The sequence below is a fragment of the Streptomyces sp. NPDC056948 genome (assembly GCF_042674225.1).
Classification (GTDB): Bacteria; Actinomycetota; Actinomycetes; order Streptomycetales; family Streptomycetaceae; genus Streptomyces; species Streptomyces purpurascens.
This window is the reverse complement of sequence record NZ_JBHUQX010000012.1, coordinates 1-48,169: the sequence shown is the minus strand read 5'-3', so window position 1 is coordinate 48,169 and position 48,169 is coordinate 1. Positions and strand designations below refer to the sequence as shown.

At 72.4% G+C, this 48,169-nt stretch carries 44 protein-coding genes and 1 tRNA gene; 31 read left to right on the top strand and 14 right to left on the bottom strand.

The genetic code is table 11. From position 1 onward, the window contains the following. Window positions 1-510: DUF3662 domain-containing protein (locus ACFTZL_RS03155; RefSeq protein ID WP_382577550.1), on the bottom strand; the 510-nt coding region annotated here is incomplete at its 3' end. A 474-nt stretch (window positions 511-984) separates the two neighbouring features. On the opposite strand from ACFTZL_RS03155, the gene ACFTZL_RS03150 reads away from it, so the two are divergent. From ACFTZL_RS03150 to ACFTZL_RS03130, 5 genes are all read left to right on the top strand, one after another. Beyond that, window positions 985-1,068, top strand: a tRNA-Leu gene (locus ACFTZL_RS03150). A gap of 323 nt (window positions 1,069-1,391) precedes the next feature. Further along, entirely contained in the window at window positions 1,392-2,330 is a 939-nt protein-coding gene (locus ACFTZL_RS03145; protein WP_382577547.1) for an ABC transporter ATP-binding protein, read from the top strand. Further along, a complete protein-coding gene (locus tag ACFTZL_RS03140; protein ID WP_382577546.1) occupies window positions 2,330-3,175 on the top strand; it encodes an ABC transporter permease in 846 nt (281 codons plus the stop codon). Before ACFTZL_RS03145 ends, ACFTZL_RS03140 begins: the two co-directional genes overlap by 1 nt. Window positions 3,176-3,200: 25 nt before the next feature. Continuing rightward, window positions 3,201-4,541 carry a sensor histidine kinase gene (locus tag ACFTZL_RS03135; RefSeq protein ID WP_382577543.1) on the top strand — a complete coding sequence of 447 codons (1,341 nt, stop codon included), beginning with the start codon at window positions 3,201-3,203 and terminating at the stop codon, window positions 4,539-4,541. Continuing rightward, window positions 4,538-5,203, top strand: a complete 666-nt coding sequence (locus tag ACFTZL_RS03130) for a response regulator (RefSeq protein WP_382577542.1) — start codon at window positions 4,538-4,540, stop codon at window positions 5,201-5,203. Before ACFTZL_RS03135 ends, ACFTZL_RS03130 begins: the two co-directional genes overlap by 4 nt. On the opposite strand, the gene ACFTZL_RS03125 is transcribed toward ACFTZL_RS03130, so the two are convergent. From ACFTZL_RS03125 to ACFTZL_RS03110, 4 genes are all read right to left on the bottom strand, one after another. Then, on the bottom strand, window positions 5,200-5,724 hold the full coding sequence (locus tag ACFTZL_RS03125; RefSeq protein WP_382577539.1) for a winged helix-turn-helix transcriptional regulator: 525 nt from the start codon (window positions 5,722-5,724) through the stop codon (window positions 5,200-5,202). The two genes, ACFTZL_RS03130 and ACFTZL_RS03125, sit on opposite strands and share 4 nt — an antisense overlap. 64 nt (window positions 5,725-5,788) lie before the next feature. Beyond that, window positions 5,789-8,239, bottom strand: a complete 2,451-nt coding sequence (locus ACFTZL_RS03120) for an ABC transporter permease (RefSeq protein ID WP_382577536.1) — start codon at window positions 8,237-8,239, stop codon at window positions 5,789-5,791. After that, the gene (locus tag ACFTZL_RS03115) at window positions 8,233-8,442 is read right to left on the bottom strand and encodes a hypothetical protein (protein ID WP_382577535.1); all 210 of its coding nucleotides are present in this window, start codon (window positions 8,440-8,442) and stop codon (window positions 8,233-8,235) included. The genes ACFTZL_RS03120 and ACFTZL_RS03115 overlap by 7 nt, the downstream gene beginning before the upstream one ends. Continuing rightward, window positions 8,433-9,155 carry an ABC transporter ATP-binding protein gene (locus ACFTZL_RS03110; protein ID WP_382577532.1) on the bottom strand — a complete coding sequence of 241 codons (723 nt, stop codon included), beginning with the start codon at window positions 9,153-9,155 and terminating at the stop codon, window positions 8,433-8,435. The genes ACFTZL_RS03115 and ACFTZL_RS03110 overlap by 10 nt, the downstream gene beginning before the upstream one ends. Window positions 9,156-9,314: 159 nt before the next feature. Between ACFTZL_RS03110 and ACFTZL_RS03105 the strand changes: the two genes are divergently transcribed. The 4 genes from ACFTZL_RS03105 (at window position 9,315) to ACFTZL_RS03090 (ending at window position 13,457) form a co-directional block, all read left to right on the top strand. Next, on the top strand, window positions 9,315-10,586 hold the full coding sequence (locus ACFTZL_RS03105; protein ID WP_382577531.1) for a sensor histidine kinase: 1,272 nt from the start codon (window positions 9,315-9,317) through the stop codon (window positions 10,584-10,586). Between the two features lie 12 nt (window positions 10,587-10,598). Beyond that, window positions 10,599-11,258, top strand: a complete 660-nt coding sequence (locus tag ACFTZL_RS03100) for a response regulator (RefSeq protein WP_382577558.1) — start codon at window positions 10,599-10,601, stop codon at window positions 11,256-11,258. A gap of 119 nt (window positions 11,259-11,377) precedes the next feature. Continuing rightward, window positions 11,378-12,049 (top strand): ScbR family autoregulator-binding transcription factor, encoded by a 672-nt coding sequence (locus tag ACFTZL_RS03095; RefSeq protein WP_382577530.1) that lies wholly within the window; start codon window positions 11,378-11,380, stop codon window positions 12,047-12,049. Window positions 12,050-12,140: 91 nt separating this feature from the next. Further along, window positions 12,141-13,457 (top strand): cytochrome P450, encoded by a 1,317-nt coding sequence (locus ACFTZL_RS03090; RefSeq protein WP_382577527.1) that lies wholly within the window; start codon window positions 12,141-12,143, stop codon window positions 13,455-13,457. Here ACFTZL_RS03090 and ACFTZL_RS03085 read toward each other — a convergent pair. Together ACFTZL_RS03085 and ACFTZL_RS03080 are read right to left on the bottom strand one after the other, a co-directional pair. Further along, window positions 13,402-14,325, bottom strand: a complete 924-nt coding sequence (locus ACFTZL_RS03085) for an NAD-dependent epimerase/dehydratase family protein (RefSeq protein ID WP_382577524.1) — start codon at window positions 14,323-14,325, stop codon at window positions 13,402-13,404. The genes ACFTZL_RS03090 and ACFTZL_RS03085 overlap by 56 nt on opposite strands. Continuing rightward, complete coding sequence (locus ACFTZL_RS03080) at window positions 14,322-15,338, bottom strand: ScbA/BarX family gamma-butyrolactone biosynthesis protein (RefSeq protein WP_382577523.1); 1,017 nt, start codon at window positions 15,336-15,338, stop codon at window positions 14,322-14,324. Before ACFTZL_RS03080 ends, ACFTZL_RS03085 begins: the two co-directional genes overlap by 4 nt. A 172-nt stretch (window positions 15,339-15,510) precedes the next feature. Here ACFTZL_RS03080 and ACFTZL_RS03075 point away from each other — a divergent pair, with 172 nt between their 5' ends. The 4 genes from ACFTZL_RS03075 to ACFTZL_RS03060 all read left to right on the top strand — a co-directional run bounded on the left by ACFTZL_RS03075 (window position 15,511) and on the right by ACFTZL_RS03060 (window position 19,141). Further along, entirely contained in the window at window positions 15,511-16,167 is a 657-nt protein-coding gene (locus tag ACFTZL_RS03075; RefSeq protein WP_382577520.1) for a ScbR family autoregulator-binding transcription factor, read from the top strand. Window positions 16,168-16,340: 173 nt separating this feature from the next. Beyond that, window positions 16,341-17,774: a DUF2252 domain-containing protein gene (locus tag ACFTZL_RS03070; RefSeq protein WP_382577518.1), complete on the top strand. Its 1,434-nt coding sequence runs from the start codon at window positions 16,341-16,343 to the stop codon at window positions 17,772-17,774. A gap of 88 nt (window positions 17,775-17,862) precedes the next feature. Beyond that, entirely contained in the window at window positions 17,863-18,732 is an 870-nt protein-coding gene (locus ACFTZL_RS03065) for a hypothetical protein (RefSeq protein ID WP_382577515.1), read from the top strand. A 79-nt stretch (window positions 18,733-18,811) separates the two neighbouring features. After that, the gene (locus tag ACFTZL_RS03060) at window positions 18,812-19,141 is read left to right on the top strand and encodes a rhodanese-like domain-containing protein (protein ID WP_382577556.1); all 330 of its coding nucleotides are present in this window, start codon (window positions 18,812-18,814) and stop codon (window positions 19,139-19,141) included. 20 nt (window positions 19,142-19,161) lie between these two features. Here ACFTZL_RS03060 and ACFTZL_RS03055 read toward each other — a convergent pair whose 3' ends face one another. Then, window positions 19,162-20,295, bottom strand: a complete 1,134-nt coding sequence (locus ACFTZL_RS03055) for an acyl-CoA dehydrogenase family protein (protein WP_382577512.1) — start codon at window positions 20,293-20,295, stop codon at window positions 19,162-19,164. A 353-nt stretch (window positions 20,296-20,648) separates the two neighbouring features. Here ACFTZL_RS03055 and ACFTZL_RS03050 point away from each other — a divergent pair, with 353 nt between their 5' ends. From ACFTZL_RS03050 to ACFTZL_RS03040, 3 genes are read left to right on the top strand one after another with little or no spacing between them, the layout of a single operon-like run. Continuing rightward, a complete protein-coding gene (locus ACFTZL_RS03050) occupies window positions 20,649-21,404 on the top strand; it encodes a DUF5819 family protein (RefSeq protein ID WP_382577555.1) in 756 nt (251 codons plus the stop codon). Beyond that, window positions 21,401-22,618: an HTTM domain-containing protein gene (locus tag ACFTZL_RS03045; RefSeq protein ID WP_382577509.1), complete on the top strand. Its 1,218-nt coding sequence runs from the start codon at window positions 21,401-21,403 to the stop codon at window positions 22,616-22,618. The genes ACFTZL_RS03050 and ACFTZL_RS03045 overlap by 4 nt, the downstream gene beginning before the upstream one ends. Then, a complete protein-coding gene (locus ACFTZL_RS03040) occupies window positions 22,615-23,355 on the top strand; it encodes a TrmH family RNA methyltransferase (RefSeq protein WP_382577506.1) in 741 nt (246 codons plus the stop codon). The genes ACFTZL_RS03045 and ACFTZL_RS03040 overlap by 4 nt, the downstream gene beginning before the upstream one ends. On the opposite strand, the gene paaN is transcribed toward ACFTZL_RS03040, so the two are convergent. Next, a complete protein-coding gene (gene paaN / locus ACFTZL_RS03035; RefSeq protein ID WP_382577504.1) occupies window positions 23,352-25,043 on the bottom strand; it encodes a phenylacetic acid degradation protein PaaN in 1,692 nt (563 codons plus the stop codon). The genes ACFTZL_RS03040 and paaN overlap by 4 nt on opposite strands. A gap of 160 nt (window positions 25,044-25,203) precedes the next feature. On the opposite strand from paaN, the gene ACFTZL_RS03030 reads away from it, so the two are divergent. Both ACFTZL_RS03030 and ACFTZL_RS03025 read left to right on the top strand, forming a co-directional pair. Then, complete coding sequence (locus tag ACFTZL_RS03030) at window positions 25,204-26,721, top strand: 3-hydroxyacyl-CoA dehydrogenase (protein ID WP_382577502.1); 1,518 nt, start codon at window positions 25,204-25,206, stop codon at window positions 26,719-26,721. Continuing rightward, window positions 26,718-27,308, top strand: a complete 591-nt coding sequence (locus tag ACFTZL_RS03025) for a TetR/AcrR family transcriptional regulator (protein ID WP_382577499.1) — start codon at window positions 26,718-26,720, stop codon at window positions 27,306-27,308. The genes ACFTZL_RS03030 and ACFTZL_RS03025 overlap by 4 nt, the downstream gene beginning before the upstream one ends. A gap of 12 nt (window positions 27,309-27,320) precedes the next feature. On the opposite strand, the gene ACFTZL_RS03020 is transcribed toward ACFTZL_RS03025, so the two are convergent. Continuing rightward, on the bottom strand, window positions 27,321-27,806 hold the full coding sequence (locus tag ACFTZL_RS03020) for an Lrp/AsnC family transcriptional regulator (protein WP_382577553.1): 486 nt from the start codon (window positions 27,804-27,806) through the stop codon (window positions 27,321-27,323). A gap of 190 nt (window positions 27,807-27,996) precedes the next feature. On the opposite strand from ACFTZL_RS03020, the gene pdhA (ACFTZL_RS03015) reads away from it, so the two are divergent. The 6 genes from pdhA (ACFTZL_RS03015) to ACFTZL_RS02990 all read left to right on the top strand — a co-directional run bounded on the left by pdhA (ACFTZL_RS03015) (window position 27,997) and on the right by ACFTZL_RS02990 (window position 34,995). Next, on the top strand, window positions 27,997-29,154 hold the full coding sequence (pdhA, locus tag ACFTZL_RS03015; RefSeq protein ID WP_382577496.1) for a pyruvate dehydrogenase (acetyl-transferring) E1 component subunit alpha: 1,158 nt from the start codon (window positions 27,997-27,999) through the stop codon (window positions 29,152-29,154). Next, a complete protein-coding gene (locus ACFTZL_RS03010; RefSeq protein ID WP_382577494.1) occupies window positions 29,151-30,155 on the top strand; it encodes an alpha-ketoacid dehydrogenase subunit beta in 1,005 nt (334 codons plus the stop codon). Before pdhA (ACFTZL_RS03015) ends, ACFTZL_RS03010 begins: the two co-directional genes overlap by 4 nt. Beyond that, entirely contained in the window at window positions 30,155-31,477 is a 1,323-nt protein-coding gene (locus ACFTZL_RS03005; protein WP_382577492.1) for a dihydrolipoamide acetyltransferase family protein, read from the top strand. The genes ACFTZL_RS03010 and ACFTZL_RS03005 overlap by 1 nt, the downstream gene beginning before the upstream one ends. A gap of 85 nt (window positions 31,478-31,562) precedes the next feature. Further along, window positions 31,563-32,525 (top strand): NTP transferase domain-containing protein, encoded by a 963-nt coding sequence (locus tag ACFTZL_RS03000; protein WP_382577489.1) that lies wholly within the window; start codon window positions 31,563-31,565, stop codon window positions 32,523-32,525. Then, the gene (locus tag ACFTZL_RS02995) at window positions 32,522-33,892 is read left to right on the top strand and encodes a molybdopterin molybdotransferase MoeA (protein ID WP_382577487.1); all 1,371 of its coding nucleotides are present in this window, start codon (window positions 32,522-32,524) and stop codon (window positions 33,890-33,892) included. Before ACFTZL_RS03000 ends, ACFTZL_RS02995 begins: the two co-directional genes overlap by 4 nt. After that, complete coding sequence (locus ACFTZL_RS02990; protein WP_382577484.1) at window positions 33,889-34,995, top strand: potassium channel family protein; 1,107 nt, start codon at window positions 33,889-33,891, stop codon at window positions 34,993-34,995. Before ACFTZL_RS02995 ends, ACFTZL_RS02990 begins: the two co-directional genes overlap by 4 nt. 7 nt (window positions 34,996-35,002) lie before the next feature. Here ACFTZL_RS02990 and ACFTZL_RS02985 read toward each other — a convergent pair whose 3' ends face one another. Further along, window positions 35,003-35,851, bottom strand: a complete 849-nt coding sequence (locus tag ACFTZL_RS02985) for an ABC transporter permease (RefSeq protein ID WP_382577482.1) — start codon at window positions 35,849-35,851, stop codon at window positions 35,003-35,005. Next, the gene (locus ACFTZL_RS02980) at window positions 35,848-36,882 is read right to left on the bottom strand and encodes an ATP-binding cassette domain-containing protein (RefSeq protein WP_382577480.1); all 1,035 of its coding nucleotides are present in this window, start codon (window positions 36,880-36,882) and stop codon (window positions 35,848-35,850) included. Before ACFTZL_RS02980 ends, ACFTZL_RS02985 begins: the two co-directional genes overlap by 4 nt. Window positions 36,883-37,017: 135 nt before the next feature. Here ACFTZL_RS02980 and ACFTZL_RS02975 point away from each other — a divergent pair, with 135 nt between their 5' ends. Continuing rightward, window positions 37,018-38,007 (top strand): NAD(P)H-quinone oxidoreductase, encoded by a 990-nt coding sequence (locus ACFTZL_RS02975; RefSeq protein ID WP_382577479.1) that lies wholly within the window; start codon window positions 37,018-37,020, stop codon window positions 38,005-38,007. Window positions 38,008-38,694: 687 nt separating this feature from the next. Here ACFTZL_RS02975 and ACFTZL_RS02970 read toward each other — a convergent pair. Beyond that, window positions 38,695-39,150 carry a hypothetical protein gene (locus ACFTZL_RS02970; RefSeq protein ID WP_382577478.1) on the bottom strand — a complete coding sequence of 152 codons (456 nt, stop codon included), beginning with the start codon at window positions 39,148-39,150 and terminating at the stop codon, window positions 38,695-38,697. Between the two features lie 138 nt (window positions 39,151-39,288). Here ACFTZL_RS02970 and ACFTZL_RS02965 point away from each other — a divergent pair, with 138 nt between their 5' ends. Both ACFTZL_RS02965 and ACFTZL_RS02960 read left to right on the top strand, forming a co-directional pair. Further along, entirely contained in the window at window positions 39,289-39,858 is a 570-nt protein-coding gene (locus ACFTZL_RS02965) for a PadR family transcriptional regulator (RefSeq protein ID WP_382577476.1), read from the top strand. A gap of 85 nt (window positions 39,859-39,943) precedes the next feature. Then, the gene (locus ACFTZL_RS02960) at window positions 39,944-40,486 is read left to right on the top strand and encodes a bacterial proteasome activator family protein (RefSeq protein WP_382577473.1); all 543 of its coding nucleotides are present in this window, start codon (window positions 39,944-39,946) and stop codon (window positions 40,484-40,486) included. Window positions 40,487-40,567: 81 nt separating this feature from the next. Here ACFTZL_RS02960 and ACFTZL_RS02955 read toward each other — a convergent pair whose 3' ends face one another. Further along, the gene (locus ACFTZL_RS02955) at window positions 40,568-42,211 is read right to left on the bottom strand and encodes a protein kinase (protein ID WP_382577470.1); all 1,644 of its coding nucleotides are present in this window, start codon (window positions 42,209-42,211) and stop codon (window positions 40,568-40,570) included. A 355-nt stretch (window positions 42,212-42,566) separates the two neighbouring features. Between ACFTZL_RS02955 and ACFTZL_RS02950 the strand changes: the two genes are divergently transcribed. The 4 genes from ACFTZL_RS02950 (at window position 42,567) to ACFTZL_RS02935 (ending at window position 48,137) form a co-directional block, all read left to right on the top strand. After that, on the top strand, window positions 42,567-44,147 hold the full coding sequence (locus ACFTZL_RS02950; RefSeq protein ID WP_382577468.1) for a protein kinase: 1,581 nt from the start codon (window positions 42,567-42,569) through the stop codon (window positions 44,145-44,147). A 394-nt stretch (window positions 44,148-44,541) separates the two neighbouring features. Continuing rightward, entirely contained in the window at window positions 44,542-45,747 is a 1,206-nt protein-coding gene (pdhA, locus tag ACFTZL_RS02945) for a pyruvate dehydrogenase (acetyl-transferring) E1 component subunit alpha (RefSeq protein WP_382577465.1), read from the top strand. A 1-nt stretch (window position 45,748) separates the two neighbouring features. Further along, a complete protein-coding gene (locus tag ACFTZL_RS02940; RefSeq protein WP_382577462.1) occupies window positions 45,749-46,726 on the top strand; it encodes an alpha-ketoacid dehydrogenase subunit beta in 978 nt (325 codons plus the stop codon). A gap of 10 nt (window positions 46,727-46,736) precedes the next feature. After that, window positions 46,737-48,137 (top strand): dihydrolipoamide acetyltransferase family protein, encoded by a 1,401-nt coding sequence (locus ACFTZL_RS02935; RefSeq protein WP_382577459.1) that lies wholly within the window; start codon window positions 46,737-46,739, stop codon window positions 48,135-48,137. Window positions 48,138-48,169: the final 32 nt, after the last annotated feature.

Genomic DNA, 48,169 nt, shown 5'->3' with positions numbered 1-48,169 from the left:
CGCGGACGGCATGGGCGGTGCGCCCGCGGGCCCACCGGCGGCCGGCGGGTAGCCGTAGCCACCGCCACCGCCGCGTCCGCCCTGCGGGGCGGCGGGCGCGGCGGCGCCGCCTCCCGGGCCGTCCTGCTGGCTGCTGGAGGAGGCGAGCGTACGGCTGCGCACCCGGTACAGGCCGGTGTCGAGGTCGTCCGCCTTCTCCAGATGGACCTTGATCGGGCCCATGAAGGTGTAGCGCTGCTGCTTGGCGTAGTCGCGCACCATGCCGGCGAGCTCGTCGCCGAGCTGGCCGGAGTAGGGGCTGAGCCGCTCGAAGTCCGGCGTGCTCAGCTCGACGATGAAGTCGTTGGGCACGACCGTCCGGTCGCGGTTCCAGATGGTGGCGTTGTTGTCGCACTCGCGCTGGAGCGCTCCCGCGATCTCCACGGGCTGGACCTCGGACTTGAACACCTTGGCAAAGGTGCCGTTGACCAGACCTTCGAGACGCTGCTCGAACTTCTTCAGGACTCCCATGGGGCACCTCCTCCTTGGCTGCCGTCCTGTGTACTGCCCTGCGGGCCACTTGCCTGGTACTGCTTACTGATCGTATCCACGCGCCGGTCGATCGGCTGGTTCCCCCTGTCGGCCAGGCCGACGGGTGTCGACGCATGACGAAGTTCCCTGTGGAGCTCGTCTTCGAACTCCTCCGGTGGTACTGCTGCGCGTCACCGCTTCGCGTACCCCTGCCAAGGATCGTAGAGGCGGCCGTACACCAGTGTCCCGCACCGGGCTGTGGACCCGGACCGCCTCCTGGGGAGACAAGGGGTACCGGTACGAGGTTGATACGTGAAGCAGTGCGTGTTGATACGTGGCCAGGGCATCGAAGGTTCGGAGGCGGGTCTGCCTGCGGGGACAAGGGATGTGAACCCACCCCCTCCTGCGTGCTAATGTTCTGGGTGTCGGAAGGCGCCAGCCCGCAAGGGACAGGAGCCCAGGACACACCCAAATGCGCGGGTGGCGGAATAGGCAGACGCGCTGGATTCAGGTTCCAGTGCCCGCAAGGGCGTGGGGGTTCAACTCCCCCCTCGCGCACAGAGAGAACCGATGAAACGGGTCTCTGCCGGTGACGGAAGTCACGGCAGGGGCCCGTTTCTCGTTTCCATGATCGCTGTGAGGGATCACACAGCCTGGTCAGGCCCCACGACGGGCCTCGCGCGTGAGCTATCTCACGGCGGCCGGGCCCTCGCCGTGAGCTGCCGGACCTGATGGGTCGACTGGTACCGCGGTACCACTAGGGCGCCCAAGAGTCGCCTCCGGTCCCAGAGTCCGGGCGGGCCTCGCTCCTAGCTTCGAAGACAGGCATCGCGGCGCGTCCGCGGGCCGGTCCGAGTACGAGGCAGGAAAGGCCCACTCCCATGATCGAAGCGCGAGAGCTGACGAAGCGCTACGGCGACAAGACGGTCGTCGACCACCTGAGCTTCACCGTCGAGCCCGGTGAGGTGACCGGGTTCCTCGGCCCCAACGGCGCGGGCAAGTCCACGACGATGCGCATGATCGTCGGCCTGGACTCCCCGACCAGGGGCTCGGTCACCGTGGGCGGCAAGGCGTACGCCCGGCACGCCGCGCCCCTGCAGGAGATCGGCACGCTGCTGGAGGCCAAGTCCGTCCACCCCGGGCGCAGCGCGCGCAGCCACCTGATGGCGCTCGCGCACACCCACGGCATTCCGGGCCGCCGGGTGGACGAGGTCATCGAGCTGGCCGGGCTGACCAGCGTGGCCGGCAAGCGCGTCGGCGCCTTCTCGCTCGGCATGGGCCAGCGGCTCGGCATCGCCTCCGCCCTGCTGGGCGACCCGGCGATCGTCATGCTCGACGAACCGGTCAACGGCCTCGACCCGGAGGGTGTGCTGTGGGTGCGCAATCTGCTGCGCTCCCTGGCCGACGAGGGCCGGGCCGTGATGCTGTCCTCGCACCTGATGAGCGAGACCGCGCTGATCGCCGACCATCTGGTGATCATCGGGCGGGGACGGCTGCTCGCCGACACGACCGTCGACGACTTCACCCGGGAGGCCGGCGGGGGAGGCGTGAAGGTCTGCACCGCCGAGGCCATGCGGCTGCGCTCGCTGCTGGCCGGACCGGACGTCACGATCAGCTCCTCCTCCGCCGAGGAACTGCTGGTCGCCGGACGGGACGCCCGCGAGATCGGGGCGATCGCCGCGCAGCACGGGGTGACGCTGTACGAACTCACCCCGCAGGCCGTCTCGCTGGAGGCGGCGTTCATGGACCTCACCCGGGATGTCGTCGAGTACCAGAGCGCTCCGGCCGGTACCTCCGACTCCGAGCGAAAGGCCGCCTGATGTCCGTCACCAGCCTCGCCCCCGCCCCCGCCACGGCCCGCCCGACGAAGTACAAGGTGACCGGCGTCCGGGTGCTGCGCTCGGAGTGGGCCAAGTTCTGGTCGCTGCGCTCCAGTTGGATCACGCTCGGCGTCGCCGTGTTCCTGCTGGTCCTCTTCGGGGCGATCGCCAGCTACACCTACAGTCCGGACGCCGTCGCGACCGGCGGGCCGCCCGGCCCCGGAAGCGGTGGCGGTGACAGCGACGCGGTCGGTCTCGCCCTGACCGGGGTGACCTTCGCGTCCCTGGCCATCGGGGTGCTCGGGGTGCTGCTGTCCGCGGGCGAGTACAGCACCGGCATGATCCGCTCCACGCTCGCCGCGGTTCCGCGCCGGCTGCCCGTGCTGTGGTCCAAGGCCGCCGTGATCGGGCCCATCGCCCTGATCCTCACCACCGTCGGTGCGCTGGCCGCGTTCCAGCTCGGCACGCCGGGCCTGGACGGCGAGAGGATCGCGCTCTCCCTGAGCGACGACGGTGTGCTGCGCAGCCTGGCCGGTGCCGGGGTCTATCTCGGCCTGGTGGCGGTGTTCGGTGTGGCCCTGGGCGTGCTGATCCGCTCCTCCGCGGGGGCCATCGCGGCCCTGGTCGGCGTCCTGCTCATCCTCCCCGGTCTGGCCTCGCTGCTGCCCGACTCCTGGTACGACACCCTCAGCCCCTACTTCCCCAGCAACGCGGGGTCGGCCGTCTACGCCCTGCACGAGTCCTCGGGCGCCCTCTCGCCGGGGGCGGGGCTCGCGGTCTTCGCCGGCTGGGTGGCGCTCACCCTCGCAGGGGCCGCCTTCCGGCTCCGCGGGACCGACGCCTGACCAGGGCACGAGGACAATGGTGTCCATGAGCGCGGAACGCGCGGCAGCCGCCGCGGACACCGCCCGGGGGGCGACGCTCCCGCCCTCCGGGTTCGACGCCGACTGGGCCCACCCGGTCCTGGGGCGGATGTGGCGTGGTCAGCAGGACCGGCAGCGGCTGGACCGCCGTCATCCGTGGCTGCTCGACACCGCGGTGGTGCTGTTCGTCGTGCTGATCAGCCTGCCCGACCTGCTCGCCGACCGCAGCCACGGTCCCTTCGGGGAAACGGTGCACCGAGGTGAGCTGCCGTCCGGGGTCCTGTACCTGTTCACCGCCGCCCTCATCGTGCCGCTGTGGTGGCGGCGCAGGGCCCCGGCCGTCACCTTCTTCGTGATCGCGTTCGTGTCCCTCGTGCAGTGGTCGTTCGGGGTGTGGCAGCAGGCCGGTGTCAGTACGCTCGTCGCCCTGTACTCCCTGGCTCTGCACGGTTCGCTGCGGGCGCTGGGCTGGGCCGCCGCGGTGACGGTCGTCGAGACGACGGTGGCGGTCTGTGTCCTGGTGGACATCGGGAATCCGCTGCGCGGCCTGTTCTTCCTGCTGGGCACGGCGACGGCTGCCATGGCCGTCGGCCTGACCCTGCGGATCCGCCGGATGTATCTGGCGGCCCTGGAGGACCGCGCCCGGCGTCTGGAGGTCGAGCGGGATCAGCGGGTCCGGCTCACCGCCGCCGCCGAGCGCTCCCGGGTCGCCCGCGAGATGCACGACATCGTCGGCCACAATCTCTCGGTCATGGTCAGTGTGGCCGACGGCGCGGCCACCCTCGCCGCCCACCGGAACGAGCAGTCCGCCGAGGCCCTGCGGATCCTCGGTGACACCGGCCGCCAGGCCATGAGCGAGCTGCGCCGCATGCTGGGCGTCCTGCGCGAGGACCAGGAGGACGAGCGGCTGCTCGGCCCGCAGCCCGGCATCCGGGATCTCGACGCCCTGCTGGCCCGGGTCCGCGCGGCCGGGGTGCCGGTGACGTACCGGACCGTGGGCGATCTCGACGGGCTGGGCGGCGGAGTGCAGCTCACCGTGTACCGCATCGTCCAGGAATCGCTGACCAACACCCTCAAGCACGCCGGGGCCGGCACGTCCGCCGAGGTCACCCTCGCCGTCGAGGCGGGCGAGGTACGGGTCCGGGTCGCCGACGCCGGCGCACCGCCGGGGGCACCCCCGCCGGCGAAGCCGGCGTCGAGGGACGACGGCCCCGGCCACGGCCTGGTCGGCATCCGCCAGCGGGCCGCCATGTACGGCGGGACCGTCATCATCGGACCGCGCGACAGCGGCCACGGCTGGCTCGTGGACGTCGTGCTCGACGTACCACCGGGAGAACGACTGCCATGACCACCGTCCTCGTCGCCGACGACCAGCCCCTGCAGCGCATGGGTGTCCGCATGCTCCTGCAGGGCACGCCGGGCCTGGAACCCGTGGGCGAGGCCGAGCACGGCGCCGAGGCCGTCCGCATGGCCGCCGAGCTCCGTCCCGACGTCGTCCTCATGGACGTCCGCATGCCCGGCATGGACGGCATCGAGGCCACCCGCCGTATCGTCGCGTCCGGTGGCCGCACCCGCGTCCTCATCGTGACCACCTTCGACCTGGACGAGTACGCCTACGAGGGCCTGCGGGCCGGTGCCAGCGGCTTCCTGCTCAAGGACGCCCGCCCCGAAGAACTCGTCGCCGGCATCCACGCGGTCGCGACCGGTGACGCCGTCGTGGCTCCCCGTCTGACCCGGCGTCTGCTGGACGCCTACGCCCACCAGGTCCTCGCGCCGGCCGACGCCCCTGTGCCGGACCCGCGGCTCCGGGCCCTCAGCGACCGCGAACGCGAGGTACTGGTCGCCATCGGGCAGGGCTGGACCAACACGGAGATCGCCGAACGGCTCGTGCTCAGCGAGTCCACGGTGAAGAAGCACGTCGGACGGGTCCTCGCCAAGATCGGGGCCCGCGACCGGATCCAGGCCGTGATCACGGCCTACGACGCCGGGTTGGTCAGGGCGAAGTCCTAGACCTGGCGGTCCCCCAGGGTCCGTCCGGGGGCGAAACGCTCCCGTACGGCGGGGTCGTCCAGGAGGCGGGGCGGGTAGCCGGGGCCGGTGCGGGCGGTGAGGTCCTGGTGGTGCAGGGGCTCGCCGCAGGAGGAGCAGACGACCCGGGCCTGGGTGTCGTGGTCGCAGGACGTGTGGTGCAGGACCACGGGGGCGCCCTCGTCGCCGGCCAGCCAGCGGTCGCCCCAGGCGTTGATCGCGGCGAGGACGCCGAAGAAGTCGCGGCCCTTGTCCGTCAGCAGGTACTCGTGGCGCACCGGTTCGTTCTGGTAGGCGCGCCGCCGCAGCAGGCCCTCGGACTCCAGGCGGCGCAGCCGGTCGGTGAGGGTGTTGCGGGCGATGCCGAGCGAGCCGATGAAGCCGTCGAAGCGGGACTCGCCGTAGAAGACCTCGCGCAGCACCAGCAGGCTCCAGGCGTCGCCCAGGATGTCGGCGGTGCGGGCGATCGAGCAGGGCCAGGTGTCGAACGAGGTCCGTCGCATGGTCTCCACTTTATTGGGCTCGTGGTTATTGGTCTCATGATGAGATCCACTGGCGCTCACCGCATTACTCCCGTATGCCTGCCAGTTCCACCGGGCGGCGGCGCAGGGCGACCGCTGCGGGGAGTGTCGCGGAGAGGACGGCCAGGAGCGCGCAGGCGGCCGCTGTCGTGCCGAGGGCCTGCCACGGGAGGGTGAGGGCGGGCCGGACCGACAGCAGCGCGAGGGCGCTCCACATGCCGGCCAGGTTGACGACGGCGGCCAGGAGGCCGAGGAGGGTGCCGGCCGCCACGACCGTCAGGGCCTCGGCGCCGGTCAGCCGCAGGACCTGCCATCTGGTGGCGCCGGTCAGCCGCAGCACGGCCAGGTCGCGGAGCCGGTCGGAGGTGGCCATGACCGTGGTGTTGGCCACGGAGATGCCCGTGTAGAGGAGGGCGATGCCGAGGATGAGCAGGAGGCCCAGGCGGGTGGTGCGGTTGGTGCCGGGGGCGGTGGCGGTGAGCCATTCCTGCCGGGTGAGGACCTGCCCGTTCCCGGTGCCGACCGCCTGGTGCAGGGCGGTGGCGACGGCGCCCGGGTCCGCGCCGTCGGCCAGGGCCACGTCGACGCGGTCGGCTGTGGCGCCCGGGGCGTTGCGCGGGGTGACGTAGACGCCGTTGTCGCCGGTGCCGGTGGTCATCACCGCGGCGATCCGCAGGGTCCGCGGTGTGCCGTCGCCGAGCCACACCCGGATCCGCTCGCCGACCCGGTGCCGCTGCCACTCCTCGTTGACGATGATCGAGTCGTCGTCGAGGTCGGTCGTGCTGCCCGCGGTGAGCGGAAGGCGTGCGGTGGCCGCGAGGAGGCCGGGGGTCGCGGCGCGGGCCTCGGAGCGGACGAGGGCCACGCCGTCCTCCAGGACGTGGACGGCCGTGGTGGACGTCGGTGACACCTCGGCTCCCGGTACCGTCCGCAGTCTGCGCAGGGTGGCGGCGTCGAAGGCCGTCCCGGCCGCCGGGGTGACGACGAAGGCGGCGGTGGTGCGCTCACTCGCCTCGGTGGCCTTCGCCCCGTTGAGGGTCGCGGTGGCGCCGAGCAGGGAACCCGCGAGGGCGACCGTGACCAGGACCGGGGCCGCGAGCGCGGCGGTGCGGCGTACCCCGGCGGCGGTGTTCTCGCGGACGAGGAGGCCGCCGGCACCGGGCAGAAGGGAAGGCAGCCAGGTCAGCAGCCGGGTCAGGGGGCGCAGGACGAGCGGTGCCAGCAGGGCGGTCGCGGTGATCAGCAGCATCGGGCGGCTGATGTACGTCTTGCGCTGGAGGAGCTCGCCCGGGGCGCCGGCCAGGGCGAGGGCCAGCGTCACGGCGGCCGTCAGGAGGAGGGCCACGCCGAACAACAGGCGGCCGGGTGTCAGTGCCCTGCTGTCCGCGGAGGCCTCGCGCAGGGCCTCGGTGGGGGCGGTGCGGCCGGCCCGCCAGGAAGCCGCGGTCGCTCCGCACAGGGCCACGAGCAGGCCGGTCCAGAACGCCGCGTGGTACGGCCAGGTGTGGTCGCCGATGGTGAACCAGGCCGGGGCGAGGCCCTCGGCGGCCACCCGGTCGGCCAGCAGCGGTGCCCCGTAGGAGCCGAGGGCGCAGCCGGCGGCCGAGGCGAGGGCGCCGACGGCGAGGGCCTCGACGAGGACGGTCCGGCGGATCTGGCCCGGGGTCGCTCCGGCGGTGCGCAGCAGGGCGAACTCCCGGCGCCGCTGGGCGACCGCGAAGGCGAAGGTCGACGCCACGACGAAGACCGACACGAAGGCGGTGACGCCGCCGGCGGTGCCGAACAGGGCGTTCATCGCGGTGAGCGCCTCGCTGTCCCGGTCGGGATCGGCGTCGGCGAGGCGGCGCGCGTTCCCGGTGAGGACCTGGGCGCCGTCGCCCACGGCCTTCCGTACGGCTGCCGGATCCGCTGTGACCGCCAACTGGTGGATCGGAGCGGACAGTTCGGCGGCGCGGGTGTCGGTGAAGAACAAGGCGTTCTCGAAGCCGCGGGAGGTCAGGGTGCCGACGACGCGTACGGTGCCCCGGTCGGTGCGGAGTTGCCGGCCGGGGCGTGCCCAGTCGCCGGTGACGGCGACCTCGTCGGCCGAGCGGGGCGCGCGGCCCGCGGCGAGGTCGTAGGGGGCGAACGCGGCGGTGGACCAGGGGTGGCCGACCAGGCCGGCGGGGGCGCCCGCGGCACGTAGGGCGAAGGAGCGGTCCGCCACGACGCGGCCCAGCCTCCGCACCTCCGCGATCGTCGCGGCGGACAGCGGGCGCGGGTGGGCGACCCGGGACGTGCGGTCGCCGTTCGGGGTCGGTACGCGCAGGGTGTCCTGGCCCTTGACGACGACCGGGGCGGCGGCGAACCGTTCGGGGCCGTGCTCCGGGGCGTCGGCCGACGAGGCCAGGGCCAGGCCCATCACGGTGAGCAGGGCCACGCCCAGCGAGAGCGCGACGAAGCTGCCGGTGAAGGTGACCCAGCGGGTGCGCAGGGTGCGTAGGACGACGCTCAACACGGCAGGGCCTCCGGGCGGGGTGTGTGGGCGGCGGCCCTCGGGTGGGGTGCGTGGGTGGCTGCCTTCGGGCGGGACGTGCGGGCGGTGGCGGCCCATGGGCGGGGCGTGCGGGCGGTGGCGGCCTCCGGGCGGGGCGTGCGGGCGGTGGCGGCCTTCGGGCGGGGCGTGTGCGCGGCGATGGACTTCAGGCGGGTCACGCGCACGGCACGGCCTCCAGGCGGGTCATGCGGGCGGCGACGGTCTCGGCGTCCGGGCCGGTCAACTCGCCGTGGACGCGCCCGTCGACGAGGAAGAGCACGCGGTCGGCGTACGCGGCGGCGACCGGGTCGTGCGTGACCATGACGACCGTCTGGCCCTCGCGGTCGACCATGCCGCGCAGCAGCTCCAGCACCTCACGGCCGGTCCGGGTGTCCAGCGCACCGGTCGGCTCGTCGCCGAACAGCACCTCGGGGCGGGTGATCAACGCCCGGGCCAGGGCGACGCGTTGCTGCTGGCCGCCGGAGAGCTGGGACGGTCTGTGCCGGGCCCGGTCGGCGAGGCCGACCTGCTGGAGCGCCTGACGCACCCGGGCCTTCGGGACGCGGCGGCCGGCCAGGCGCAGGGGCAGGGCCACGTTCTGCTCGGCGGTCAGCGAGGGCAGCAGGTTGAACGCCTGGAAGACGAACCCGACACGCTCGCGGCGCAGCAGGGTCAGCCGCCGCTCGCTCAGGCCGGTCAGCTCCGTGCCGCCGACGCTGACCGAGCCGGAGGTGGGCCGGTCCAGGCCCGCGGCGCACTGGAGCAGGGTGGACTTGCCGGAGCCGGAGGGGCCCATGACGGCGGTGAAGGTGCCGGCGGGGAACGCGAGCGATACCCCGTCCAGTGCGGTGACGGCTCCGTACGTCCTGGTGACCGAGTCGAGCCGGATGGCGTCCATGTCCCTACCTCACGTCGATTGACCGGGCTCCAACGAAATCGCGCGGGGGCGGTCCGGCGCAGTGCGGCGGGGCCTAGACGTGGGGTAGGGCCAGGCATACCCCCGGGCCTCCGCCTGAGCCCATGGCAGGGCACCCGACCGGCTTCTACGGTGATCCCCATGCACCCTCGGAACGTGTGGCAGGCCCTGTCCCGCCCCGGCTATCCGCTGTCGGCGTGGCCCTGGCGCTCGGCCGGCTACCTGCTCACCGGCGCGGTGACCGGCGTCGTCGTGCTCGTGGGGATCGTGCTGTCGGCGGCGGCGGGCGGGGTGCTCGCGCTCGCGCTGGTGGGGCTGCCGCTGCTCCTGTGCACGGTCCTGGCGGGCATCCCGGTGGCGGCGCTGGAGCGGCTGCGGCTGCGGCTGGTCGACCCGGAGCCGGCGCCCGACCCGCACCAGCCGCCCGGCGACCCGGGCCTGCGGGCCTGGCTGACGACCCGGCTGCGGGAACGGGCCACCTGGCGGGAGTTCGGCCACGCCCTGCTGTTCGCGGGGCTGCTGTGGCCGGTCGACGCCCTCGCGCTCGCCGTCGGCCTGTCGTGCCCGCTGACCGTGGTCGCCACCCCGGTGCTCCTGGCCGCCTTCGGTGAGGCGAAGGTGCTCAAGATCTGGCTCGTCACCACATGGCCGGCCGCTTTCGGGTTCGCCCTCCTCGGGCTGGTCCTCCTCGCCCTGGGCGTCTATCTGCTGGGTGTCGTGGCCGGGGCCCGGGCCGGTCTGACGCGGCTGCTGATCGCGCCGCGCGAGGCCGACCTGGGGGCCCGGGTGGTCGAACTGGCCCGGTCCCGGGTGCGGTTGGTGGACGCCTTCGAGGCGGAACGGCGGCGTATCGAGCGCGACCTGCACGACGGGGCACAGCAGCGGCTCGTCGCCCTGACGATGACGCTCGGCCTGGCCCGTCTCGACGCGCCGCCCGGCCCGCTGGCCGACCAGCTCGCCAAGGCCCACGAGGAGGCGGGCACGGCCCTCGCGGAACTGCGCGAGCTCATCCACGGCATCCACCCCAAGGTCCTCGCCGACTACGGCCTCGAGGCCGCCGTCGCCGACGCCGCCGACCGCTCGGCCGTGCCCGTGGACGTCGACCTGGAGCTGCCCGGGCGGCTCTCCCAGGCGGTCGAGGCCGCCGCGTACTTCGTGGTGTGCGAGGCCCTCGCCAATGTGGGCCGGCACAGCGGGGCGAGCCGGGCGGAGGTGAGCGGCGGGCACCGCGACGGCCGGCTGTTCCTCCTGGTCCGCGACGACGGCCGCGGGGGTGCGCGGGCCGGTGCGGGCAGCGGACTGACCGGACTCGCCGACCGGGTGTCGGTGCTCGATGGCAGACTCTCCCTGTCCAGCCCGCCCGGCGGGCCGACCCTGCTGCGTGTGGAGATCCCTTGTGACCCTGCGAGTTGACCGGCCGTGACCCTGCGAGTCGACCGGCCGCTGCGTGTGGTCCTGGCCGAGGACAGCGTGCTGCTGCGGGACGGGCTCGTCGGGCTGCTCGGCCGTTGCGGGCACGAGGTCGTCGCCGCCGTGGGGGACGCCGAGACGCTGATCGCGGCGGTCGAGGAGCACGCGCCCGACGTGGTCGTGACGGACGTGCGGATGCCGCCCGGCTTCCAGGACGAGGGCCTGCACGCGGCCGTGCGGCTGCGCCAGGAGCGGCCCACGCTGCCCGTCCTGGTCCTCAGCCAGTACGTGCAGCGCCGGTACGCCGCCGAGCTGCTGGACTCCGGCGACGGCACGGGCGTCGGCTATCTGCTGAAGGACCGTGTCGGCCAGGTCGAGGAGTTCGTCGAGGCGCTCGGCGAGGTGGCCGACGGCGGCACGGTCGTCGACCCCGAGGTCGTACGCCAGTTGCTGCGCCGCCGCCGCGACCCGCTGGAGCGGCTCACCCCGCGCGAGCGGGAGGTGCTGGCGCTGATCGCGCAGGGCAGATCCAACAGCGCGATCGCCCGCGAACTGGTCGTCTCCGAAGCGGCCGTAGGCAAACACATCTCCGGCATCCTCATGAAGCTCGACCTGCCCCCGGCGGACGAGACCCACCGCCGGGTGCTGGCCGTGCTGGCGTATCTGCGGGCCTAGGGCAGCCCCGATCCGCGGGCTTGGGGCGGCCCCAAGGCCCGTGTGTGGCACGCGCGTTGTATAAAACCAGCGAGTTGGTTTCATTGCGCCGCCATCAGAGCCCTCCAGGGGAGCCACCGGTGACCAAACAGGACCGGGCCGTCCGGACCCGTCTCGCGCTGATCCGGTCGGCGGCCGGGCAGTTCGAGGCACGGGGATACGTCCAGGCCAGCCTGGCGGAGATCAGCGCGGGGGCCGGGGTCAGCTCCGGAGCGCTGCACTTCCACTTCGCGAACAAGGCCGCTGTCGCCGAGGCCGTCGAGCACGCGGCCGCCCGTGCCCTGCGCCGGGCCGCGGCCCGATGCCGTGACGGCGACGGGTGCGCCCTGCAACGCCTGGTGGACGTCACACACCAGGTCGCCCGGCTGCTGTGCGCCGACAGCGTGGTGCGGGCGGGGTTACGGCTGAACGCCGAGGCGGTCGCCGGGCGGGTGCGTGATCTGCGCCGGGAGTGGCGGGAGTGCGTGGACGACCTGCTCGCCGAGGCGGAGCGGCAGGGCGAACTCGCCGCCGGTGCGCCGCCGCACCGCACCAGCGCCGTCGTCCTCGCCGCCACGACCGGCATCGAGGTGCTGGCCCGCGAGGACCACGGTCGGCTCGCCCGCCCCTCGCTGACCGACTTGTGGCGGCTGCTCCTGCCGTGCGTGGCGGCGCCGCACCTGGCCGGCGCGCTGGATCCGGCGGGGACCCACCCGGATCATGTGGATATTGACCACGCGGAGACGTGTCTGTCCCTGGCCAACACTCTGTGAAGCAGTGGCCAAAACAAACCGGATGGCAAGTTTTTTCGGTGGCCGGATCGCACCATGGTCCCCCAGCCTCTGGACCGAGGAGCGAAGTGACATGGCACAGCAGGCCTGCCCCTTCCTGACGATCGACCCGTCAGGCCAGGACCTCTACGGCGAGATATCCCGGATCCGGGCCCAGGGCCCGGCCGTCGAAGTGGAACTCCCCGGCGGCGTACGGGCGTGGTGGATCAACGGCCTGGAGCTGAACAAACGGCTCCTGGCCGGCCCCGAGACGAGCAAGGACGCCTTCCGGCACTGGCCGGCCTGGATCAACGGGGACATCTCCCGCACCTGGCCGCTCGCGATCTGGGTCTCGGTGCGCAACATGGTCACCGCCTACGGCACCGACCACAGCCGGCTTCGCAAGCCGATGGCGGCCGCCTTCACCAAGCGGCGCGTCGAGGCGCTGCTCCCGCGCGTCCAGGAGATCGTCGACCGGGCGCTGGACGACCTGGAGCGGATCCCGGAGGGCGAAGTCGTCGACCTGCGGGCGGCGTTCGCGGCGTCGGTGCCGCACGAGGTGGTGTGCGAACTCTTCGGCGTACCGCCCGGTGAGGACGGTCCGCGCGGGGCCCTCCACCGCATCATCAACCGCTTCTTCGACACGGCGATCTCCCTGGAGGACGCCCAGGCCAACGGGGTCGAGCTGTACGGCACGCTCACCGCGTTCCTCCAGGACAAGCGCGAGCACCCGGCCGACGACCTGACGACGGCCCTCATCGCCGCCCGCGACGAAGGCAGCCTCAGCGAACAGGAGTTGATGGACAACCTGATCCTGCTGCTCACCGCGGGTTTCGAGACGACCGTCAACCTCATCGACAACACCGTGCACAGCCTGCTCGCCCACCCCGACCAGCTCGAACTGGTCCGCTCCGGGCGGGCGACCTGGGAGGACGCCCTCGAGGAGTCGCTGCGCCTCGAGGCGCCGGGCGCCATGTCGGGCCTGCGCTACGCCGTCGAGGACCTCGAGATCGAGCCGGGTCTGACGATCCCGAAGGGCGACCCGCTGGTGGTCTCCTTCGCGGGTGCCGGACGCGACCCCGAGCGGCACGGCCCGGACGCCGAGCGGTTCGACATCACCCGCGCCACCAGCCGCGACCATGTGTCCTTCGGCCACGGCGTGCACCACTGCCTGGGCCGGCCGCTGGCCATGGCCGAGGCGACGGCGGCCCTGACGTCCCTGTTCGACCGTTTCCCGCGACTGGCCCTGGCCGACCCGTCCCGCCCGCCGAAGCGGCTGCGCTCCATCATCTCGACGGGGCACGAGGAACTGCCCGTGCTGCTGCACGGTCCCCGTCCTGAAGAGGAGGAGACGGTCAGGAAGCCGTCCGGTCTCCGAGGAACGAGCGGTACCAGGGTGCCGCCCGTGTGAAGGCGGCCGCGAAGCCCTCGCCGGGCGAGCAGTCGAGGTCCTTCCAGAAGCCGTCGTCCACGAACCAGTGGTCGACCGTGAGCATGCCGAGGTGATGGAGGGCGAGCGGTGTCCCGGCGGCCCGTTCCAGGGCGGTGGCGACGTCCACCGAGGCACCGGCGCCGGGCACCTGCAACCGCGCGCTCACCGCCCCGAGCAGGTCCGGAACCCCGACCGGCTCGGGGTGGTTGACGTGGTGCACACCGCCGCCGTGCGCCGGGGACAGGGCCGCGGCCACCACCGCACGGCCCAGGGTGCCGGCGTCGATCATCGACTGGAGCGCCGCGCAGCCGGTCAGGGTCGCCGACAGCTCGCCCAGCAGCCACACCAGTCCGGGGACGACCCAGCGGTCGCCCTCGCCGTAGACGAGGTGGGGCCGCAGCACCAGGCCGCCCGCGTCGAGGACGTGCCGTTCGGCGGCGGCCCGGGTGCGGCTGGTGGCCGACGCGGGTGCGATCGGCACCTCCCCGGGGCGTACGCCGCGGAAGGGGCCCCGGCCGTACACGGCGGCCGTGCTCACGTACACGATCCGGCCCACCCCGGAGCGCTCGGCCTCCTCGACCAGGGCGCGTGTGCCCAGGTCGTTGACGGCCTCGACGGTCTCCGCGTCGCCGCTGATCCGGGTGGCGCAGTGCACCAGGACGTCGGTGTCCGCGCAGGCGCCGCGCAGGGAGGCCGGGTCGCCGAGGTCGCCGGGGACGGATGCGGGGCCGGGCGGGGTCCGCCGGGACAACCGCCGTACGCGCACGCCGGGTTGCCGGTGTGCGGCGGCGGCCACATGGCTGCCGACGAAGCCGCTCGCGCCCGTGATCAGAAGGTTGACCGTCACGACAGCGACCGTACCCGGGCGGGCCGCGCGGAGGTCAGCGCGGCGGTGAAGACGGACTCGCCGTCCTGCCGCCCCGACACCCGTACGGTCACCTCCTCCGGGTCCGTCCTGAGGACCTCGGTCTCCAGCCGGCAAGGGCTGTGCAGCTCGGTGTACCGGGCGAAGGTGGCCGTCATCGCGCGGGGCAGGAAGGGGTGCCGGCCGGTCGCGGCGGTCGCGGCCTGGCGGGCCGCCTCGAACAGGACCATGCCCGGCACATGGTCGTTGGGGCGGGGGAAGAGGACCGGGTGGCGGGTGTCCACGCGCAGCAGCCAGACACCGGGGCGGTCGGCGGGCGCGAGGACGACGTCCTCGGCGCGGGAGCGGCCGGCGAGTTCGGGCGCGATGCCCGGCAACAGCGGCACCGGGGTCTCCAGGGCCGCCAACTGCCGTTCGCGCAGACGGCGGTAGGCGAGCGGCGAGGTACAGCCGGTGCTGCCGGTGCCGCGGGCGACGAAGCGTCCCGCGCGGCGGAACTCCATCGTGGTGCGCATGCTGCTCAGGCCGCGACCGCGGCGGCGTATCTCGGAGCACACGACGTCGATGTCGACCGGTTCGGCGGCGTCCGACAGCGGGAGCGCGGACGGGTCGGCCCAGACCGTCAGGTCCCACATGACGAAGTGGGTGTCGGCCGGGGCGCCGTACTCGGCGTGGGCGAGCACCATCGAGGCCTGCCGCAACGTTTCGCCCACGATCATCGGGTCCTGGTGGCGGTCGTCCACGGGGCCGAAGAAGGGGTGGGTGGCCGGCCAGTGCGCGGTGAAGCGGAATCGGGCGTCGGAGATTCGGCGCCACCGGGTGGGGAAGACGTCGGTGTCGGTGGTGCGGTGGGCGAGGTCGGTGGTGACGGTGGTGTGGGGCCCGCGCCCGGCTTGTGGCGCGTTCTCGACGGCCGCGACGGTTCTGTTTGCCGGAGGGACCCCGCGTCCGGTCTGATCGTCCGTGGGTGCGCTTAAAGGTCCTGTCTGCGGCATGAGAACCCCCAGGATCGGTTGCCTGGCTGCGGTCGGTGTTTGACTTGGACGTTTGACTAAGATACGGACGAGCCGGTTTTTTTCAAAGGGTGAGCCAAGCCGCTGGGACAGGCTCTCGCGCCCCCGCTGCACAGTGACTTCACAGGGATCGACGGAGATCAGGAGGCACCCGATGGCGCGACAGGAGCGCGCGATCCGCACCCGGCGGACCATCCTGGAGGCGGCGGCGGCCGTCTTCGACGAACGCGGCTACACCTCGGCGACCATCGGAGAGATCCTGGACCGGGCGGGCGTCACCAAGGGCGCGCTGTACTTCCATTTCGGCTCCAAGGAGGAGCTCGCGATCGGGGTGTTCGAGGAGCAGCTCGCCATCACGCTCCCGCCGCAGTCCAGCAAGCTCCAGGAACTCGTCGACTCCGGTCTGGTGCTGGCCCGCCGGCTGCGGTCCGAGCCGTTGGTGCGGGCCAGTGTGGGGCTCGCCCTCGACCAGGGGGCCATGGACCTCGACCGCACCCAGGCCTTCGGGATGTGGTTCGACCAGAACGTGCAGCGGCTGACCGAGGCGAAGGCGCAGGGCGAACTGCTGCAGCATGTCGACGTGGCGGAGACGGCCGAGCTGCTGGTCGGCAGCTTCTCGGGGGTGCAGCTCCTGTCCCAGCTTCGCTGCCAGCGGCGGGATCTGGAACGCCGTGTCGTCGTGATGTTCGAGCACTTCCTGCCGAGCATCTGCGTGCCCGCGGTGCTGGCCCGGCTCGACGTCTCGGTGGAGCGGGCGGAGCGGGTGCTGGCCGAGGTGGCGGAAGAGCAGGTGCTTCCCGCTCCCGCATGACAGGTGCTTCCCGCTCCCGCATGAGTTGTCCACACCTGTGGAGTTCTCCACAGGGCCTGACGCGTTTCGGCCGCCCGGTTGTACGGTCGGCACGAGTTGATGTTCGTGCGTGGGCGTTCGCACGTGGGCATTCGTACGTGGGCGTTCGTACGGTGGTGGGGGAGGCGGTTGGGATGACCAGGGCTGGTGTGGAAGCTGAGGGCATGGCGGCGGACGGGACGGACCGCCGGCTGCCCCGGGTGCGCGGCTTCGCCGAGTGGCCGGCCGAGGGCTCGCCCAAGGACGAGGGCAAGGCCCTGCGCAAGCGGATCCCGCGCGGCGCGCACTCCCTTCTCGACCTGGACGCGTCCCGGCCCGACGCGGTGAGCGCGGTCGAGGAGTCGGGCCGCGGCCGGCTCCCCGAGCTCACCCCGATCCGGGTCGGCCGCATGGCCGCCACCCCGTTCGCGTTCCTGCGCGGCGCGGCGGGCCTCATGGCCTTCGACCTGGCGCGCACCCCCATGACCCGGATCCGGGCCCAGATCTGCGGCGACGCGCACGCGGCCAATTTCGGCCTCTACGCCGACGCGCGCGGCGGCCTCGTCATCGATCTGAACGACTTCGACGAAACGGTGCACGGCCCCTGGGAGTGGGACCTCAAGCGCCTCGCCGCCTCCCTGGTGCTCGCGGGCCGGGAGGCCGGCGCGGACGAGGACCGGTGCCGCAAGGCGGCCTACGACGCGGTGGGCGCCTACCGCCGCACCATGCGGCTGCTGGCCAAGCTCCCGGTGCTGGACGCGTGGAACGCGATCGCGGACGAGGAGCTCGTCTCCCACACGGACGCCCATGACCTGCTCGGCACGCTGGAACGGGTCTCCGAGAAGGCCCGCCACAACACGAGCGGCCGCTTCGCGGCCAAGTCGACGGAGGCCACGCAGGGCGGAGGGCGCCGGTTCGTCGACGCCCCGCCGGTGCTGCGGCGCGTCCCGGACGCTGAGGCCGCGGCGGTGGCCGCGTCCCTGGAGGAGTACGTCGGCACTCTGCCGGAGGACCGCCTGCCGCTCCTCGCCCGGCACGCGGTGCACGACGTGGCGTTCCGCGTCGTCGGCACCGGCAGTGTCGGCACCCGGTCCTACGTCGTGCTGCTCCTGGACCACCGGGGCGAGCCGCTGGTGCTCCAGGTGAAGGAGGCGCGGTCATCGGCGCTGGTGCCGCATCTGGTGACGGCCGGTTTCGAGGCGCCGGAGCCCGTGCACGAGGGCCGGCGCGTCGTGCTGGGCCAGAAGCGGATGCAGGTCGTCAGCGACATTTTGCTGGGCTGGACGACGGTCGACGGGTTCCCCTTCCAGGTCCGCCAGTTCCGCAACCGCAAGGGCAGCGTCGATCCGGCCGAGCTGGCCGCCGACCAGATAGACGACTACGGCCGGATGACCGGCGCGCTCCTGGCCCGGGCGCACGCCCACAGCGCCGATCCTCGCCTCATCGCCGGGTACTGCGGAAAGAGCGAGGAGCTGGACGAGGCGATGGCCGGGTTCGCCGTGGCCTACGCGGACCGGACCGAGGCGGATCACGCGGATCTGGTGGCGGGGGTGCGGGCGGGGAAGGTCGCCGCGGAGATGGGGGTGTGACCCCTGTTGCCCCTGTGACCTTGGGGTGCCTCCGGCGGGTGACCGTCCGGGGCACCGGGGCGGGCGCGATGTGGCCTAGGCTGGTCGGGTGACGACCCCGGAAGCTGAGCAGGGCGGTGGCGGCGCCGATGAGGAACGGGTGACGCCCGAAGGCGACGCGGCCCGTGCCGAAGGTGACGCGGCCCGGCCCGAGGAGCGGCTCGAGCGGGCCGTGCGGGCCGCCGAGCAGGCGCTGATCGAGTACGAGATCGCGGTGGAGACCTTCCGCGTGGAGGTCGAGAACTTCTCCCGGCTGCACGAACAGAAGCTCGGTCCGCTGTACGCCCGGCTCGAGGACCTGGACGCCCGGATCCTCGAGGCCAGGGCCGCCCGCAGCGGCGACCCCGACGATCTGCGGCGCGCGGAGGAGGCCAGGTCGCGGCTGGCGCCGATCCCCGGCGTCGAGGAGCTGCTGCACGGCTGGATGGACGACAGCGGCCTGTTCCCGGAGGCCGTGGCGATGCTCACGGACCAGGCGGTCCGGCCCCCGCAGCGGGTCCGCCCCAGCGAGGAGGCCCGCAAGCTCTACCGGGACCTGGCCCGCAAGGCGCACCCGGACCTGGCCCAGGAGGAGCAGGAGCGCGAGCGGCGCGAGGAGTTCATCACCCGGGTCAACGCCGCCTACGCCCGCGGTGACGCGGCGGAGCTGCGCGAGCTCGCCGAGGAGTGGGCCAAGGGGCCGGAGCTGAAGCGGGGCCCGAGCCGCGCCGAGGAGCTCTACAACCGCCTCGAATGGCTCGCCCAGCGCAAGGAACTGCTCGCCATGCTCGCCAAGGAGCTGGAGGAGAGCGCCATCGGGCACATGCTCCAGCTCGCCCCGGACGACCCGGACCGGCTCCTGGACGAGATCGGGCAGCAGCTGCGCACCCAGGTCACCGAGCGGGAGACGGAGCTGGCGACGCTGCTCGGCGAGGGCTGAGCCGCTGGGGCTGAGCCGCGTCCCGTCCGGCCCGCGGGGCGGGTCGGGTAGCGTCGGAGGCATGAGTTTCGGAGCTGGTGTGCCCACGGTCGAGGTCGCTGACCTCAAGGACGGCGACTTCCTGCTGGACGTCCGGGAGGACGACGAGTGGAAGGCCGGTCACGCCGAAGGGGCGCTGCACATCCCCATCAGCGAGTTCGTCGCCCGGTACGGCGAGCTGACCGAGGCCGCCCCGCAGGACGGCCGCGTCCATGTGATCTGCCGCTCCGGCGGCCGGTCCGCCCAGGTCACGATGTACCTGGCCCAGCAGGGCGTCGACGCCGTGAACGTCGACGGCGGCATGCAGGTGTGGGAGGCGGCGGGCCGTCCCGTGGTGACCGAGGACGGGCAGCAGGGGTTCGTCCTCTAGCGCGTCTCGCTCCCGGGCGTTCAGGCCAGTGGGTGCGCCGCCAGCAGGTCGCCCAGGGCCTCCTCGTGTGCCGCGGCCGGGCCGAGCGACAGCTCCAGGTGCTTGGCCCAGGCGTGGTACCGGTGCAGGGGATAGTCGACGTCGGCGCCGAACCCGCCGTGCAGATGCTGCGCGGTCTGCACGACCCGGCGTACGCCCTCCGCCGCCCAAATCTTGGCGACGGCGACGTCACCTGCGGCGGGCAGCGCGCCGGGTGACCCCGAGGCGATCCGCCACGCGGCCTGCCAGAGCGTGACCTCCATCGCGCGCAGGTCGATGTAGCGGTCGGCGGCCTGCACGGCGACGGCCTGGAAGGTGGCGATCGGGAACCCGAACTGCTCCCGCTTGCTCGTGTACTCCCCGGTCATCCGCAGTACGCGCTCCCCGAGCCCGAGCGCCAGCGCGCACGTCCCGGTGGCCAGCAGGTCCCGCAGCCACTCCCACGCCCCGTCGGCGTCGATCACGTCCCGCGCGGTGAGCCGGGCCGACTCCAGCCGCAGCTCGCCGAGCCGCTCACCGCTGGTGGAGAACTGCTCCGCGAGGACGGCCCCGGGGTGCTCGCGGGGCACCAGGGCCAGGACGGTCCGGCCGGTCGCGGTGTGGGCGGGTACGACCGTGACGTCCGCGTCGTAGGCCCACGGCACGGCCGTCTGCACCCCGTCCAGCACCCAGGCCTCGCCGTCCTGCCGTGCGGTCACGGCGAGCTCGGCCGGGTCGTGGCCGGTGCGGCCGTGCGCGGCGACGGTCAGCACGATCTCGCCCCGGCCGGCCCGGGCGAGCAGGGCGGACCTCGCCTCGTCGCTGCCGAAGGCCTGGACGGCCGCCGCTGCCGCGCTGCTCTCCAGCAGCGGCACCCTGGCCAGCACCCGCGCCGACTCCCGCAGCACCAGGCACAGCGCGACGGCGTCCAGGCCGGCCCCGCCGTACCGCTCGTCGAGCAGCAGGCTCAGCAGGTCCGCTCGGGCGAGCCCGGCCCACAGGGCGTGGTCGTGGGTGTCGGCGACGGCGCCGGGGGTGAGGGCGGGGCTGGGCACGGCGTCCGGGGCGACCCCGGCGAACACGCCCTTCGCCGCCTCGGCCGCCGCCTGCTGCTCCTCGGTGAAGGTGAAGTCCACGGTGCCTGTCCTTCCGGGCCGATCCCGTTGAGCTGACGGGGCGTCAAGATAGAACAGGTTCTAGAAGAAGGGAATGGGCGTACGGGCGGGCGCCGTAGGGTGTCCCTCCTGTGGGCGACCTGCCGAGGCGCCCTGTGGATAACCTGCGGGGGTCCCCTGTGGACCAGGGGGACCGCCGCTCCCGGGCGGTCGCGGGCGCCGTACGGTCGGCTTCCGTGGTGTGGCGACGGCCACGGCCGGAACCGGCCGACAGGGGCTGTGCCGGGGTGGGTGGCCTGAGTACCGTGCCCGTGCCGACGCCGCGCGGTGGTGTGCGGGCGCTACGACGGACCGGGATCTGGAACGGGGCGGAATTGGACGCGTACGACGAGGGCTCGAACGCCCGGCACGGGCCGGACGGCCCGTCCGGCCCGTCCGGGCTCGCCGAACCGGGTCCGCCCGACCCGCCCCGATCCGGCATCGCCGCGCTCTCCCTCCCCGGTCAGATCGGTGTCGCGCTGGCGCTCGCGGTCGTCGCGATCGGGGTCTGTGTGCATATCGCGATGACGTTCCTGCACGTCGCGCCGGCGAACACGGTCACCAAGGAGCACGGCCGGGCCGTGGATGACTGGATCTATCCGGAGTTCGAGCAGAACTGGAAGCTCTTCGCCCCGAACCCGCTCCAGCAGGACATCTCGATCCAGGCCCGCGCCGAGGTCCGCGGCGCGGACGGCGAGAAGCTGAGCACCGGCTGGTACGACCTGTCCGCCGAGGACGGCCGGGCCATCGACGGCAATCTGCTGCCCAGCCACACCCAGCAGAACGAGCTGCGCCGCGCCTGGGACTTCTTCACCGCGACGCACGACAGCGAGAGCCGCCCGGTCGGCATGCGCGGCTCACTCTCCGAGTCGTATCTGCGCCGGATCGTGGTGCTGCGCCTCGACCGCGACGACGCGGCGGGCGCCTCGGCCGGGGACGGCGGTGTCATCGAACGCGTCCAGGTCCGCTCCCGCACCACCAATGTGCCCCCGCCGAAGTGGAGCCGGGAGAAGGTCTCCACGACGCCGGCCTACCGCGAACTGCCCTGGTGGCCGGTGCCGCGGGACGAGGCCCGGGGAGGCGTGCGGTGAACAGCTTCTCCCTGGCCGTCTCGCGCGGCATCGCCCGTGTCACCGAGGCCGCCCTCGGCCCGTACCAGACGGCCGTGATCCGTATCGGCTTCAGCGCGACCTGGCTGCTGTTCCTGCTGCGCGAGCTGCCCCACCGCCACGAGCTCTACGGTCCCGACGGGCCCTGGAGCTGGGGTCTCGCCGAGCAGCTGATCGGGAGCAACAAGGCCTTCACCACCCTGATGTGGTCGGACGGCCGGATCTGGTTCGAGCTCGTCTACGCGCTCGCGATCCTGTCCAGCGCCCTGCTGCTGCTGGGCTGGCGCACCCGCACCATGTCGGTGCTGTTCATGGTCGGCGTGCTGTCGCTGCAGAACCGCAGTGTCTTCATGGGCGACGGCGGCGACAACGTGCTGCACCTGATGTCGATCTACCTGGTCTTCACGCGCTGCGCCCAGGTGTGGTCGCTGGACGCCCGGCGGGCCTCGCGCGCCCGGGACGCCCGAGCGCGCGGCGACCGGGTCAGGGACCTGACCGGCCCGGCCCTGTGGGGCGTGCTCGGGTTCGCGCTGCTCGCGGCGACCCTGGCCGGCCGGATGGACGGCGACGATCTGCTGATACCCGTGCTGCTGTGGACCGTGTGGGCGGCGCAGGCCCTGTGGTGGCTGGTCGGGCGCCGCGCGCAGTCCGGCGAACCGCGGATCCTGCTCGACGTCGTCGCCAACATCGTGCACAACGGTGCCCTGCTCGTGATCATGGCCGAGGCGTGCCTGATCTACGCGACGGCCGGCTGGTACAAGATCCAGGGTTCCCGCTGGCAGGACGGCACCGCCGTCTACTACCCGCTCCACCTGGAGTACTTCTCGCCCTGGCCCGCCCTCGCCGACCTGCTCTCCGCCAGCGGCGCGCTGGTGATGCTCGTGACCTACGGGACGGTCCTCGTGCAGGTCGCCTTCCCGTTCACGCTGTTCAACCGGCGGGTGAAGAACGTCCTGCTGGCGCTCATGATCACCGAGCACGCCGTGATCGCCGTCGTCCTCGGCCTGCCGTTCTTCTCGCTGGCGATGATCGCGGCGGACGCGGTGTTCCTGCCGACGTCCTTCCTGCGCCGCCTGGGCGGCCGGGCGGCACGCGCGCGTGACCGGCTGCTGCGCCGGCGCGGTGGGCGCAAACCGGTGCCCGAGCAGCTCACCCCCGAGAGTTCCCAGGCCACGCACGTAGGCTTCGGGGCATGACCGACCCCGTGACCGTCTGGCACCGGCTCGCCGGCAGCACCGTCCTGCTCGACGGCTTCCACGCCCTCAAGCATGCGGTGCGGTTCGGCGCCGAGGTGCCGGTGGCGGTCACCGCCGACCGGGCGGCCGCACTCGACCTCGCCGACGAGCTGGCCCCGGACGTACGGGAGGCGCTGGGCGCACTGCTCGCGGAGGTGCCGTACGAGACGTACGCGTCGTTCGTGCCGCGCCCGCACCCCACCGCCGTGGCCGCGCTCGCCGTGCGCCCCTCCCGCGAGTCCAACCTCGCGCGGCTGGCGCACACGCCCCGCGCCACCCCGGTCGTGGTCCTCGACAATCCGCGCAACCTGGGCAACGCGGGGGCGGTGATCCGCCTGGCCGCCGGCTTCGGCGCGACCGGCGTGGTGACGACCGGGACGGTCGACCCCTGGCATCCGACGGTCGTACGCGGCGGGGCGGGCCTGCACTTCGCGACGGCGGTGGAACGGCTGGAGGTCCCCGACCTGCCGCCCGGCCCGCTGTTCGCCCTCGACCCGGAGGGCGACGACATCCGGGGCATCAAGCTCCCGGACGACGCCGTCCTCGCGTTCGGCTCGGAACGCACGGGCCTGTCGACGGACCTACGCGCCCGTGCGGACCAGTTGCTGTCCCTGCCGATGCGCCCGCAGGTCAGCAGCTACAACCTGGCGACGAGCGTGGCGATGACGCTGTACCACTGGAGCTGCACGAGCTCCTAGGCCTCCCGCCGCACCTCGACAACGCGGAACCGGTTGGCGACGAACGCCCCGTCACACAGCGCCGCACTGGCCGCAGGGTTACCTCCCGACCCATGGAAGTCGGAGAACGCGGCCGTCTGGTTCACATACACCCCGCCCGTCAGATTCAGCGACAACTGCGCCGCCTCCTCCAGACAGGCCTCCCGCACGTCCTGCTCGACCTCCGGGTCGGTCGTGTACGCCCCGACGGTCATCGCACCCTTCTCCCGAACGGTCCGCCGCAGCAACTCCACCGCGTCCGAGGCCGAATCGACGGCGACGGCGAAGGACACCGGCCCGAAGCACTCGCTCATGTACGCGGCCTCCGCGTCCGGCTTGGCCCCGTCCAGCTTCACGATCACCGGCGTCCGCACGACCGCACCGGGGAAGTCGGGGTTGGTGATCTCCCGGGACGCCAGGGCCACCTCACCGAGACCCGGCGCGGCCTCCAGACGGGCCTTCACGTCCGGGGTGACGATCGCACCGAGCAGCGCGTTCGCCCGGGCGTCGTCGCCGAGCAGGCCGTCGACCGACTTGGCGAGGTCGGCGACCACCTCGTCGTAGGACTTGGGGCCCTGGTCCGTGGAGATGCCCTCCCGGGGGACGAGCAGGTTCTGCGGGGTCGTGCACATCTGGCCGCTGTACAGGGACAGCGAGAACGCCAGGTTGGAGAGCATGCCCTTGTAGTCGGCCGTGGAGTGGACGACGACGGTGTTGACGCCGGCCTTCTCCGTGTAGACCTGCGCCTGGCGGGCGTTGGCCTCCAGCCAGTCGCCGAACTCGGTCGAGCCCGTGTAGTCGATGATCCGGACCTCGGGGCGCGTCGCCAGGGTCTTGGCGATGCCCTCGCCGGGGCGCTCGGCGGCCAGCGCGACCAGGTTCGGGTCGAAGCCCGTCTCGGCGAGCACCTCGCGCGCGACCAGCACCGTGAGCGCGAGCGGCAGCACCGCGCGCGGGTGGGGCTTGACCAGGACCGCGTTGCCCGTGGCGAGGGAGGCGAACAGGCCCGGGTAGCCGTTCCACGTCGGGAAGGTGTTGCAGCCGATCACCAGGGCGATGCCGCGCGGGACCGGCGTGAACTGCTTGGTCATGGCCAGCGGGTCGCGCTTGCCCTGCGGCTTGGTCCACTCGGCGTTGTCGGGCGTGCGCACCTGCTCCACGTACGCGTACGCCACCGCCTCCATGCCGCGGTCCTGCGCGTGCGGCCCGCCCGCCTGGAACGCCATCATGAAGGCCTGGCCGGAGGTGTGCATGACCGCGTGCGCGAACTCGTGCGTCCGGTCGCTGATGCGCTTGAGGATCTCCAGGCAGACCACCGCGCGCTGCTCCGCGCCCGCGTCCCGCCAGGCCCGCTGTCCGGCCTTCATGGCGGGCAGCAGCACGTCGAGGTCAGCGTGCGGGTACGTCACGCCCAGGTCGACGCCGTACGGGGACGTCTCGGCGCCCACCCAGTCGTCCGTGCCCGGCTGGCCGAGGTCGAGGCGGGAGCCGAGCAGGGCGTCGAAGGCGGCCTTGCCCGCCGCGGCGTCCAGGCTGCCGTGCTCCCCGTAGGCCTTGGGGTGCTCGGGGTGCGGGGACCAGTACGCGCGCGTGCGGATCGCTTCCAGCGCCTGGTCGAGGGTGGACCGGTGCCGGGCGATCAGCTCGTGCGCCGAGAGTGCGGCGGTCATGGGTGACCATCTCCTCGTCTCAAGAACTCTTCGTCGAGTTCATGACCTGGGCAGAAACCTGGGCAGGAACACTCGGACAGAGCTAGAGTAACCGAACGATCGGTCGGTTCAAGGGGGTCCGCCGTATCTGTGGAAAACCCCGTGCGGGAGGATCGCGCACATGACAGCACTCGACCTCAGCAGCCCCGTGGCCGTCGTCGGCACCGGCACCATGGGCCAGGGCATCGCCCAGGTCGCGCTGGTCGCGGGCCATCCCGTACGGCTGTACGACACCGTCCCCGGGCGGGCACGGGAGGCGGCCGACGAGATCGGCGCGCGCCTGGACCGGCTCGTGGCGAAGGAGCGGCTCACCGCAGCCGACCGGGACGCCGCCCACGCCCGGCTGCTGCCCGCCGAGGCCCTCGCCGAGCTCGCGGACTGCGCCCTGGTCGTCGAGGCGGTCCTGGAGCGGCTGGACGTCAAGCAGGACCTGTTCCGCGAGCTGGAGGGCATCGTCGCCGACGACTGCCTGCTCGCCACCAACACCTCGTCCCTGTCCGTCACCGCCATCGGCGGCGCCCTGCGCTCCCCCGGCCGCTTCGTCGGCCTGCACTTCTTCAACCCGGCGCCGCTGCTGCCGCTGGTCGAGGTCGTCTCCGGGTTCGCCACCGACGTCTCGTCGGCCACGCGCGCGTACGAGACCGCCCGCGCCTGGGGCAAGACGCCGGTCGCCTGCGCGGACACCCCCGGCTTCATCGTCAACCGCATCGCCCGGCCCTTCTACGCCGAGGCCTTCGCGGTGTACGAGGCGCAGGGCGCCGACCCGGCCACCATCGACGCCGTGCTGCGCGAGTCGGGCGGCTTCCGGATGGGCGCCTTCGAGCTGACGGATCTGATCGGCCAGGACGTCAACGAGTCCGTCACGCAGTCGGTCTGGCGGTCCTTCTTCCAGGACGTGCGCTTCACCCCGTCCCTCGCCCAGCGGCGCCTGGTCGAGTCCGGCCGGCTGGGCCGCAAGACCGGCCAGGGCTGGTACGACCACGAGGACGGCGCCGAGATCCCGGAGCCGGACACGGCGGAGCGGCGGCAGCCGCCCGCGTACGTCGTCGCCGAGGGCGACCTGGGCCCGGCGTCCGACCTGCTCGCGCTGATCCGCGAGGCGGGCATCCCGGTCCGCGACGAGGACGACGACAACGGCACCCGCATGGTGCTGCCGAGCGGCGGCCAGCTCGCCCTCGCCGACGGGCAGACCTCCGTGGAGTTCCGGGACGTCGTCTACTTCGACCTCGCCCTCGACTACCGCAAGGCCACCCGGATCGCCCTGGCCGCCTCCCAGGACACCTCCCCGCAGACCCTCGCCGAGGCCATCGGCCTCTTCCAGGCGCTGGGCAAGCGGGTCAGCCTCATCGGCGACGTACCCGGCATGATCGTCGCCCGCACGGTCGCGCGGATCATCGACCTGGCACACGACGCGGTCGCCAAGGGCGTGGCCACCGAGGAGGACATCGACACCGCGATGCGCCTCGGCGTCAACTACCCCCTGGGCCCCTTCGAGTGGAGCCGGAAACTCGGCCGCTACTGGGCCTACGCGCTCCTGGACGACCTCCACATGCGCGACCCCTCGGGGCGCTACACGCCGTCCCTCGCGCTGTACCGCCACGCCCACGCCTCCGACAAGCGGGAGGGCACAGCCTCATGACCACCGCCAAACGCGACACGTACACCCCGGACACCCTGCTGTCCGTCGCCGTCCAGGTGTTCAACGAGCGCGGCTACGACGGCACCTCCATGGAGCACCTCTCCAAGGCGGCCGGCATCTCCAAGTCGTCGATATACCACCACGTCGCCGGCAAGGAGGAGCTGCTGCGCCGCGCCGTGAGCCGGGCCCTGGACGGCCTCTTCGGGATCCTCGAGGAGGAGCACGCGCGCGTGGGGCGGTCCGCCGGGCGCCTGGAGTACGTCGTCCGGCGCATGGTCGAGGTGCTCATAGCCGAGCTGCCCTACGTGACCCTGCTGCTGCGGGTGCGCGGCAACACGGACACCGAGCGGTGGGCCCTGGAGCGGCGCCGCGACTTCGACCACCGGGTGGCCGACCTGATCAAGGCGGCGGCCGCGGACGGGGACGTGCGCGGCGACATAGAGGTCCGGCTGGTGACCAGGCTGGTCTTCGGAATGATCAACTCGATCGTGGAGTGGTACCGGCCGGACGGGCGGGGCATGAACGAGCGCGAGGTGGCCGACGCGGTGGTGCGGCTGGCGTTCGGGGGGCTCGGCAAGGACGCCTGAGCTCACCCGAGCTCACCCCTGAGGTTCCAGGTCCTCCTCCTCGAACACCAGCAGCGTGCGGGTGCTGAGCACCTGCGGAATCGCCTGGAGGCGGGTCAGCACCAGTTCGCGCAGGGCCCGGTTGTCGGACACGTGCACCAGCAGCAGCACGTCGAAGTCCCCGCCCACCAGGGCGATGTGGGAGGCGCCCGGAAGCTGTCTGAGCTCCTCGCGCACCGTGCGCCAGGAGTTCTGCACGATCTTCAGCGTGATGTACGCGGACGTCCCCTGACCGGCCCGCTGGTGGTCGACGCGGGCGCCGAAGCCGCGGATGACACCGTCCTCGACGAGCCGGTTGATGCGGGCGTAGGCGTTGGCGCGCGAGACGTGGACCCGTTCGGCGACCGACCGTATCGAGGCGCGGCCGTCCGCCTGGAGCATGCGCAGGATGTCCTGATCTATGGCGTCCAGGGGCCGCGGCGGCGGCAGTACGGCGCCGGCGTCCTGCCCTTCGGCCATTTGTTCAGATGCCACCTGCGCCGACCTCCCTACCATGGACGTACTGCGTCCATCACAGGCTGTGGAGAACCGTTTGTCCACAGCCTGAGGCCACCCATAGCCAAATTGTGCCGTCGACCGAACAATCGGTAGGTGAGGCGGGTCACAGCCGACCCGCCTTCCGTAGCCGCTCCCACGAGGAGGTGCCGTCATGACGGTCATGGAGCAGCGGGGCGCGTACCGGCCGACCCCGCCGCCCGCCTGGCAGCCCCGCATGGATCCCGCGCCGCTGCTGCCCGACGCCGAGCCGTACCGCGTCCTCGGCACCGAGGCCGCCGCGAAGGCCGACCCGGAACTGCTGCGGACGCTGTACGCGCAGCTCGTCCGCGGCCGCCGCTACAACGCGCAGGCCACCGCCCTCACCAAGCAGGGCCGCCTCGCCGTCTACCCGTCCACCACCGGCCAGGAGGCCTGCGAGGTCGCCGCCGCGCTCGTGCTGGAGGAGCGGGACTGGCTCTTCCCGAGCTACCGCGACACGCTCGCCGTGGTGGCCCGCGGGGTGGACCCCGTCGAGGCCCTCACGCTGCTGCGCGGCGACTGGCACACCGGCTACGACCCGTACGAGCACCGGGTCGCCCCCCTGTGCACCCCGCTCGCCACGCAGTTGCCGCACGCCGTGGGCCTCGCGCACGCCGCCCGCCTCAAGGGCGACGACGTGGTCGCGCTGGCCATGGTCGGCGACGGCGGCACCAGCGAGGGCGACTTCCACGAGGCGCTGAACTTCGCCGCCGTCTGGCAGGCCCCGGTCGTCTTCCTGGTGCAGAACAACGGCTTCGCGATCTCCGTCCCGCTCGCCAAGCAGACCGCGGCCCCGTCGCTGGCCCACAAGGCCGTCGGCTACGGCATGCCCGGCCGCCTGGTCGACGGCAACGACGCCGCGGCCGTGCACGAGGTGCTCTCCGACGCCGTACGGCACGCGCGCGCCGGCGGCGGTCCCACCCTGGTCGAGGCGATCACCTACCGCGTGGACGCCCACACCAACGCCGACGACGCCACCCGCTACCGCGGTGACGCCGAGGTCGAGACCTGGCGCGAGCACGACCCGATCCAACTGCTGGAGCGGGAGCTGACCGAGCGCGGCCTGCTCGACGAGGCCGGCAAGCAGGCCGCGCGGGACGCCGCCGAGGCGATGGCCGCCGACCTGCGCGCGCACATGAACCAGGACCCGGCACTCGACCCGATGGACCTGTTCACCCACGTCTACGCCGAACCCACCTCCCAGCTCCGCGAGCAGCGGGACCAGGTGCGGGCCGAGCTGGCGGCCGAGGCCGAGGCCGAGACCGAGCCGGACGGGAGCACGCACCGATGACCACCGTCGCCGTCAAGCCGGCCACCATGGCGCAGGCCCTCACGCGCGCGCTGCGCGACGCCATGGCCGCCGACCCCGCCGTGCACGTCATGGGCGAGGACGTCGGCACCCTCGGCGGCGTCTTCCGCGTCACCGACGGACTCGCGAAGGAGTTCGGCGAGGACCGCTGCACGGACACCCCGCTGGCCGAGGCGGGCATCCTCGGCACGGCCGTCGGCATGGCGATGTACGGCCTCAGGCCGGTCGTGGAGATGCAGTTCGACGCGTTCGCCTATCCGGCGTTCGAACAGCTCATCTCGCACGTGGCCCGCATGCGCAACCGCACCCGCGGCAAGATGCCGCTGCCGATCACCATCCGCGTCCCCTACGGCGGCGGCATCGGCGGCGTGGAGCACCACAGCGACTCCTCCGAGGCGTACTACATGGCGACTCCGGGGCTCCATGTGGTCACGCCCGCCACCGTCGCCGACGCCTACGGCCTGCTGCGCGCCGCCATCGCCTCCGACGACCCGGTCGTCGTCCTGGAGCCGAAGCGGCTGTACTGGTCGAAGGACTCCTGGAACCCCGAGGAGCCGACGCCCGTTGAACCGATAGGCCGCGCGGTGGTGCGGCGCTCGGGCCGGAGCGCCACGCTCATCACGTACGGGCCGTCCGTACCCGTCTGCATGGAGGCGGCCGAGGCGGCCCGGGCCGAGGGCTGGGACCTCGAAGTCGTCGACCTGCGCTCCCTGGTGCCGTTCGACGACGAGACGGTGTGCGCCTCGGTGCGGCGGACGGGACGCGCGGTCGTCGTCCACGAGTCGGGTTCCTTCGGGGGCCCGGGCGGGGAGATCGCGGCCCGGGTCACGGAGCGCTGCTTCCACCACCTGGAGGCGCCGGTGCTGCGCGTCGCCGGGTTCGACGTCCCGTATCCGCCGCCGATGCTGGAGCGCCACCACCTGCCCGGTGTGGACCGGATCCTGGACGCCGTGGGGCGCCTGCAGTGGGAGGCCGAGAGCTGATGGCACACGCTTCTGGAATTCACAGCTTGGAGTTCAAGCTGCCCGACCTCGGTGAGGGCCTCACCGAGGCAGAAATCGTGCGTTGGCTGGTCGAGGTCGGAGACCTCGTCGCCATCGACCAGCCGGTCGTCGAGGTCGAGACGGCCAAGGCGATGGTCGAGGTGCCCTGCCCCTACGGCGGTGTGGTCACGGCCCGCTTCGGCGAGGAGGGCACGGAACTGCCCGTAGGCGCTCCGCTGATCACGGTGGCGGTGGGGGAACGGACACCGTCCGGCGGCGATGCGGAAGGGGCCGGTACCGAGAGCTCGGGGAACGTCCTGGTCGGATACGGCACCTCCGAGGCACCCGCGCGGCGACGCAGGGTGCGGCAGGAGCGGGGCACCGGTGCCGCCCCCACCCCCGCGGTGAACGGGCGGGCAGGCGTCCCCGAGGCCGAGGACGGCCCCCTCCCCGTGATCTCGCCCCTGGTCCGCAGGCTGGCCCGGCAGAACGGCCTCGACCTGCGGGAGCTGACCGGCTCCGGACCCGACGGGCTGATCCTGCGGGCGGACGTGGAGTACGCCCTGCGCGCCGCACCCCGCCCCGCCGCGACAGCGGCCCCCGCACCCCGGCCCACCGCGACAGCCGCCCCGGGCGAGATCCGTACGCCCCTCAAGGGCATGCGGGGCGCCGTCGCCGACAAGCTGTCCCGCAGCCGCCGCGAGATCCCCGACGCGACCTGCTGGGTCGACGCCGACGCCACGGAACTCATGCGGGCACGGACGGCCATGAACACGGCCGGCGGGCCGAAGATCTCCCTCCTGGCCCTGCTGGCCCGTATCTGCACCGCGGCCCTCGCCCGCTTCCCGGAGCTCAACTCCACCGTGGACGCGCAGGCCAGGGAGGTCGTCCAGTTCGGCCACGTGCATCTGGGCTTCGCGGCGCAGACCGACCGGGGGCTCGTGGTCCCGGTGGTCAGGGACGCGCACGCGCGGGACGCCGAGTCGCTGACCGCGGAGTTCGCCCGGCTGACCGAGGCGGGCCGGACCGGGACACTGACCCCCGGCGAACTCACCGGCGGGACCTTCACGTTGAACAACTACGGAGTCTTCGGCGTCGACGGCTCCACACCGATCATCAACCACCCCGAGGCCGCCATGCTCGGCGTCGGACGCATCGTCCCCAAGCCCTGGGTGCACGAGGGCGAGCTGGCGGTGCGGCAGGTCGTCCAGCTCTCGCTGACCTTCGACCACCGGGTGTGCGACGGCGGCACGGCGGGCGGCTTCCTGCGCTACGTGGCGGACTGCGTGGAACAACCGGCGGTGCTGCTGCGGACGCTGTGATTCCGCTCCGGCGCGCGGCCGTTCCCGGTGATCGCGTCGGTTCCCCCGCGTTCCATGTGATCGCGGGGGCACGCATACTCGGGGGGTGACCGCGTACGAGCCTCCCGGTGAACCCGGCGTCGGCTCCGGCCCCGCGCAGGGGACGGACCCCGCCGCCTACGACGCCGTCGTGCTCGCCGGCGGCGCCGCCCGGCGCCTCGGGGGCGCCGACAAACCCGGCGTGCGCGTCGGCGGGCGGGCCCTGCTCGATCGTGTGCTCGCCGCGTGCGGCGGCGCCCGAACCACCGTCGTCGTGGCCGCGACCCGGCCGACGGCACGGCCCGTGACCTGGGCCCGCGAGGACCCGCCCGGCGGCGGACCGCTCGCCGCGCTCGACGCCGGGCTCCGGCACACCACGGCGGAGCACGTCGTGGTGCTCTCCGCCGACCTGCCCTTCCTTCAGGAGCGGACCGTCGGCCGGCTGCTGGGCACGCTGCGGGGGAGCGCCGCCGACGGCGTGCTGCTGACCGACCCCGACGGCCGCGACCAGCCGCTCGTCGCCGCGTACCGCACACGGCGGCTGCGCGAGACGCTCGCCCTCCTCGCCGACCGGCACGGCAGCCCGCACGGTCTTCCCCTGCGGCGCCTCACCGCCGAGCTGAACCTCACCCGCATCTCCGATCCCGTCGCGTCTTTCGACTGCGACACCTGGGACGACATCGCCTCCGCCAGGGCACGCATCAGGGAGCATGGGCACGTGTTGGATGAATGGATTTCCGCGGTCAAGGACGAGCTGGGGATCGACCTCGACGTCGATACGAAAGAGCTGCTCGACCTCGCCCGCGACGCCGCCCATGGTGTGGCCAGGCCCGCCGCGCCGCTGACCACCTTCCTCGTCGGCTATGCGGCCGCGCGGGTCGGCGGAGGCCCCGAGGCGGTCGCCGAGGCCGCCCGCAAGGCCGTGGCCCTCGCCGCCCGCTGGGCGCAGGAGAGCACCCCGAAAGCCCCGGGGGACCGGCCCGACGTCGCCCCCGACGCGACGCCCGACACCCGCCCGGACGCCGGATGACCCCGCGCTCCACCCGCACCGGTGAGGACGCCGAAGATCTCGACGTCGAGGAGGTGCTCGCCCTCGTGAACAGCAGCAGCGGCACCCCCCTGCCCGACCCCGCCGCACGAGGTGAGAAGGACGGCACCGGCACACCCCGGAAGCCGGAGACCCGGCACCGGGCCACCCCTTGGCCTCAGGCCCGGGACATCGCCGAACGCGCCGCCCGGACCGCGACCCGGGCCGTCCGCCGCGACCCCGTCTCCGTGCCGCTCGACGCGGCCCTCGGCCTCACCCTGGCCACCCCCCTCGACGCCCTCACCGACCTCCCCTCCTTCGACACCTCCGCGATGGACGGCTGGGCGGTCTGCGGGCCCGCCCCCTGGGACGTACGGGAGGAGGGCGTCCTGGCCGGGCACACCGCTCAGGCGCCCCTGACCGACGGCGAGGCCGTGCGGATCGCCACCGGCGCCCGCATCCCCGTGGACACCACGGCCGTCCTGCGCAGCGAGCACGGCCGCACCGACGACAAGGGCCGTCTGCACGCGACCAGGGGCGTCGCCCCCGGCCAGGACATCCGGCCCCGGGGCCAGGAATGCCGCACCGGCGACCAGCTCCTGCCCGTCGGCACCCTCGTCACCCCGGCCGTCCTCGGACTCGCCGCCGCGGCCGGATACGACACGGTCACCGCCGTCCCCCGCGCCCGCGCCGAAGTCCTCGTCCTCGGCGACGAGTTGCTCACCGAAGGGCTGCCGCACGACGGTCTGATCCGGGACGCGCTCGGCCCGATGCTGCCGCCCTGGCTGCGCGCGCTCGGCGCCGAGGTCACCGTCGTACGACGCGTCCGCGACGACGCCTACGCCTTGCGCAGGGCGGTGACCGCGTCCGACGCCGACGTCATCGTCACCACCGGCGGCACCGCCGCGGGCCCCGTCGACCATGTCCACCCCACCCTGCGCCGTATCGGGGCCGAACTCCTCGTGGACGGCGTCAAGGTGCGCCCGGGCCACCCCATGCTGCTGGCCCGCATCACGGAGACCCAGCATCTCGTCGGGCTGCCGGGCAACCCGCTCGCGGCCGTCTCCGGACTGCTGACGCTCGCCGAGCCGCTGCTGCGGACCCTCGCGGCCCGCCCGGCCCCGGAGCCGTACACGCTGCCGCTCAGGGAGGCCGTGCACGGGCACCCGCACGACACCCGGCTCGTGCCCGTCGTCCTGCGCGGCGACCAGGCCGTGCCGCTGCACTACAACGGCCCCGCCATGCTGCGCGGCATCGCGGCGGCCGACGCGCTGGCCGTCGTGCCCCCCGGCGGCGCCCGTTCGGGGCAGGAGGCGGAACTGCTCGACCTGCCCTGGGCATCCGGCGGAATCGGGGTGTGTTTCACGTGAAACTTCCGGGCCAGGACGCGATTGCCCGCCAGGCGGACGAGCATCTGGTGACCTATCGGGTGAAACTCCCGAAGAAAGTGGTGGAGCACCCGATCCGCCAGGTCCTCAAGCGGCTCTCCATCGCACTGGCGGTCCTCGTCCTGACCGCGCTGATCGTCTACGCCGACCGCGACGGCTACAACGACAACGCGGGCGGCGGCATCACCCTCCTCGACGCCTTCTACTACGCGACCGTCACCCTCTCCACCACGGGCTACGGCGACATCACCCCCGCAAGCGATGCCGCCCGGCTCACGAACATCCTCGTCATCACGCCCCTGCGCGTGCTGTTCCTGATCATCCTGGTCGGCACCACCCTCGAAGCCCTCACCGAACGCACGCGGGAGGAGTGGCGACTGACCCGCTGGAGGTCCACGTTGCGCGATCACACCGTCGTCGTCGGTTTTGGCACGAAGGGCAGGTCGGCGATCCGGACCGTCTGCGCGACGGGCCTGAAGAAGGAACAGGTGGTCGTGGTCGACCCCAGTTCCAAGGTCGTCGACGCCGCGACCGCGGAGGGCTACGCGGGCATCGTCGGGGACGCGACCCGCAGCGAGGTGCTGAAGCAGGCCGAGGTGCACAAGGCGCGCCAGATCATCATCGCGACCCAGCGCGACGACACGGCGGTCCTGGTGACGCTGACGGCCCGGCAGCTCAACCGCGGGGCGAAGATCGTGGCCACGGTGCGGGAGGAGGAGAACGCGCCGCTGCTCAAGCAGTCCGGCGCCGACGGTGTGGTCACCAGCGCCAGCGCCGCCGGCCGCCTGCTCGGCCTGTCCGTGCTCAGCCCCTCCGCCGGCATGGTGATGGAGGACCTCATTCAGCAGGGCAGCGGGCTCGACATCGTCGAACGGCCGGTCGTCAAGGCCGAGGTGGGCAAGACCCCGCGCGAGATCGCCGACCTGGTGGTCAGTGTCATACGCGGCCACCGGGTGCTCGGCTACGACGATCCGGCCGTGGGGAGACTGGAGTTGACCGACCGTCTCATCACGATCGTGCGGAAGACACCGGCCACACAGGTCGCCCCCGACATCCGTCCGATGCCGCCGATGCCCCGCAACTGATCAGGCTCTATTTCCGGTTGTACAGCCGCATCGTGATCGGCCCGAAGACCAGCACGAACAGTCCGGCCCAGCCCAGCGACCAGGCGACCTCGTCGGCCGGCCAGTCGCCGCCCATCAGGCCGCGCACCGCCGACGCCAGATGGGTGATGGGGCTGTTGTTCACGAACGCCTGGAGCCAGCCCGGCATCGTCGACGGGTCGACGAACACGTTGGACAGGAAGGTGAGCGGGAAGATCACCATCATGCTGACGCCCATCACCGACTTCTCGGTGCGCAGCATCAGCCCGAACATCGTCCAGATCCACGAGAAGGCGAACGAGAAGAGCACCAGCAGGGCGATGCCGGCGAGCACACCGCCGATCCCGCCGTCCGGCCGGTAGCCCAGGATGATGCCGACGGTGAGCATCACGACCGACGCGATCGTGTACCGCAGGGCGTCGCCGAGCAGATAGCCGACCATGGTCGACGGCCGCCAGATCGGCAGGGTGCGGAACCGGTCGAAGACGCCCTTCTCGATGTCCGTGTTGACGGAGACACCCGTGTACATCGTGATCATCACGACCGACATCACGAGGATGCCCGGCAGCAGGAACTGGATGTACTCCTCAGGCGAGCCGGCCAGCGCCCCGCCGAACAGGTAGGTGTACATCAGCACCATCATGATCGGGAACGCCGTGACGTCGAAGAGCTGCTCCGGCACGTGCTTGATCTTGAGGATCGCCCGCCAGCCGAAGGTCATCGAGGCCGACAAGGCGCTGGGCCGCGAGGGCCGCTCCTTGGCGATGAGCAGGGCCGCGAGGGACTCGGTGCTGACCGGGGCGAGTTCCTTGGCCTCGGTGGTCGTCGTGGTGCTCATGCCGCCACCTCGTCCTTCGGGTCGTGGGAGGGGCCGGAGCCGGCCGGGCGGTCCGGGGCGTGCGTGTCGTGCCCGGTGAGGGCGAGGAACACCTCGTCCAGGCTGGGCTGGCCCAGCGAGAAGTTGTCGACGGTGATCCCGGCGGTGGCCAGCTCGCTCAGCGCCCGAGACGCCTGCTGGGCCGCGGTGTCGTCGCTCGCCGCCGCACCGAGGCGGGCCGTCAGGGCCACCGGGTCGTGCTCAAGCTGCACCTGCGCGTCGAGGGTCCGGCGCAGCAGCTCACCCGCGAGGACCCGTTGATCCGGATCTCTCAGCCGTAGATGGACCGATCCGGCGCCGACGGACGACTTCAGCTCGCCCTTGGTGCCCTCGGCGATCACTCGGCCGCGGTCGATGACGGCGATCCGGGACGCGAGCTGGTCGGCCTCGTCCAGATACTGAGTGGTCAGCAGCACGGTGGTGCCCTGGGCGACCACGGCCCGCACGATGTCCCACACCTGGTTGCGGCTGCGTGGATCGAGGCCGGTGGTCGGCTCGTCGAGGAACAGCAGGTCGGGGGTGCTGAGGATGGACGCGGCGATGTCGATCCGCCTCCGCATACCGCCCGAGTAGTGCTTGACCTGCTTCGCGGCGGCCTCCGTGAGCCCGAAGGCCTCCAGGAGCTGGGCGGCGCGGTCCCGGGCGGCCTTCTTGTGGTGGCCGAGCAGCCGGCCCAGCAGGACCAGGTTCTCGGTGCCGGTGAGGTCCTCGTCCACCGACGCGTACTGGCCGGTGAGGCTCACCCGGGCGCGCACCTCGTCCGCCTCGCGGACGATGTCGTGGCCGAAGACATGCGCTTCGCCGCCGTCCGGCCGCAGGAGTGTGGCGAGCATTTTCACGGTGGTGGTCTTGCCGGCGCCGTTCGGGCCGAGAACGCCGTAGACCGTGCCCGCGGGCACGGACAGGTCGACTCCGTCGACGGCCCTGGTCTCGCCGAACGTCTTCACCAGGCCCGCGGTCTCGATCGCCAGGCCGGACGTCTGCGTGCTCATGCTTCGGGTCCTTCCGAGTACGTGGGCTACGCATGGGGAGACCTTTACCGTCGCGCAAACTCATCGGTCCCGCACATGGGTTTTCGCCAGAACCGGACCGATGACGTAGGAGTACCGAGGAGTACCGTCCCAGTCATGTATGCGATCACGATTCCCGAACCTGGTGGGCCCGAGGCGCTGGTCTGGGACGAGGTCCCGGATCCCGTGCCCGGCGAGGGCGAGGTCCTGGTCGAGGTGACGGCCGGTGCCGTCAACCGGGCCGACATCCTGCAGCGGCAGGGCTTCTACGACCCGCCGCCCGGCACGCCCCCCTACCCCGGCCTGGAGTGCTCCGGGCGGATCGCCGGGATCGGCACCGGCGTCTCCGGGTGGAGCGTGGGCGACGAGGTGTGCGCGCTGCTCTCCGGCGGCGGTTACGCCGAGAAGGTGGTGGTCCCGGCCGGACAGCTGCTGCCCGTGCCCGAGGGCGTCGGTCTGCGGCAGGCCGCGGCACTGCCCGAGGTGACCTGCACCGTCTGGTCGAACGTCTTCATGATCGCCCATCTGCGCCCCGGCGAGACGCTCCTCGTGCACGGCGGCTCCAGCGGCATCGGCACCATGGCGATCCAGCTCGCCAAGGCCGTCGGTGCCAGGGTCGCCGTCACGGCGGGCACCAAGGAGAAGCTGGACCGGTGCGCCGAACTGGGCGCCGACATCCTGGTCAACTACCGCGAGCAGGACTTCGTCGAAGAGGTCAGGAAGGCCACGGACGGCGCCGGTGCCGACGTCATCCTCGACAACATGGGCGCCAAGTACCTGGAGCGCAACGTCAAGGCCCTCGCCGTCAACGGCCGGCTCGCGATCATCGGCATGCAGGGCGGCGTCAAGGGCGAGCTGAACATCGGCGCGCTGCTCGCCAAGCGCGCCGCGATCAGCGCGACGTCCCTGCGGGCCCGGCCGCTGGAGGAGAAGGCGGCCATCGTCGCGGCCGTGCGCGAACACGTCTGGCCCCTGTTCTCCGGCGGCCACCTGCGCCCGGTCATCGACCGCGAACTCCCCATGCGCGACGCCGCCACCGCCCACCAGGTCGTGGAGGACAGCGGCCACATCGGCAAGGTACTGCTGATCGCACCGCAGGACGCCTGAAACGGGCCTCAGGGGCGGCGCGGCCCGGGGGTGCTCGAGCGGGCCTCAGGCGCGTCCGCGGCCGGAGGGCGCTCGACAGTCGGCCTCGGACGGGGTGCGGCCCGGGGTGCTTGAAAGCGTGCCCCGAAAGCGTCCGCCGCCGGGGCGCTTGAAGCGGCACCAGCCGCGCTCGCAGCCGGGGCGTTTGAAGCGGGCCTCAGGGGTGGGGCAGCCCGGGGGTTGCTTGAGCGGGCCTCGGGCGCGTCCGTGGCCGGGGGGCGCTTGAGACGGCACAAGTGCGTCCGCGCCGCAGGGCGCGCTCGAAACGGCACCAGCCGCGCTCGCAGCCGGGGTGCTTGAAGCGGGCCTCAGGCGTGGCGCGGCCCGATGGCGCTCGAAGTCGGCCCAGCCGGGACGCGACCGCAGGGCTCTTGGAAAGGCCCGGGACATGGCCGACCGCGTGCCCTGCGCGCGCCTCAGCGGGAGGCCTACGAACGCCAGGCCCAGCCCGAGCCCGCCGCGTGCCCTGCGCGCGCCTCAGCGGGAGGCCACGAACGCCAGGCCCAGCCCGAGCCCGCCGCGTGCCCTGCGCGCGCCGCAGCCGGAGGCCGACGAACGCCAGGCCCAGCCCGAGCCCGCCGCGTGCCCTACGCGCGCCGCAGCCGGAGGCCGACGAACGCCAGGCCCAGCCCGAGCCCGCCGCGTGCCCTACGCGCGCCGCAGCCGGAGGCCGACGAACGCCAGGCCCAGTCCGAGTCCGATCAGTACCAGCCCGCTGCCCAGCGGCAGGATCCGCAGTACGGGCCCGACAGGCCGTTCGGCCTGTGCTGCGGCCTCGCGCGCGGGCGGTTCCGTCGGGGCGGAGGGTACGGGGACGGCCTCCCGGGAGGCCGTGGGCACGGCGGTGGCCTCACGGGCCTCCCGCTCCTCCTCGGCCCCCTCCGGGCGCCCCGGCCGCTCCCGTCCCTCACCGGCCCGGGTCCCGGCCCGCGAGGGCTCGCCGGACGCGGACGGGGCGGAGGGGGCGGCGACGGCCCCGGCCTCTTCGTCGTACGCGAGGACGGAACCGTGGGCCTGAACGGATCCGCAGGGTGAGACGACCGCACCCGCCCCCAAGGCGACCACCAGTACGGCCGCCCGCAGTGCGCGTAGCCATGGAGTCACGTTGGTGACCCCCTCCCGCCGTGCCCGGTAGGGCAATCCCGGCAAGTTCGGTCATTTAGAGGCAATCAGCCTCACATTCCCCCGGACCTCCGGCATTCCGGGTTCGGCCGACGGGCGGAATCGCTGCACAATCCGGTTATGTCGATACGTCACGGGCTGCTGGCGCTCCTGGCGGCCGGACCCCGCTACGGCTCACGCCTGCGCACCGACTTCGAGGCCCGCACCGGCGGGACCTGGCCGCTGAACATCGGGCAGGTCTACACGACGCTGGGCCGCCTGGAACGGGACGGGATGGTGGCCCAGGAGGGCGTCGACGAGGCGGGCCGGGCGCTGTACGCGCTCACCGAGGCGGGCCGGGCCGAGCTGCGCGCCTGGTACGCCCGCCCCGTGGAACGGGCGAGCCCGCCGCGCGACGAGCTGGCCATCAAGCTGGTGATGGCGGTCGGAGCGGACGGCGTCGACGTACGGGAGGTCGTCGAGGCCCAGCGCCGGCACGTGACGCAGGCGCTCCACGACCACGTGCGGCAGCGGGCCGAAGCCCTGGCCGGCGCGCCCGGGCACCCGCGGGAGATGGCCCGGCTGCTCGTCCTGGAGCAGCTCGTCTTCCAGGCCGAGGCCGAGGTCCGGTGGCTGGACCACTGCGAGGCCCGTCTGCTGCGTCTCACCCGTGAGGCGGAACCACCCTCCGGGGAGCAACCCGGGCACTGACCGATACGTCTGTCGAAACAGGGTGGATCAGCTTCCCGTGGGGGCACCACGGAGGTGAGGTGCAGGCGTGCGAGAGAATGGCGACATGGAGATGCCGAGAAACGAACGGTCGCCGGAGAGCCCGCAGATCCTGGTCGTGGGCCAGGACGGAATGGCGCTCGGTGGTGGCAGCGGAGACGAGGACTCCCGCGAGATCCCGGTCACGGAACAGGTGGAGCAGCCCGCCAAGGTCATGCGGATCGGCAGCATGATCAAGCAGCTGCTCGAAGAAGTGCGCGTGGCGCCCCTGGACGAGGCCAGCCGGGTCCGGCTCAAGGAGATCCACGCCAGCTCGGTGAAGGAGCTGGAGGACGGTCTGGCGCCCGAGCTGGTCGAGGAGCTGGAGCGGCTCTCCCTGCCCTTCACGGACGAGGCGACCCCCAGCGACGCGGAACTGCGCATCGCGCAGGCCCAGCTCGTCGGCTGGCTCGAGGGGCTCTTCCACGGGATCCAGACGACGCTGTTCGCCCAGCAGATGGCGGCCCGCGCCCAACTGGAGCAGATGCGCCGCGCCCTCCCGCCGGGCGCCGGCCACGAGGGCCTCGACGAGCAGCACCCGGGGGCCCGTTCGGGCGGGCCGTACCTGTAGGCCCGGTACAGACCTCCCCGAACAGAAACAGAAAGGGCCCCGCGGCCGAAGCCGCCGGGCCCTTCCTCATGTGCCGGAGCGTCAGGACGGCGGGTTGCCCGTCGAGACGTTGAGCTCGATGATCGGCATGTCGTCCGGGTCGACATCGGTGCCCTTGGACGGGAACTGGTTCATGACCGTGCCCTCGCCGTAGGTGTTCTCGTCCACGTTCTTGGTGCTGACCTGCCAGCCGGCCGCCTGGGCACAGGACTTGACCGACGTGATGTTCATGAACTTGAAGTCCGGGATCTGGATCTTGTCGGGGTCGTTGTACGACTCCTCCGGCTCCGTGCACTCCTCGGCGTCGATCGTCTTCGACGTGTCCGGCCCGCGGTAACCGGGCTTCTTGGCCGCAGAGGCCGAGGCGCTCGCGCTGCTGCCGCCGCCGCCCTTGTCGTCCTCGCCGCCGCCGTTCATCAGCAGGGCCGCGACCAGTCCGCCGACCGCCACCACGGACACGATGACGGAGCCGATGATCACCGGCTTGTTGCTCTTGCCACCGCCCTGCGACGCGGGCGCGGTCTGGGGCGTGAGGTTGTACGGCGGCGGGGTCGACGGCCCCGGCTGCGGGGAGTACGCGGCCGGGTGCGGCGTCTGGTAGCCCTGCTGCGGATAGCCGTACGCCGGGGACGGCGCCGACGGTGCGGGCGTGCCGTACGGGTTCGGGGGCGGGGTCGGCTGATACGGCGTCTGGACCTGGCCCGAGGCGGCCGGGGGCGCCTGGTCGACCGGCGGGAACACGGCCGAGCCGACGCCCGCGCCGCTAGGCGCCTGCGTGCCCGGGACGATGCTCGGCGGGGCCGCGTGGAAGGACGCCGCCACCCGCAGGCACTCGTCGCGCATGGCCTCGGAGCTGGGGAAACGCTCGTTCGGATTCTTCTTCAGCGCCCGGGCGATCAGCGCGTCCACGGCCGGCGGCAGCGCGCGGTTGATCGTGGACGGAACCGGCGGCTCCTCCTGGACGTGTGCATACGCGATGGCCAGCGGCGAGTCCGCCTCGAACGGCAGCCGCCCGGTGACCAGTTGGAACAGCATGATGCCGACCGAGTACAGGTCGGAGCGGGCGTCCACGCCGCGGCCGAGGGCCTGTTCCGGCGAGAGGTACTGCGGGGTGCCGACGACCATGCCGGTCTGCGTCATCGACGTCACACCGGACTGCATGGCGCGGGCGATGCCGAAGTCCATGACCTTGACCACACCGCGCTTGGTCATCATCACGTTGCCCGGCTTGATGTCGCGGTGGACCAGGCCCATCTCGTGGCTGATCTCCAGCGCGGCCAGCACATCCGCCGTGATCTTCAGTGCCTTGTCGGCGGGCATCGCGCCCTGCTGCCGTACGTCCTCGTCGAGCACCGAGCCGAGCGGGCGGCCCTCGACGTACTCCATGACGATGTACGGCGTCGTCATGGAGTCGAGGGTGTCCTCGCCGGTGTCGAAGACCGAGACGATGTTGGTGTGCGTGAGCTTGGCCACGGACTGGGCCTCGCGGCGGAACCGCTCGCGGAAGGCCTGCTCCCGGCCGAGCTCGGTGTGAAGTGTCTTGATCGCGACCTGTCGGTCGAGCACGCTGTCGTACGCGAGGTGCACCGAGGCCATGCCGCCCTGGCCGAGGAGGTCACGCAGCTGATAGCGGCCACTGGCGAGCGCCCGCCCCGTGTACTGCCCCTGTGCGCCGTCCTGGCTCATGTTCCGTGTCCCCCGTAGCTCCCCGAGGAGCTGCCGACTGCCGCTGATCCGTCTGATCCGCCGTTGATCCAAACCGTCATTCCCGGCCAAGTCTGCCCCAGGGCACGGACACGTCAAGCTCGGTGCCCGTTCCGTGACCGTACGCGAAAGAAGCGTCGCGGAAGCGTTACCGGGGGCGTGCGGCCGGTACACAGAATTTGCACGAGAGTGCTGAGTAAAGGTTTCATGGCCCGTCCGTCCCGTGCCGGTCCCGGCACCCGTCTCGGACCGGCGGCTTGCGCGGAGGCTGTAGCGTGGCCGACGGAGACCGTAACAACACCGCGCGCACCGCGGGCAGAAACGACGGCGAGGACTGATGGCACAGCAGCAGCGCGCTCAGGGCCCGTCCGAACCCGAGGCGACTGGCGGCGGCATGTCGGACGCGCCGGAGGTCTGGGGTAACGGCGGGTTGGTCGGGGACGGCCGGTACCGGCTGACCCACAGACTCGGCCGGGGCGGCATGGCCGAGGTGTTCGCCGCCGAGGACGTCCGCCTCGGACGCACCGTCGCTGTCAAGCTGCTCCGTTCCGACCTCGCCGAGGACCCGGTGTCCAAGGCGCGCTTCACGCGCGAGGCCCAGTCGGTGGCCGGCCTCAACCACCACGCGATCGTCGCCGTGTACGACTCCGGCGAGGACATCGTCGGCGGCCAGCCGCTCCCCTACATCGTCATGGAACTGGTCGAGGGCCGCACCATCCGCGACCTGCTGCTGAACGCCGAGGCGCCGGGCCCCGAACAGGCCCTGATCATCGTCTCGGGCGTCCTGGAGGCGCTCGCCTACTCGCACCAGCACGGCATCGTGCACCGCGACATCAAGCCCGCCAACGTCATCATCACGCACAACGGCGCTGTGAAGGTGATGGACTTCGGCATCGCCCGCGCCCTGCACGGCGCGCAGTCCACGATGACGCAGACCGGCATGGTCGTCGGCACCCCGCAGTACCTGTCCCCGGAGCAGGCGCTCGGCAAGGCCGTCGACCACCGCTCCGACCTGTACGCCACGGGCTGCCTGCTCTACGAACTCCTCTCGCTGCGCCCGCCGTTCACCGGCGAGACCCCGCTGTCGGTGGTCTACCAGCACGTCCAGGACATCCCGACGCCGCCGTCCGAGGCCTCCGACGTCTGCCCGCCGGAGCTGGACGGCATGGTGATGCGCTCCCTCGCCAAGGAGCCCGACGACCGGTTCCAGACGGCCGAGGAGATGCGCGGGCTGGTCCAGTACGCGCTCCAGATGCTCTACGACCAGGGCGGCCACACCGGCACCTGGAACACCGGCCCGGTCGACATGCACGAGGGCCGGCACACCCCGTCGGGCGGCTTCGCCCACACGGCTGTGATGGGCCACCCCGGCGATGTGTCCGGCACCGCTCAGATCCCCTCGCCGATACTTCCCGCCGGTTACGGCGGCGGGGACGAGGGCGGCTTCGAGGGCCGCGGCAACAAGGGCAGCGGCCGCGGCAAGCTGTGGATCCTCGCGGTGCTCGCGGTGATCGCCGTGGCGGCGGGTGTCGCCCTGGCGCTGCAGAACACCGGCGGCGACAAGAAGGACCCCGCCGACAAGAAGTCGCCGACCACCTCGCAGACGACCGAGGAGAAGACGCCGAGCGAGACGCCGAGCGACGAGGTCACCGACGAGCCGACCGACACGTCGACGGACGACGGCACCGGCACGAGCTCCGGCGGCGGAGAGTGGACGCCGTCGTACAGCCCGTCCTACACGCCGTCCCAGAGCACTCCCGAGACGCCCACCGACCAGCCGACGGACCAGCCGACCACCGCGGAGCCGACCGACGAGCCGACGGACCCGGAGCCCACGGACCCGGAGACGCCCCCGGACGACACGGGCGGCACGGACGCGGGCACCACGAGCGGCGTCGTCGGTGGCGCGGAAGGCTGACCCGGACGACGGAAACGCACGATCAACGCGCGCGTGGGACCCGGAAACGGGATCCACGCGCGCGTGCCGTTTTCGGCGCGCCCATAAGTTGACTCTTCCCGTGACCTGGGTCACCGGGTTAACGTGCGGTAGCTCCGGCCTCCTGCAAGGCTGTGACCAGGGCCCCTTCCCCGCCTTCCCGATTTACTTGGAAATCCAAGCAAAATCGCAGGTCAGATGGGGTTTCACAGAAATGTGGAGCACTGGGTAACGTGCTTGTTGCAGGGCGCTCGCCGGGGCACCTGTCACGCCTGTTCCGGCCGAGTGGCACCCACCCCGTGCCCGGTGGTCGAGAACAGGTGAGCCGCACTGGCCTACCGGCAACCCCGGGGGCCGGACCGACGGAGGAGCACACGTGACCGTGGAGAGCACTGCCGCGCGCACATCGCGACGCAGCGCCGGAAGCAAGGCCGGCACCACCGGCACCAAGGGCACCACCCGCACGCCTGCGACGAAGGCCGCCGGTGCGAAGAAGGCCGCCGAGCCTCAGCTCGTGCAGCTGCTGACGCCCGAGGGCAAGCGCGTCAAGAACGCCGAGTACGACAAGTACGTCGCCGGTGTCACCCCGGAGGAGCTCCGCGGCCTGTACCGCGACATGGTGCTCACCCGCCGCTTCGACGCCGAGGCCACCTCCCTGCAGCGCCAGGGCGAGCTGGGCCTGTGGGCCTCGCTGCTCGGCCAGGAGGCCGCCCAGATCGGCTCCGGCCGGGCCCTGCGCGACGACGACTACGTCTTCCCCACCTATCGCGAGCACGGCGTCGCCTGGTGCCGCGGGGTGGACCCGACCAACCTGCTCGGCATGTTCCGGGGTGTGAACAACGGTGGCTGGGACCCGAACAGCAACAACTTCCAGCTCTACACGATCGTCATCGGCTCCCAGACGCTGCACGCCACCGGCTACGCGATGGGCGTCGCCAAGGACGGTGCCGACAGCGCGGTGATCGCCTACTTCGGCGACGGCGCCTCCAGCCAGGGCGACGTGGCCGAGTCGTTCACCTTCTCCGCGGTCTACAACGCCCCGGTCGTGTTCTTCTGCCAGAACAACCAGTGGGCCATCTCCGAGCCGACCGAGAAGCAGTCCCGCGTCCCGATCTACCAGCGCGCGCAGGGCTACGGCTTCCCGGGCGTACGGGTGGACGGCAACGACGTGCTCGCCTGCCTCGCGGTCACCCGCTGGGCCCTGGAGCGGGCCCGCTCCGGCGAGGGCCCGACCCTCGTCGAGGCGTTCACCTACCGCATGGGCGCCCACACCACCTCCGACGACCCGAGCCGCTACCGGGGCGACGAGGAGCGCCAGGCCTGGGAGGCCAAGGACCCGATCCTGCGCCTTCGCCGGTTCCTGGAGACCTCAAACCACGCGGACGAGGGATTCTTCGAGGAACTGGAGGCCGAGTCCGAGGCGTTGGGCAAACGAGTGCGCGAGGCGGTCCGTGCCATGCCGGACCCGGACCACTTCGCGATCTTCGAGAACGTCTACGCGGACGGACACGCGCTCGTCGACGAGGAGCGCGCCCAGTTCGCCGCGTACCAGGCGTCGTTCGCCGATGAGGGGGGCAACTGACATGGCCGAAAAAATGGCACTCGCCAAGGCGATCAACGAGTCGCTGCGCCATGCCCTGGAGGCCGACCCCAAGGTCCTGATCATGGGCGAGGACGTCGGCAAGCTCGGCGGCGTCTTCCGGGTGACGGACGGACTGCAGAAGGACTTCGGCGAGAGCCGCGTCATCGACACCCCGCTGGCCGAGTCGGGCATCGTCGGCACGGCGATCGGCCTGGCCCTGCGCGGCTACCGCCCGGTGGTGGAGATCCAGTTCGACGGCTTCGTCTTCCCGGCGTACGACCAGATCGTCACACAGCTCGCGAAGATGCACGCCCGCTCCCTGGGCAAGGTCAAGCTCCCGGTCGTCGTACGCATCCCCTACGGCGGCGGCATCGGCGCGGTGGAGCACCACTCGGAGTCCCCCGAGGCGCTCTTCGCGCATGTCTCGGGCCTGAAGATCGTCAGCCCGTCCAACTCCTCGGACGCGTACTGGATGATGCAGCAGGCCATCCAGAGCGACGACCCGGTGATCTTCTTCGAGCCCAAACGCCGCTACTGGGACAAGGCCGAGGTCAACACCGAGGCGATCCCGGGCCCGCTGCACAAGGCCCAGGTGGTCCGCGAGGGCACCGACCTCACCCTCGCCGCGTACGGCCCGATGGTGAAGCTCTGCCAGGAGGTCGCGGACGCGGCCGCCGAGGAGGGGCGGAAGCTGGAGGTCCTGGACCTGCGCTCGGTCTCCCCGCTCGACTTCGACTCGATCCAGGCGTCGGTGGAGAAGACGCGCCGGCTGATCGTCGTCCACGAGGCCCCGGTGTTCTTCGGCTCGGGCGCGGAGATCGCCGCGCGCATCACGGAGCGCTGCTTCTACCACCTGGAGGCCCCGGTGCTCCGGGTCGGCGGCTACCACGCGCCGTACCCGCCGGCCCGCCTGGAGGAGGAGTACCTGCCGAACCTGGACCGGGTGCTGGATGCCGTCGACCGCTCGCTGGCGTACTGAGGAGAGGGTCGTGACGACGATGACGGAAGCGTCCGTACGCGAGTTCAAGATGCCGGACGTGGGTGAGGGGCTCACCGAGGCCGAGATCCTCAAGTGGTTCGTCCAGCCCGGCGACACGGTCACCGACGGCCAGGTGGTGTGCGAGGTCGAGACGGCGAAGGCGGCCGTCGAGCTGCCCATCCCGTACGACGGCGTGGTCAGGGATCTGCACTTCCCCGAGGGCACCACGGTCGACGTGGGCACGTCGATCATCGCGGTCGACGTGAGCGGAGGGGCCGCGCCCGAGCCCGCCGCCGAGCAGCCCGCGGCGCCCCGGCCCGCGGAGGAGCCCAAGGCGGAGGGCTCGGGCCGCCAGCCGGTCCTGGTCGGCTACGGGGTGGCGGCCTCGTCCACCCGCCGTCGCCCCCGCAAGGGCCCGGAGGTCCCGGTCCAGCAGGCCTCGACCGCGATCCAGACGGAGCTGAACGGCCACGGTGCGGCGCCCTCGGCCGCCGCAGCCGTCAAGGAACGCCCGCTGGCCAAGCCCCCGGTCCGCAAGCTGGCCAAGGACCTGGGCGTCGATCTGACGACGGTCGTCCCGACCGGCCCGGACGGCATCATCACCCGCGAGGACGTGCACGCGGCGGTGGCCCAGCCGCAGGCACCGCAGCCGGCGGTCCCCGCGGCCGCCGCCCCGGCACCCGCGCCGGCCGTGGTGTCGTACGACACGACCCGCGAGACCCGCATCCCGGTCAAGGGCGTCCGCAAGGCGACGGCGGCCGCGATGGTCGGCTCGGCGTTCACGGCGCCGCATGTCACGGAGTTCGTGACGGTCGACGTGACGCGCACGATGAAGCTGGTCGAGGAGCTGAAGGAGGACAAGGAGTTCGCGGGCCTGCGCGTGAACCCCCTCCTGCTGATCTCCAAGGCCCTGCTCGTCGCGATCAGGCGCAACCCGGACGTCAACGCGTCCTGGGACGAGGCCGCCCAGGAGATCGTGGTCAAGCACTACGTGAACCTGGGCATCGCGGCCGCGACCCCGCGCGGCCTGATCGTCCCGAACATCAAGGACGCCCACGCCCAGACGCTGCCGCGGCTGGCCGAGTCGCTGGGCGAGCTGGTGTCGACGGCCAGGGACGGCAAGACGTCCCCGGCGGCCATGCAGGGCGGCACGGTGACGATCACCAACGTCGGTGTCTTCGGCGTCGACACGGGCACGCCGATCCTCAACCCCGGCGAGTCCGCGATCCTCGCGGTCGGTGCGATCAAGCTCCAGCCGTGGGTCCACAAGGGCAAGGTGAAGCCCCGCCAGGTCACCACCCTGGCCCTGTCCTTCGACCACCGCCTGGTCGACGGCGAGCTGGGCTCGAAGGTCCTGGCGGACGTGGCGGCGATCCTGGAGCAGCCGAAGCGTCTGATCACCTGGGCGTGAGCCGAAACGCCGGCGGCCCCCTGCTCTCGGGC

Bases quoted from the DNA above. Each gene is read 5' to 3' on its own strand.
- ACFTZL_RS03075 (WP_382577520.1), top strand. From the start codon at position 15,511: ATGGCGCGACAGGAGCGCGCGATCCGCACCCGGCGGACCATCCTGGAG.
- ACFTZL_RS03125 (WP_382577539.1), bottom strand. From the start codon at position 5,724: ATGCGACGGACCTCGTTCGACACCTGGCCCTGCTCGATCGCCCGCACC.
- ACFTZL_RS03005 (WP_382577492.1), top strand. From the start codon at position 30,155: ATGGCACACGCTTCTGGAATTCACAGCTTGGAGTTCAAGCTGCCCGAC.
- ACFTZL_RS02940 (WP_382577462.1), top strand. From the start codon at position 45,749: ATGGCCGAAAAAATGGCACTCGCCAAGGCGATCAACGAGTCGCTGCGC.
- ACFTZL_RS03030 (WP_382577502.1), top strand. From the start codon at position 25,204: ATGACAGCACTCGACCTCAGCAGCCCCGTGGCCGTCGTCGGCACCGGC.
- ACFTZL_RS02980 (WP_382577480.1), bottom strand. From the start codon at position 36,882: ATGAGCACGCAGACGTCCGGCCTGGCGATCGAGACCGCGGGCCTGGTG.
- ACFTZL_RS02995 (WP_382577487.1), top strand. From the start codon at position 32,522: ATGACCCCGCGCTCCACCCGCACCGGTGAGGACGCCGAAGATCTCGAC.
- ACFTZL_RS02985 (WP_382577482.1), bottom strand. From the start codon at position 35,851: ATGAGCACCACGACGACCACCGAGGCCAAGGAACTCGCCCCGGTCAGC.
- ACFTZL_RS03090 (WP_382577527.1), top strand. From the start codon at position 12,141: ATGGCACAGCAGGCCTGCCCCTTCCTGACGATCGACCCGTCAGGCCAG.
- paaN (WP_382577504.1), bottom strand. From the start codon at position 25,043: ATGACCGCCGCACTCTCGGCGCACGAGCTGATCGCCCGGCACCGGTCC.
- ACFTZL_RS03010 (WP_382577494.1), top strand. From the start codon at position 29,151: ATGACCACCGTCGCCGTCAAGCCGGCCACCATGGCGCAGGCCCTCACG.
- ACFTZL_RS03135 (WP_382577543.1), top strand. From the start codon at position 3,201: ATGAGCGCGGAACGCGCGGCAGCCGCCGCGGACACCGCCCGGGGGGCG.
- ACFTZL_RS02975 (WP_382577479.1), top strand. From the start codon at position 37,018: ATGTATGCGATCACGATTCCCGAACCTGGTGGGCCCGAGGCGCTGGTC.
- ACFTZL_RS03040 (WP_382577506.1), top strand. From the start codon at position 22,615: ATGACCGACCCCGTGACCGTCTGGCACCGGCTCGCCGGCAGCACCGTC.
- ACFTZL_RS03020 (WP_382577553.1), bottom strand. From the start codon at position 27,806: ATGGCCGAAGGGCAGGACGCCGGCGCCGTACTGCCGCCGCCGCGGCCC.
- ACFTZL_RS03110 (WP_382577532.1), bottom strand. From the start codon at position 9,155: ATGGACGCCATCCGGCTCGACTCGGTCACCAGGACGTACGGAGCCGTC.
- ACFTZL_RS03140 (WP_382577546.1), top strand. From the start codon at position 2,330: ATGTCCGTCACCAGCCTCGCCCCCGCCCCCGCCACGGCCCGCCCGACG.
- ACFTZL_RS03105 (WP_382577531.1), top strand. From the start codon at position 9,315: ATGCACCCTCGGAACGTGTGGCAGGCCCTGTCCCGCCCCGGCTATCCG.
- ACFTZL_RS02960 (WP_382577473.1), top strand. From the start codon at position 39,944: ATGGAGATGCCGAGAAACGAACGGTCGCCGGAGAGCCCGCAGATCCTG.
- ACFTZL_RS03025 (WP_382577499.1), top strand. From the start codon at position 26,718: ATGACCACCGCCAAACGCGACACGTACACCCCGGACACCCTGCTGTCC.
- ACFTZL_RS03070 (WP_382577518.1), top strand. From the start codon at position 16,341: ATGACCAGGGCTGGTGTGGAAGCTGAGGGCATGGCGGCGGACGGGACG.
- ACFTZL_RS02950 (WP_382577468.1), top strand. From the start codon at position 42,567: ATGGCACAGCAGCAGCGCGCTCAGGGCCCGTCCGAACCCGAGGCGACT.
- ACFTZL_RS03080 (WP_382577523.1), bottom strand. From the start codon at position 15,338: ATGCCGCAGACAGGACCTTTAAGCGCACCCACGGACGATCAGACCGGA.
- ACFTZL_RS03130 (WP_382577542.1), top strand. From the start codon at position 4,538: ATGACCACCGTCCTCGTCGCCGACGACCAGCCCCTGCAGCGCATGGGT.
- ACFTZL_RS02965 (WP_382577476.1), top strand. From the start codon at position 39,289: ATGTCGATACGTCACGGGCTGCTGGCGCTCCTGGCGGCCGGACCCCGC.
- ACFTZL_RS02955 (WP_382577470.1), bottom strand. From the start codon at position 42,211: ATGAGCCAGGACGGCGCACAGGGGCAGTACACGGGGCGGGCGCTCGCC.
- pdhA (WP_382577496.1), top strand. From the start codon at position 27,997: ATGACGGTCATGGAGCAGCGGGGCGCGTACCGGCCGACCCCGCCGCCC.
- ACFTZL_RS03145 (WP_382577547.1), top strand. From the start codon at position 1,392: ATGATCGAAGCGCGAGAGCTGACGAAGCGCTACGGCGACAAGACGGTC.